52 protein-coding genes, 1 tRNA gene and 1 pseudogene are annotated in these 56,508 nt (G+C 73.2%); 13 read left to right on the top strand and 41 right to left on the bottom strand.

The genetic code is table 11. The features are described from left to right. The 3 genes and pseudogenes from ABD353_RS25095 to ABD353_RS25085 form a co-directional block, all read left to right on the top strand. Positions 1-2,063: pseudogene (locus ABD353_RS25095) on the top strand (hypothetical protein); the annotation flags it as partial. Between the two features lie 107 nt (positions 2,064-2,170). Beyond that, entirely contained in the window at positions 2,171-3,097 is a 927-nt protein-coding gene (locus tag ABD353_RS25090; RefSeq protein ID WP_344625927.1) for a coiled-coil domain-containing protein, read from the top strand. Positions 3,098-3,427: 330 nt separating this feature from the next. Further along, the gene (locus ABD353_RS25085; RefSeq protein WP_344625926.1) at positions 3,428-3,622 is read left to right on the top strand and encodes a hypothetical protein; all 195 of its coding nucleotides are present in this window, start codon (positions 3,428-3,430) and stop codon (positions 3,620-3,622) included. Between the two features lie 153 nt (positions 3,623-3,775). Here the strand turns inward: ABD353_RS25085 and ABD353_RS25080 are convergent, their stop codons facing one another. Then, entirely contained in the window at positions 3,776-4,570 is a 795-nt protein-coding gene (locus ABD353_RS25080) for an alpha/beta fold hydrolase (protein WP_344625925.1), read from the bottom strand. A gap of 92 nt (positions 4,571-4,662) precedes the next feature. Between ABD353_RS25080 and ABD353_RS25075 the strand changes: the two genes are divergently transcribed. After that, the gene (locus ABD353_RS25075; protein WP_344625924.1) at positions 4,663-5,694 is read left to right on the top strand and encodes an ABC transporter ATP-binding protein; all 1,032 of its coding nucleotides are present in this window, start codon (positions 4,663-4,665) and stop codon (positions 5,692-5,694) included. 1 nt (position 5,695) lies between these two features. Next, positions 5,696-6,460 carry an ABC transporter permease gene (locus ABD353_RS25070; protein WP_344625923.1) on the top strand — a complete coding sequence of 255 codons (765 nt, stop codon included), beginning with the start codon at positions 5,696-5,698 and terminating at the stop codon, positions 6,458-6,460. A 41-nt stretch (positions 6,461-6,501) separates the two neighbouring features. Here the strand turns inward: ABD353_RS25070 and ABD353_RS25065 are convergent, their stop codons facing one another. Continuing rightward, positions 6,502-6,822 carry an ATP/GTP-binding protein gene (locus tag ABD353_RS25065; RefSeq protein WP_344625922.1) on the bottom strand — a complete coding sequence of 107 codons (321 nt, stop codon included), beginning with the start codon at positions 6,820-6,822 and terminating at the stop codon, positions 6,502-6,504. A gap of 334 nt (positions 6,823-7,156) precedes the next feature. On the opposite strand from ABD353_RS25065, the gene ABD353_RS25060 reads away from it, so the two are divergent. Beyond that, positions 7,157-8,290, top strand: a complete 1,134-nt coding sequence (locus ABD353_RS25060; RefSeq protein WP_344625930.1) for an LLM class flavin-dependent oxidoreductase — start codon at positions 7,157-7,159, stop codon at positions 8,288-8,290. Positions 8,291-8,355: 65 nt separating this feature from the next. On the opposite strand, the gene ABD353_RS25055 is transcribed toward ABD353_RS25060, so the two are convergent. Then, complete coding sequence (locus ABD353_RS25055; protein ID WP_344625921.1) at positions 8,356-8,748, bottom strand: SCO5389 family protein; 393 nt, start codon at positions 8,746-8,748, stop codon at positions 8,356-8,358. 565 nt (positions 8,749-9,313) lie between these two features. Between ABD353_RS25055 and nucS the strand changes: the two genes are divergently transcribed. Next, positions 9,314-9,973, top strand: coding sequence for an endonuclease NucS (gene nucS / locus ABD353_RS25050; protein ID WP_263103625.1), 660 nt, complete (start codon positions 9,314-9,316; stop codon positions 9,971-9,973). Between the two features lie 16 nt (positions 9,974-9,989). Here the strand turns inward: nucS and ABD353_RS25045 are convergent, their stop codons facing one another. The 3 genes from ABD353_RS25045 to ABD353_RS25035 form a co-directional block, all read right to left on the bottom strand. Beyond that, the gene (locus tag ABD353_RS25045; protein WP_344625920.1) at positions 9,990-12,185 is read right to left on the bottom strand and encodes an ATP-binding protein; all 2,196 of its coding nucleotides are present in this window, start codon (positions 12,183-12,185) and stop codon (positions 9,990-9,992) included. A 203-nt stretch (positions 12,186-12,388) separates the two neighbouring features. Then, the gene (locus ABD353_RS25040; protein ID WP_344625919.1) at positions 12,389-12,760 is read right to left on the bottom strand and encodes an STAS domain-containing protein; all 372 of its coding nucleotides are present in this window, start codon (positions 12,758-12,760) and stop codon (positions 12,389-12,391) included. Between the two features lie 328 nt (positions 12,761-13,088). Continuing rightward, positions 13,089-13,955, bottom strand: coding sequence for a 3-hydroxyacyl-CoA dehydrogenase family protein (locus ABD353_RS25035; protein WP_344625918.1), 867 nt, complete (start codon positions 13,953-13,955; stop codon positions 13,089-13,091). Between the two features lie 192 nt (positions 13,956-14,147). Here ABD353_RS25035 and ABD353_RS25030 point away from each other — a divergent pair, with 192 nt between their 5' ends. Continuing rightward, the gene (locus tag ABD353_RS25030; RefSeq protein ID WP_344625917.1) at positions 14,148-14,462 is read left to right on the top strand and encodes a hypothetical protein; all 315 of its coding nucleotides are present in this window, start codon (positions 14,148-14,150) and stop codon (positions 14,460-14,462) included. A gap of 7 nt (positions 14,463-14,469) precedes the next feature. Here the strand turns inward: ABD353_RS25030 and ABD353_RS25025 are convergent, their stop codons facing one another. Both ABD353_RS25025 and ABD353_RS25020 read right to left on the bottom strand, forming a co-directional pair. After that, on the bottom strand, positions 14,470-15,171 hold the full coding sequence (locus tag ABD353_RS25025; RefSeq protein WP_344625916.1) for a response regulator: 702 nt from the start codon (positions 15,169-15,171) through the stop codon (positions 14,470-14,472). After that, the gene (locus ABD353_RS25020; RefSeq protein ID WP_344625915.1) at positions 15,168-16,385 is read right to left on the bottom strand and encodes a sensor histidine kinase; all 1,218 of its coding nucleotides are present in this window, start codon (positions 16,383-16,385) and stop codon (positions 15,168-15,170) included. The genes ABD353_RS25025 and ABD353_RS25020 overlap by 4 nt, the downstream gene beginning before the upstream one ends. A gap of 132 nt (positions 16,386-16,517) precedes the next feature. On the opposite strand from ABD353_RS25020, the gene ABD353_RS25015 reads away from it, so the two are divergent. Further along, positions 16,518-17,072: a hypothetical protein gene (locus ABD353_RS25015; RefSeq protein ID WP_344625914.1), complete on the top strand. Its 555-nt coding sequence runs from the start codon at positions 16,518-16,520 to the stop codon at positions 17,070-17,072. A 19-nt stretch (positions 17,073-17,091) separates the two neighbouring features. Here the strand turns inward: ABD353_RS25015 and ABD353_RS25010 are convergent, their stop codons facing one another. From ABD353_RS25010 to ABD353_RS24885, 26 genes are all read right to left on the bottom strand, one after another. Continuing rightward, positions 17,092-17,664, bottom strand: a complete 573-nt coding sequence (locus ABD353_RS25010) for a cob(I)yrinic acid a,c-diamide adenosyltransferase (protein WP_344625913.1) — start codon at positions 17,662-17,664, stop codon at positions 17,092-17,094. Positions 17,665-17,723: 59 nt separating this feature from the next. Next, positions 17,724-18,224, bottom strand: coding sequence for a DUF2550 domain-containing protein (locus tag ABD353_RS25005; RefSeq protein WP_344625912.1), 501 nt, complete (start codon positions 18,222-18,224; stop codon positions 17,724-17,726). 142 nt (positions 18,225-18,366) lie between these two features. Beyond that, entirely contained in the window at positions 18,367-18,750 is a 384-nt protein-coding gene (locus ABD353_RS25000) for a F0F1 ATP synthase subunit epsilon (protein WP_263103635.1), read from the bottom strand. Between the two features lie 188 nt (positions 18,751-18,938). Continuing rightward, complete coding sequence (gene atpD / locus ABD353_RS24995) at positions 18,939-20,384, bottom strand: F0F1 ATP synthase subunit beta (protein ID WP_344625911.1); 1,446 nt, start codon at positions 20,382-20,384, stop codon at positions 18,939-18,941. Between the two features lie 2 nt (positions 20,385-20,386). Beyond that, on the bottom strand, positions 20,387-21,301 hold the full coding sequence (locus ABD353_RS24990) for a F0F1 ATP synthase subunit gamma (protein ID WP_344625910.1): 915 nt from the start codon (positions 21,299-21,301) through the stop codon (positions 20,387-20,389). 33 nt (positions 21,302-21,334) lie between these two features. Further along, a complete protein-coding gene (gene atpA, locus ABD353_RS24985; RefSeq protein WP_344625909.1) occupies positions 21,335-22,909 on the bottom strand; it encodes a F0F1 ATP synthase subunit alpha in 1,575 nt (524 codons plus the stop codon). Between the two features lie 159 nt (positions 22,910-23,068). Beyond that, complete coding sequence (locus ABD353_RS24980) at positions 23,069-23,884, bottom strand: F0F1 ATP synthase subunit delta (protein WP_344625908.1); 816 nt, start codon at positions 23,882-23,884, stop codon at positions 23,069-23,071. Further along, positions 23,881-24,435, bottom strand: a complete 555-nt coding sequence (locus ABD353_RS24975) for a F0F1 ATP synthase subunit B (RefSeq protein ID WP_344625907.1) — start codon at positions 24,433-24,435, stop codon at positions 23,881-23,883. The genes ABD353_RS24980 and ABD353_RS24975 overlap by 4 nt, the downstream gene beginning before the upstream one ends. 37 nt (positions 24,436-24,472) lie before the next feature. Then, complete coding sequence (gene atpE / locus ABD353_RS24970; protein ID WP_030268024.1) at positions 24,473-24,706, bottom strand: ATP synthase F0 subunit C; 234 nt, start codon at positions 24,704-24,706, stop codon at positions 24,473-24,475. Positions 24,707-24,790: 84 nt separating this feature from the next. Continuing rightward, positions 24,791-25,618: a F0F1 ATP synthase subunit A gene (gene atpB / locus ABD353_RS24965; protein WP_344625906.1), complete on the bottom strand. Its 828-nt coding sequence runs from the start codon at positions 25,616-25,618 to the stop codon at positions 24,791-24,793. Positions 25,619-25,882: 264 nt separating this feature from the next. Next, positions 25,883-26,314, bottom strand: a complete 432-nt coding sequence (locus ABD353_RS24960) for a Cg1360 family ATP-synthase-associated protein (RefSeq protein ID WP_344625905.1) — start codon at positions 26,312-26,314, stop codon at positions 25,883-25,885. A 361-nt stretch (positions 26,315-26,675) separates the two neighbouring features. Further along, positions 26,676-28,028: an MraY family glycosyltransferase gene (locus ABD353_RS24955; protein ID WP_344625904.1), complete on the bottom strand. Its 1,353-nt coding sequence runs from the start codon at positions 28,026-28,028 to the stop codon at positions 26,676-26,678. Positions 28,029-28,233: 205 nt separating this feature from the next. Further along, positions 28,234-29,529 (bottom strand): serine hydroxymethyltransferase, encoded by a 1,296-nt coding sequence (locus tag ABD353_RS24950; RefSeq protein WP_344625903.1) that lies wholly within the window; start codon positions 29,527-29,529, stop codon positions 28,234-28,236. A gap of 272 nt (positions 29,530-29,801) precedes the next feature. Further along, positions 29,802-30,392 carry an arsenate reductase/protein-tyrosine-phosphatase family protein gene (locus ABD353_RS24945; protein WP_344625929.1) on the bottom strand — a complete coding sequence of 197 codons (591 nt, stop codon included), beginning with the start codon at positions 30,390-30,392 and terminating at the stop codon, positions 29,802-29,804. Between the two features lie 95 nt (positions 30,393-30,487). Further along, positions 30,488-31,135, bottom strand: coding sequence for an L-threonylcarbamoyladenylate synthase (locus ABD353_RS24940; RefSeq protein ID WP_344625902.1), 648 nt, complete (start codon positions 31,133-31,135; stop codon positions 30,488-30,490). A gap of 41 nt (positions 31,136-31,176) precedes the next feature. Then, entirely contained in the window at positions 31,177-32,043 is an 867-nt protein-coding gene (gene prmC / locus ABD353_RS24935) for a peptide chain release factor N(5)-glutamine methyltransferase (RefSeq protein WP_344625901.1), read from the bottom strand. A gap of 40 nt (positions 32,044-32,083) precedes the next feature. Continuing rightward, on the bottom strand, positions 32,084-33,160 hold the full coding sequence (gene prfA, locus ABD353_RS24930; protein ID WP_344625900.1) for a peptide chain release factor 1: 1,077 nt from the start codon (positions 33,158-33,160) through the stop codon (positions 32,084-32,086). Between the two features lie 146 nt (positions 33,161-33,306). Beyond that, entirely contained in the window at positions 33,307-33,531 is a 225-nt protein-coding gene (gene rpmE, locus ABD353_RS24925) for a 50S ribosomal protein L31 (RefSeq protein ID WP_030268015.1), read from the bottom strand. 121 nt (positions 33,532-33,652) lie between these two features. After that, on the bottom strand, positions 33,653-34,786 hold the full coding sequence (locus ABD353_RS24920) for an LCP family glycopolymer transferase (RefSeq protein ID WP_344625899.1): 1,134 nt from the start codon (positions 34,784-34,786) through the stop codon (positions 33,653-33,655). 171 nt (positions 34,787-34,957) lie between these two features. Next, on the bottom strand, positions 34,958-37,045 hold the full coding sequence (gene rho / locus ABD353_RS24915) for a transcription termination factor Rho (protein WP_344625898.1): 2,088 nt from the start codon (positions 37,043-37,045) through the stop codon (positions 34,958-34,960). A 560-nt stretch (positions 37,046-37,605) separates the two neighbouring features. Next, positions 37,606-38,523, bottom strand: coding sequence for a homoserine kinase (thrB, locus tag ABD353_RS24910; protein ID WP_344625897.1), 918 nt, complete (start codon positions 38,521-38,523; stop codon positions 37,606-37,608). A gap of 332 nt (positions 38,524-38,855) precedes the next feature. Then, positions 38,856-39,956, bottom strand: a complete 1,101-nt coding sequence (gene thrC / locus ABD353_RS24905; RefSeq protein ID WP_344625896.1) for a threonine synthase — start codon at positions 39,954-39,956, stop codon at positions 38,856-38,858. Between the two features lie 5 nt (positions 39,957-39,961). Then, positions 39,962-41,254 (bottom strand): homoserine dehydrogenase, encoded by a 1,293-nt coding sequence (locus ABD353_RS24900; protein WP_344625895.1) that lies wholly within the window; start codon positions 41,252-41,254, stop codon positions 39,962-39,964. Positions 41,255-41,383: 129 nt separating this feature from the next. Further along, positions 41,384-42,778, bottom strand: a complete 1,395-nt coding sequence (lysA, locus tag ABD353_RS24895) for a diaminopimelate decarboxylase (protein WP_344625894.1) — start codon at positions 42,776-42,778, stop codon at positions 41,384-41,386. 89 nt (positions 42,779-42,867) lie between these two features. Beyond that, a complete protein-coding gene (argS, locus tag ABD353_RS24890; protein ID WP_344625893.1) occupies positions 42,868-44,529 on the bottom strand; it encodes an arginine--tRNA ligase in 1,662 nt (553 codons plus the stop codon). An 82-nt stretch (positions 44,530-44,611) separates the two neighbouring features. Further along, on the bottom strand, positions 44,612-45,097 hold the full coding sequence (locus ABD353_RS24885) for a response regulator (protein ID WP_344625892.1): 486 nt from the start codon (positions 45,095-45,097) through the stop codon (positions 44,612-44,614). A gap of 153 nt (positions 45,098-45,250) precedes the next feature. On the opposite strand from ABD353_RS24885, the gene ABD353_RS24880 reads away from it, so the two are divergent. Both ABD353_RS24880 and ABD353_RS24875 read left to right on the top strand, forming a co-directional pair. Next, a tRNA-Arg gene (locus ABD353_RS24880) sits at positions 45,251-45,322 on the top strand. A 173-nt stretch (positions 45,323-45,495) separates the two neighbouring features. After that, positions 45,496-46,047: an SRPBCC family protein gene (locus ABD353_RS24875; RefSeq protein WP_344625891.1), complete on the top strand. Its 552-nt coding sequence runs from the start codon at positions 45,496-45,498 to the stop codon at positions 46,045-46,047. A 34-nt stretch (positions 46,048-46,081) separates the two neighbouring features. On the opposite strand, the gene ABD353_RS24870 is transcribed toward ABD353_RS24875, so the two are convergent. Together ABD353_RS24870 and ABD353_RS24865 are read right to left on the bottom strand one after the other, a co-directional pair. Continuing rightward, positions 46,082-47,251, bottom strand: a complete 1,170-nt coding sequence (locus ABD353_RS24870; protein WP_344625890.1) for a low temperature requirement protein A — start codon at positions 47,249-47,251, stop codon at positions 46,082-46,084. A gap of 109 nt (positions 47,252-47,360) precedes the next feature. Further along, positions 47,361-48,146: a GntR family transcriptional regulator gene (locus tag ABD353_RS24865; RefSeq protein WP_344625889.1), complete on the bottom strand. Its 786-nt coding sequence runs from the start codon at positions 48,144-48,146 to the stop codon at positions 47,361-47,363. A 128-nt stretch (positions 48,147-48,274) separates the two neighbouring features. Between ABD353_RS24865 and ABD353_RS24860 the strand changes: the two genes are divergently transcribed. Beyond that, entirely contained in the window at positions 48,275-48,868 is a 594-nt protein-coding gene (locus ABD353_RS24860) for an ATP-binding protein (RefSeq protein ID WP_344625888.1), read from the top strand. Here the strand turns inward: ABD353_RS24860 and ABD353_RS24855 are convergent. From ABD353_RS24855 to ABD353_RS24845, 3 genes are all read right to left on the bottom strand, one after another. Continuing rightward, a complete protein-coding gene (locus tag ABD353_RS24855; RefSeq protein WP_344625887.1) occupies positions 48,838-49,650 on the bottom strand; it encodes a trypsin-like serine peptidase in 813 nt (270 codons plus the stop codon). The two genes, ABD353_RS24860 and ABD353_RS24855, sit on opposite strands and share 31 nt — an antisense overlap. 167 nt (positions 49,651-49,817) lie before the next feature. Next, entirely contained in the window at positions 49,818-51,332 is a 1,515-nt protein-coding gene (locus ABD353_RS24850) for an MFS transporter (protein WP_344625886.1), read from the bottom strand. Between the two features lie 179 nt (positions 51,333-51,511). Continuing rightward, a complete protein-coding gene (locus ABD353_RS24845) occupies positions 51,512-53,224 on the bottom strand; it encodes a DUF885 domain-containing protein (protein WP_344625885.1) in 1,713 nt (570 codons plus the stop codon). A gap of 256 nt (positions 53,225-53,480) precedes the next feature. Between ABD353_RS24845 and ABD353_RS24840 the strand changes: the two genes are divergently transcribed. Then, on the top strand, positions 53,481-54,278 hold the full coding sequence (locus ABD353_RS24840) for a TetR/AcrR family transcriptional regulator (RefSeq protein ID WP_344625884.1): 798 nt from the start codon (positions 53,481-53,483) through the stop codon (positions 54,276-54,278). 89 nt (positions 54,279-54,367) lie between these two features. On the opposite strand, the gene ABD353_RS24835 is transcribed toward ABD353_RS24840, so the two are convergent. Beyond that, positions 54,368-55,228 carry a fumarylacetoacetate hydrolase family protein gene (locus tag ABD353_RS24835; RefSeq protein ID WP_344625883.1) on the bottom strand — a complete coding sequence of 287 codons (861 nt, stop codon included), beginning with the start codon at positions 55,226-55,228 and terminating at the stop codon, positions 54,368-54,370. 195 nt (positions 55,229-55,423) lie between these two features. Next, positions 55,424-56,491: a DUF6745 domain-containing protein gene (locus ABD353_RS24830; RefSeq protein ID WP_344625928.1), complete on the bottom strand. Its 1,068-nt coding sequence runs from the start codon at positions 56,489-56,491 to the stop codon at positions 55,424-55,426. Positions 56,492-56,508 lie beyond the last annotated feature (17 nt).

Genomic DNA, 56,508 nt, shown 5'->3' with positions numbered 1-56,508 from the left:
GCGAGCCCCCCGCCGAGGCCGACCGGCTGCGCGAGGAGGTCGCCGCCGACGCGAAGGCCGTCCGTGCCGGGGCCGCCGCCGCGGCCGAGGCGCTGCGCGCCGAGACCGACGAGTGGGCCGGCGCCGAGCGCGGTGCCGCCGAGGCGCACGCCGCCGCGCTGCGCGAGGAGTCCCGCCGCGAGCGGGAGGCCGCCTCCGAGGGGCTCCGCCGCGAGCAGGAGGAGACCGGCGAGCAGCTGGCCGCCGCCCGCGCCGCGCGGGAGGCCGCCGAACGCGAGGCCGCCGAGCTGACCATCCGCACCGCGGGCGAGACGGCCGCGCCGCCCGACACCGCCGAGGCCGAGGCCCGGCAGCTGCGCACCGAGGCCGCGGAGGCGCTGGACGCCGCCCGCGAGCAGGCCGGCACGCTCGCCGCGGAGGCCGCCGAGGAGCTGGAGAAGGCCCGGACCGAGGCCGAGGAGACGCTCCGCAAGGCGCGGGCCGACGCCGAGTCGCTCACCGCCGCGGCCGAGGAGGACGCCGCCGGGATCCGCAGTTCGGTCGCGGGTCTGCACGAGGCCGCGTCCCGGCAGATCGCCGAGCTGCGGGCCACCGCCGAGCGCGAGAGCCGGGAGCTGCGCGAGACCGCCGAGCGGGAGACGGCCGAGCTGCGCGAGCGGATCTCCGCCGAGCTGGCCGCCGACCGGGAGGCCGCCGCCGCCGAGGTCGAGCAGCAGCGTGCCGAGGCGGTCGCCTTCGACACCGCGCTGCGCGAGGAGGCGCAGAAGGAGCGGGCCGCCGCCGCCGAGTTCGCCGAGCAGCGGCGCGCCGAGGCGGAGGCCGAGGCCCGCCGCACCCTGGCCGACGCCGAGGAGCGGTCCACCGCCGCGGTCGCCGAGGCCGAGGAGTTCTCCGCGGCGCTGCGCGCCGAGGCCGAGGAGTACGCGCTGGCCACGCGCCGGCTCGCGGACGACTACGACGCGTCCACCCGCAGCCGGGCCGACGCGTACGACATCGAGCTGCGGGAGGCCGCCGAGCAGTTCGACCGGTCCACCCGGGAGCAGGCCACCTCGGTGCTGGAGAAGGCGTTCGCGGACGCCGAGCAGCTCGGCGAGGAGGCGCAGACCACGGCGCTCGCGACCACCGCGGCCGCCGAGGAGCAGGCGGACGCGATGGTGGCCGCCGCCCGCAAGGAGGCCGAGCGGCTGGTCGCGGCCGGCGAGGCCGCGGGCCAGGCCGAGGTCGAGAAGGGCCGGTCGGACGCCGACGCCCTGCTGTCCGAGGCCCGCCGGGACTCGACGGCGATCCGCGAGCGCGCCGAGGAGCTGCGCGAGCGGACGGACGCCGAGATCGAGGCGCTGCACGAGCGGGCCCGCAAGGAGAACGCGCAGGCCATGAAGTCGGCCGGCGAGCGGGTCGACACGCTGGTCACCGCCGCGCAGGAGCAGCTGACCGAGGCCGAGGACCAGGCCGTCGCGACGGTCGCCGAGGCCGAGGAGCGGGCCGCGAAGCTGGTCGCCGCGGCCGAGGAGCGGGCCGCCGAGCTGACGTCGGAGGCGTCCGCCGAGGCGAGCAAGGTCCGGATCGCGGCCGTCCGCAAGGCCGAGGGCCTGCTGAAGGGCGCCGAGCAGAAGCTCGCCGACTCCACCGACCGTGCCGAGAAGCTGATCGAGAAGGCCGAGGCCAAGCTCACCGGCGCCGAGGAGGAGGCCGCCGGCAAGATCGAGGCCGCCGCCGAGGAGGCCGAGAAGCGGCTGCAGAAGGCGGACGAGTCCGCGTCCGAGCAGCTGCGGCTGGCCGAGGAGGAGGCCGAGCGGGTCCTCTCCGAGGCCCGGGCGGAGGCCAAGCGGATCACCGACGAGGGCAAGCGCGAACTCGACGAGCTGGTGCGGCGCCGCAAGGACATCAACACCGAGATCTCCAGGGTGCAGGACGTGCTGTCCGCCCTGGAGGCGTTCGAGGCGCCGTCGCCGGTGCAGCAGGCCAACGGGGGAAACAGGAAGGACGGGGCGCCCCGGGCGGGGGCCGGTGTGGGCGCCCAGCGGTCGGGGGGCAATCGCCCCGGAAGCCCGCCACCCGATTGAGCGGACATTGTCCGTGACTCATCGGCATTTCGCCGAAGACACTCCGATAACGTGTCAGGATTCCCTCAACCACCTCAGCGGTCTGACGACAGGAAGCCCTAATCCCCATGAGCGACAGTCACTCCCCCCACGGCTTCGACCTGGTGCGCCGTGGGTACGAGCGCGCCCAGGTCGACGAGCGGATCACCAAGCTGGTGGCCGACCGGGACAGCGCGCTGTCCCGCATCGGTGCGCTGGAGAAGCGCATCGAAGAGCTGCACCTGGAGACGCAGACCGCCCAGGCCGCGGTGACCGAGGCGGAGCCGTCCTACGCCGGCCTCGGCGCCCGGGTGGAGAAGATCCTCCGCCTCGCCGAGGAGGAGGCGAAGGACCTGCGCGACGAGGCGCACCGCGCCGCCGAGCAGCACCGCGAGCTGGCCGAGGCCGCCGCCCAGCAGGTCCGCACCGAGGCGGAGAACTACGCCAAGGACCGCAAGGCGAAGGCCGAGGACGAGGGCCTGCGGATCGTCGACAAGGCCAAGAGCGACGCGGCGCAGCTGCGGGCCGAGGCCAACAAGGACGCGCAGAACAAGCGCGAGGAGGCGGACGCCCTCTTCGAGGAGACCCGCACCAAGGCCGCGCAGGCCGCCCTGGAGTTCGAGACCAACCTGGCCAAGCGCCGCGAGCAGTCCGAGCGCGACCTGGCGGCCCGCCAGGCGAAGGCGGAGAAGCGCCTCGCGGAGATCGAGCACCGTGCCGAGCAGCTCCGCCTGGAGGCGGAGAAGCTGCGCACCGACGCCGAGCGCCGTGCCCGCCAGACGGTGGAGACCGCGCAGCGCCAGGCCGAGGACATCGTGGCCGACGCCAACGCCAAGGCCGACCGGGTCCGCAGCGAGTCCGAGCGCGAGCTGGCGGCGCTCACCAACCGCCGCGACTCGATCAACGCGCAGCTGACCAACGTCCGCGAGATGCTGGCGACGCTGACCGGTGCGGCGGTGGCCGCGGCCGGCTCGCCCTCCGACGACCTGGGCGTCCCGGTCCAGCAGTCGCGCTGACGCCCGTGCCGTGACGCGGCCCCCGCCTCCGGGCGGGGGCCGCTTCGCCGTTCACCGGGCGGCCGGCGCCCCGCCGGTCCGGATCCGCTCGCCGGCTCCCGGCGGCGCATGAGGCCGACCGGCCGTGCGACTCACCCGTTCCGCCGTGCTCGCGGCGGCCGCCCCGGCTCTGAGCGCCCCGACCGCCGCCTGGGCGAGCGCCTCCGCCGCGGACCTGCCCGCGCCGCGCCACGACGGCGCCCGGACGTACCGCTCCCCGCCCCGATCGGCGGCTGGCCGGCCCTCGGCGGCTTCAGCGGCCTCTTTCCGGCCGACCCCTCGGGCCGGGAGTTGTGGACGGTCACCGACCGCGGGCCGAACGCCGACGCCCCGTCGGACACCGACGAGATCTTCCTGAAGCCCGACCGCACCCCGCAGGTCGTGCGCATCCGGCTGGCCCGCGGCGACGGCGTCGAGGTCGTCCGGCGCATCCCGCTGCGGGTGCCGCACGGGCAGACCGACCCGGTCACGGGACGCGCCTGCTGACCGGACTCGGTGAAGGACGGCGCGGTGGTGCCGAGCGACGCGGTCACCCGGGTCGGCCGGTACGCGCTGCCGGCCGGCACGGTGTCGCTGTCGCGGCGGTGGGCCGCGGGCCGGGGCGGGGGCACGGCGCCCGCCCCGGCCGGGCCGGCGGGCTCAGCCTCGGACGCGGCGCAGCAGGGCGCGGACGGCGGCGTTGAAGGTCTCGGGGGCCTCCAGCGAGCTGAGGTGGCCGACCGAGGGGATGACGGTGAGTTCGGCGTCCGGCAGGGCCTCGGCCATCAGCCGGGCCTCGGCGAGCGGGGTGACGGCGTCCGCCTCGCCGACGATGACGGCGGCCGGGACGCGGACGCCGCGCAGCACCTCCAGGGAGTCGCCGCGGGCGGCCATGGCGCGCTGGGCCCAGGCGACCGCCGCCGGCGGGGCCTCGGCGATCATGGCGCGGACGTGGGCGGTCAGCGCCGGGTCGGTGGCGGGGCCGAGCAGGCCGGTCTCGATCTTCTCGTCGGCGAGGATCTGCACGCTGTCGCGGGCCTCGACGGCGCGGGCGATCCGCTCGCGGTTGGCGCGGGCCGCTTCGGTGTCGGGGGTGGCCTTGGTGTCGGCGAGGAGCAGGCCGGCGAGCCGCTCGCCGTGGCGGCGGGCGAAGGCCATGGCGACGTAGCCGCCCATGGACAGGCCGCCGACGACGGCCCGCTCCAGGCCGGCCGCGTCCAGCAGCCGGGCGACGTCGTCGGCGACGGCGTCCAGCGAGGGCTCGTCCCGGCCGAGCGGGGCGCTGCCGAAGCCGCGCTGGTCGGGGACGATCACCCGGGCGGCCTCGCCGGCCGGGCCGGGCAGCCGCTCCAGCTGGCAGGCCCACATCCGGGCGGAGAGCGGGAAGGCGTGCAACAGGACGATCGGGGTCCCGGTGCCGTTCTCGGGCGCGGCCGGCGCGCTGGGGAGGCTCATGCAGCCACCGTATTGCGGCTCGCCGAGGGGACGCAGCCACCGCAGCCGTATGTCCCTTTTGTCATAGCCTGACGAGGACTGAGGGAGCGGACATGATCGAGCTGCACCAGCTGACGAAACGCTACGGCGACACGCTGGCCGTGGACGGACTGAGCTTCGCGGTCCCGCGCGGAGTGGTGACCGGCTTCCTGGGCCCGAACGGCGCCGGGAAGTCCACCACGATGCGGATGATCCTCGACCTGGACCGCCCCACCGCCGGCCGGGTCACCCTGGACGGACGGCGGTACGGGCAGCTCGCCGAGCCGCTCTCGTACATCGGCGCCCTGCTGGAGGCCAAGGCCGTCCACCCGGGCCGCACCGCCCGCGACCACCTGCTGTGGATGGCGCAGAGCAACCGGATCCCCGCCCGCCGGGTCGACGAGGTGCTCGAACTGGTCGGCCTGAGCGCGGTGGCCCGCAAACGGGCCCGCGGCTTCTCGCTCGGCATGAGCCAGCGCCTGGGCATCGCCTCGGCGCTGCTCGGCGACCCGGAGATCCTGATGTTCGACGAGCCGGTGAACGGGCTCGACCCGGAGGGCATCGTCTGGATCCGCACCCTGATGAAGGGCCTCGCCGCGGAGGGCCGGACGGTGTTCGTCTCCTCGCACCTGATGAGCGAGATGGCGCTGACCGCCGACCACCTGGTGGTCATCGGCCGCGGCCGGCTGCTCGCCGACCTGCCGATGGCCGACTTCATCAAGCAGAACTCCCGCTCGTCGGTACGGGTGCGCACCCCGCAGCCCGAACTGCTGCTGGACGCCCTGCACCGGGCCGGCCTGCACGCCGACCCCGGCCCGGACGGCTCCCTGGAGGTCCCGGACGGCGACCTGGCCTTCCTCGGCGAACTCGCCGCCGACCACCGGATCACCCTGCACGAGCTGAGCCCGCAACAGGCCTCCCTGGAGGAGGCGTTCATGCAGATGACCTCGGACTCGGTCGAGTACCAGGCCGGCTCCCCCCGCCCGGTCGGCCCGGCCGGGCCGGGCGGGGCCGCCGTGGACGGATCCCCCGCCGCACCGTCGGCACCGCCCGCACCGGCCTGGGGCTCCGACTGGCAGGCCCGCGGCAAGCAGAAGGAGAACTGAGATGGCCGCGTTCCCCGCGATCCTCCAGTCCGAGTGGACGAAGCTGCGCACCGTCCGCTCCACGGTCTGGACGCTCGGGCTCGCCTTCGTCGTCACGCTCGGCCTCGGCGCGCTGATCTGCACGCTGGCCAACAACAACTTCGCCGACTTCGCGCCGAAGAACGCGCCGTTCGACGCCACCGGCACCGCGTTCGCGGGGATCATCCTGGGCGAGATCGCCATGGTGGTCTTCGGGGTTCTGGCGGTCGGCAACGAGTACAGCAGCGGCATGATCCGGGTGTCGCTGGCGGCCGTCCCGCAGCGCGCCACCCTGCTGGTCGGCAAGGCCGTGGTGATCGCCCTGGCGGCCTTCGCGGTGGCGCTGGCCACCGTCTTCATCACCTTCTTCACCGGGCAGGCACTGCTCGGCGGGCACAGCACGACGATCACCGAGCCGCACGTGCTGCGCGCGGTCTTCGGCGCGGCCGGCTACCTGACGATGATCTGCCTGTTCTCGGCCGGGGTCACCGCGATGCTGCACAACCAGACGCTGGCGCTGGGCGTGCTGGTGCCGTTCTTCTTCCTGCTGTCGCCGATCCTCGGTGCGGTGCCGAAGGTGAAGACGGTCGCCCACTACTTCCCCGACTACGCGGGCCAGCGAATGCTGCTGGTCTACCAGGAGCACAACCAGCCGTTCGGCCCCGGCGCGGGCTTCCTGATCTGCCTCACCTGGACCCTGGCCGCCCTCGCCGGAGGCATCCTGGTGCTCCGCACCCGCGACGCCTGACCGGCCGTCAGGCCACGGCCGCCCCCGGGCGGTCCCGAGCCCTAGTACCGCGGTGCGCCGCGCCCCCGCTGGACGCCCGCGCCGCGGCGCTCCCTGGCGCCCCAGCAGGCGCGGTGCCAGTGCCGGCGGTCCTCCACCCCCGGCCCGTGGTCGGGCCAGGCGACGACGTGGCCGACGCCGGACGGGATCTCCTGGTCGCAGCCCGGGCAGCGGTAGTGCCGGCCCTGGGAGCCGGCGACGGTCTGCACGACCCAGTCCTCCCCGCGGTAGCTCTCGACGCGGCGCAGCGAGCCGCCGAACGGGGCCGCCGGGGCGTCCTCGCGGGGGGCGGAGCTCTTCTCACGATTGCGACGCGGCGACACGCCGAACCACCTCTCGGACCGGGCACGGGAACCCCTCCAGGGTACGGGCCGCCGCACCGCCACCCGTGCCACTATCACGACATCCGCGCGATCTCAGGTGTTTTGGGTGAGATCCACCCGTTCTCCTGGGAAATTGGTGAAACGGCGTGCCTTTGGCACATGACATCGGCTACTCACGTGGTGAGACAGCGGGGTTCGCAGTCCCTGCGCACCCCCGAGGAGGCACCCGATGACCAAGACCAGCCGGCGGCCCGAGACCGACCAGCAGCCCGGCCCGGGGGGTGGCACGGCCCCGGCGACGGCGCTGCTGCCCCGCCCCGCGGCCACCGACCGGATCGCGGTCGGCGCGTTCCTGCTCTCCGCGCAGTTCCCCGGGCAGGGCCACGGCGAGGTGCTGGCCCGCACGGTGGACGCGGCGGTCGCCGCCGAACGGGCCGGCCTGGACGCGGTCTGGCTGGCGGAGCACCACTTCGTGCCGTACGGCGTCTGCCCGGACGCCGCGACCCTGGCCGGGCTGCTGCTCGGCCGGACCCGCCGGATCGGCGTCGGCACCGCGGTGAGCGTGCTGTCCACCGCGCACCCGGTGGCGCTCGGCGAGCGGGCGGCGCTGCTGCACCTGGTCTCCGGTGGCCGGTTCACGCTCGGGGTGGGCCGCGGCGGCCCGTGGATCGACCTGGACGTCTTCGGCACCGGCGTGGACGCCTACGAGTCGGGCTTCCCGGAGCGGCTGGACCTGCTGCTGCGCTGGCTGCACGGCACCCGGGTGGGCGCGGACGGGCCGCAGTTCTCCTTCCCGGAGGTGGCGGTGGTGCCGCGGGCCTCCGAGCCGCTCCGCCCGGGCGGCCTCGCGGACTGGCTCGGCCTCGGCGGCCCCGAGGCGGAGGCCGACCCGCTGCGGAACTTCCCCCGGCAGCGCCAGGAGCCGGGCGGGCGGGCGCAGTCCGGCCCGCCGGTGGTGATGGCCTGCACCTCCCCCAACGGGGTGCGCACGGCTGCCGAGAGAGGTCTGCCGATGCTGCTCGGCATGCACTCGGGCGACGAGGACAAGCAGCAGATGCTCGCCGCCTACCGGGAGGCCTGGCGGGCCTGCGGGCGCGGTGAGGAGCAGCTCGCCCGCGTCGAGCGGGAGCACGTCGCGGCGGGCGTGGTGCAGGTCGCGGACCGGACGGCGGCGGCCCGGGCCGACCTGCTGCGGTCGATGCCGGGCTGGTTCGAGTACGGGCTCGGCGCGCACCGCACGGTCGACGGGCGGGAGCGCCGGATGCGCGACCCGCGCGCGTACACCGAGCTGCTGTGCGACCTGCACGCGGTGGGTACGCCGCGGCAGTGCGCGGACCGGCTGCTGGCGACCGCCGAGCACACCGGGATCCGCCGTTTCGCGCTGCTCGCGGAGGGTTCCGGCGACCGCGAGGCGACGTTGCACAACATCGAGCGGCTCGGCTCGGAGGTCCTCCCCGAGCTGGGCTGACGCCGGGTGCCCGGACAGCCGACGGGGCCGGCCGGTGTGGTCCCGGCCGGCCCCGTCGGCCGGTGTCAGCAGTCGCGCAGCTCGGGCGACTGGTTGAGCAGCTGGGCCCGGACGGACGTGAAGCGCGCGTAGCGCTCCTCGTTCGCCTCGGACGGGGCGAAGACCGCCACCCGGTGGCAGTTCTGGAACGCCAACCGCACGCCGAAGTGCCGCTGGAGGGCGCCCCGGATCGCGTCGCTGGCCATCGCGCGCAGCAGCTGGCCGCGGGCCTGCTCGCTGGGCGGCGGGACGTGGTTGTCGGCGAAGTCGGTGCCGTCGACCTTGGTCTGGGCGACCAGCGAGCTGATCAGCTCCCAGGCGTACGGGAGGGAGGTACGGACGCAGTCGACGAACTCCCTCTCGTCGACCTCGCCTCTCTCGGCCTTCTCGAGCAGGGCCGGTGAGACGTCGAGCGACATTGGGTTCTCCTCTCGCGGTCCACCGCGGCGCGGCCCGCCGGGGTGGTCTTGCGGCTGGTGCGGTCGTTCTCGGTGGTGCGGCCCTGCCCGGTCCGTGCGCGCGAACCGGCCGCCGTTCCCGCCGACCTGACGGCCGGTCGGGATGACGGATGATCAGACCGCGCCCGGGAGGCCCGGCGAGGGAGCCGCGGGAGCGGTGGTGACGGTGGGCGGGTGGCGCCCGGGCGCACCACCGCCGCACGGGCGTGCGCCGGCGCGCCAGCGTGCGGTCGCGCAGGACGACGGACGCTCACACCAGGGTGACAGGCGATCGCTCAGCGCGACGAGCGAATGCGTCGAATACCATCGGAATCGGTGCCGCAACGGCGAGATTGGCCGGATCGTGTCGCAGCGTTCATCGCGAGTCTCCATCCCCGTGGAACGGCACCCGCCAGGCAACGCCGAGCGGAGGCCGCGTGCACGGCCTGTGACCGCGCGGACACCATGGTTCGCCGGATGCGCGAATTCTTCACCCCGTCGTCGCGGAATCGCATCAACTGGCCCCGGTGGGCTAGCGTGGTCGACCGTGCGTCTCGTAATTGCCCGCTGCTCCGTCGACTATGCCGGACGGCTCTCCGCCCATCTCCCGTCCGCCACCCGCCTCATCCTGGTGAAGGCCGACGGGAGCGTCAGCATCCACGCCGACGACCGCGCCTACAAGCCGCTCAACTGGATGTCGCCGCCCTGCACGCTCAAGGAGGCGGACGGCACCTGGACGGTGGTCAACAAGGCCGGCGAAAAACTGATCATCACGCTCGAGGACGTGCTGCACGACTCCTCGCACGACCTGGGCGTCGACCCCGGCCTGGTGAAGGACGGCGTCGAAGCACACCTGCAGGAGCTGCTCGCCGACCGCATGGAGGTCCTCGGTGCCGGTTGGTCGCTGATCCGCCGCGAGTACCCGACCGCGATCGGCCCGGTGGACATCCTCTGCCGGGACGCCGACGGCGCCACCGTGGCGGTGGAGATCAAGCGCCGCGGTGAGATCGACGGCGTCGAGCAGCTCACCCGCTACCTCGAACTCCTCAACCGGGACCCGCTGCTGGCCCCGGTGAAGGGCGTCTTCGCCGCCCAGGAGATCAAGCCGCAGGCCCGCGTCCTCGCCACCGACCGCGGCATCGGCTGCGTGGTGCTCGACTACGACGAGCTGCGCGGCATCGACGACGACAAGCTGAAGCTGTTCTAGGCCGCCCGACCCGCCCCTAGCCCGCCGACGCCGAACCGGTGTCGGTGGGCGTCGGGCTCGTCGGGGCGGTCGCGGTCGGCGAGGCGCTGGTGGTCGGCGACGGCGACGCGGTCGTACTGGTGCCCGTGCTCGGGCTCTTGCTGGTCTGGCCCGGGGCGGGTGCGGTGGTCTTGGTCGCGGTCGGCTTGCGGGTGCCGGTGGTGCTCGCCGAGGCGGACGGCGACTCGGAGTCCGAGGCCGAGGCCGACGCCGAGGGGCTCTCGGACGGGCTGCCGCTCGGTGCGGCGGTCGGGGAGCCGGAGGTGGTGGCCGCGGGCAGGTCGTCCCCGGTGGTGGTGTCGTCCACCGAGGTGCCGGGCAGGGTGCGGCCGTTGCCCGCGGAGTCCTCGCCGCCGGTGTTGAGCCCGATCGCGGCGCCCAGGACGCCCAGCGCCAGCACGGCCGCCGCTCCGGCGATCGCGGCCCGCTTGACGTCCGACCCCTTCTTCGCCGCGGCGAGCCGCCAAGGGGCCTTCGCGATGGCTCTGATGACGGGTCGTCGGCCACCGGTCGACGGCTCCTCGCCCGCGGGCAGCTGCCGGGCCTCGGACTTCAGCAGGTCCAGCATCCGCCGCCCGGCGGCACCGGAGTTGGGGTCACCGAAGGCGGCCCGCAGCGCGACCGCGGACTCCAGTTCGGCGAGCGCCCGCTGGTCCGAGTGCACGCACAGGGCGAGCACCCCGAGCTCGTGGTGGAACCAGGCCTCCTCGGCGGTGGCGCGCAGCACCCGGGCCGCTTCCAGGCCGAGCTTGAGGACGCGCTCCCAGGCCCCCCAGCGCAGCGACAGGGCCAGTGCCGGGGCGGCGGCGCGGGCGAGCCGCAGCACGGCCTCCGGGCGGTCGGCGGCCCGGTCGGCGAGCAGGGCTCCGACGAGGACCTCCGCCTCGGCTGCGATCTGCTCGGTGGTGACCGAGCCGTGCCCGACCCACCAGGAGAAGTGTTCGGCGGCGCCGTACGCGACCGTGCCCGGGTCGAAGCGGCCCGCGAGGAGTTCCTGGACGCCGGTGGTGAGCCGGTGGTGGCCGCCGACGGACACCGCGAGGCCGGCGTCGACGAGTTCGCGCAGTGCGCTCTCGCCGAGGCCGACGTCGATCAGGGCCGGCAGGTGCGGTGCGGTCGGGCACTCGCCGCCGAACGCCAGCGAGAGCCGCAGCACGGCCTGCGCGGACTCGCTGAGCCCCTCGGCGAGCCGGACGGCGGGCGCCGCGCTCTCCGCGACGGTCGGCAGCGGGACGGTGCGGCGCAGTTCGCCCTCGAGGACGGCCGGGTCGTCCGGTTCGCTGATCTCCTTGACCAGGCCGAAGACGTTGTTGCGGTCCTCCTGCGCGGCGACCAGGGTGTCCACGGAGATGTCGCGCTGGCGGAGCAGGGCGGCCGCCTGGACGAAGCGCAGCGGCAGGCCCTCGGACTCGAACCACAGGTCGACCGCCCAGGCCCGCTCGGTCTCGTCGAGCTGACGGCCCGCCAGGCGGCCGGCCAGCGCCAGGCAGGCGGACTTGGCGAGGCCGGCGACGGGGTGGTCCTCCAGCCGGAGGCCGGGCGTGAGCACCGGGCTGCCGGGCGGCACGGTGACGAGGAAAGCGCAGTCCGGGGCGGCGTCGAGGAGCTCGGCGAGTTCCTCGTCGTCGACGTCCAGGTCGTCGATCACGACGACGGCGCCGACCTGGGAGAGCAGGGAGGCCAGGGCGCGGCGGTCGGGCCGGTAGCCGGGGGCGTGGTGGGTCGCGGCGAAGAGGTCCTGCAGCAGGTCGGCGCCGGTGCGGTGGTGGCCGCTGAGCCGGACGACGCCGTCCGGGGCGATCCCGGCCGCGGCGTCGGCGACGGCGGCGAGCAGGGTGCTGCGTCCGGAGCCGGCCTGGCCGACGAGGCGGACGGAGCGGCCCTCGGAGAGTGCCGCCAGGAGCCGGGCGATGTCGTCCTCGCGGTCCAGCAGCGGCAGGTCGGCGGCGGCGCTGCCCATGGCGAGCGGCCCGACGGCGGGGCTGGGGCCGAGTTCGGGCCGGTCCTGGCGGCGGTCGCGGATGCGGCGGGGCTCCGGGCGCCAGCCGTCCGGGCAGGGGCGGGCCTCGGAGCCGTCCGGTCCGCCGATCGCCAGCAGCAGGTCTCCGGAGACGACCTCGCCGGTGCGGGGGCGTACGCCTTCCTGCCCGAAATCACCGGTCGGCTGTCCCACGTTCGTGCTCCGCCCATGGTCGGCCGCCGGGCTGCTGCCGGACGGCGTCGGACCGGCCGCGCGCCGGGTCCGAACCCGTGCGGCCGTGCTTGTGAGCGCAGACTTTTCCACACTCGCCGCGCGCAGCACAGACCGGTACCCCCAAGTAACGTTTCGGGTGGTCCTACAGGGGGTGCCGGGGCTTTCGGGGCGGGGCGCAGGGATCAGGCGGTCGGCAGGATCAGCGGCCCGGTGGGGAGGCTCCCGAGGGCGGGCATCGAGGTGCCGTAGGCGTCGGGGACGGTGCCCTCGACGGCGAGGATGCGGTGCAGCCGGGTGGCGACCAGCAGACGCTGGAGCTGGGCGGGGACGTGCCGCAGGACGAGGCGGCGGCCGATCCGGCCGGCCCGCCGGTGGGTGCCCATGATGACGCCGAGACCGGTGGCGTCCCAGAACTCCAGCCGGCCGAGGTCGAGCACGAGGTCGCCCTGGCCGCCGTCGACGGCGGCGTGCAGGACGGCACGGGCGTCGGCGGCGCTGCGCACGTCGAGCCGGCCCTCGATGGCCAGGCCGTTGTGGTCGCCGGTGATGCGCACGCTCTCCTCCTCCGCTCGTCGTTCGGGTTGTTCCGGGGCCCGGGCCGGCCGGGCGTACGTGACGCCGCGCACCGGGGGCCGCGCCGGTCTCCCCCTCGTCTGACGGTCAACCAACTCCGCAGGTTTCTCCCCTTCGGCGGAGTGCGAGGCAACTTCACCCGTCCGAGGGAATATACGCAGGAACTCCCCATACCTACGCTCGATTACCGCCCAAATCACCCGTCTGCGGCAGCATCGTGAGCAAACTCACCCGCGCGGGTGCGCCGTTGTGAGGGCCGGGTCACACGGGGGGCGTCACGCACCCCACCGCGGCGACCCGGCCCGCGCATCAGCCCTCGTACGGGTAGAAACCGCGGCCGCTCTTGCGGCCGAGATCGCCGGCGGTGACCATGCGGGCCATGACCTCCGGAGCGGCGAACTTCTCGTCCTGGGTCTCGGCGTAGATGTTGCGGGCCGCGTTCACCAGGATGTCGACGCCCGTCAGGTCCGCCGTCTGCAGCGGGCCCATCGGGTGGCCGAATCCGAGCCGGCAGGCGGTGTCGATGTCCTCGGCGGAGGCCACGCCGGACTCGTACAGCCGGGCGGCCTCGACGACCAGGGCGGTGATCAGGCGGGTGGTGATGAAACCGGCGACGTCGCGGTTGACGACCACGACCTCCTTGCCGACGCCCTCGGCGTAGGCGCGGGCCGCGGCCAGCGTCCCGTCGCTGGTCTTGTAGCCGCGGACCAGCTCGACCAGGCGCATCAGCGGCACCGGCGAGAAGAAGTGGACGCCGACGACGCTCTCCGGACGGGAGGTCGCGGCGGCGATCCGGGTGATCGGGATGGCCGAGGTGTTGGTGGCGAGGACGGCGCCGTCCTTGGCGATCTTGTCGAGCTCGCGGAACACGCCCTCCTTGACGTCCAGCCGCTCGAAGACCGCCTCGACGACGATGTCGGCCTCGCCGGCCGCCCCCAGGTCGGTGGTGGTGGTGATCCGGCCGAGCGCCGCCTCCGCCTCCTCCGCGGTCATCCGGCCCTTGCCCACGAACTTCTCGTACGAGGCCCGGATGCCGTCGAGGCCGCGCTGCAGTGCGGCCTCGGTGACGTCCCGCAGCACCACCGGGTGCCCGGCCTGCGCCGAGACCTGGGCGATGCCTGCGCCCATCAGACCCGCGCCGATCACGGCGATCCGCTGGGTGGGTGCGTTGCTCATGGCAGGGTCTCCCGAGTGCTGGTGGGCGCCGGTCGCCGGTCGGGGCCGGGAGGCGCTGGGCGTGGCACGGTCAGGGCGGGGTCCCTCCCCCGGAGCCGCGCCGCTCACGGCCCGTGACTCTAATGCCCCCGGGCGCCGAACGGTGAGAATGTGGAGTGTGATCTGTACCCGACGGCGGAGGGGTTTGGCGCGATGACCGCGGTGCACCCTTTGCTGGCCCTCCTGATCGGCCTGGGGCTGACCGGGGTGCTGGTGCTGCTGCTGCGCTGGACGTACGGCCGCGGGCGCTCCCTGGTGGCCAGGCGGCCGCGCGCCGGCAACCCGGACGAGTACGGGCTGCTGGTGAGCGTCGCCTCGCCGACCGACCCGGACGACGCCCTGCGGATGTCCGCGCTGCTCACCGCCGAGGGGGTGCGGCACACCCTGGTGGAGACCAGCGCGGGCCCGCGGCTCATGGTGTGGCCGGACGACTCCGCGAAGGCCCGGCAGGCCCTCGACCGGCGCTGACGGACCGTCACCGCACCCCTGGGCCACCGCCGGGCCCGGCGCCCTCCCGGGGACCGTCGACGGGCAGGATCCCCAGCTCCTGGGCCAGCACGGCGGCCTGCACCCGGCTGCGCAGGGCCAGCTTGGCCAGGATCCGGCTGACGTGCGTCTTGGTGGTGCCCTCGGCCGTGCCCAGCCGCTCGGCGATCTGGGCGTTGGACAGCCCGGCACCGAGGCAGGCCAGCACCTCGCGCTCGCGGCCGGTCAGCTCGGCGACGGCGGCCCGGGCCTCCGCCGCACCCTGGCGGCCGGGCCGTGCGAAGGCCGAGATCAACCGGCGGGTCACCGAGGGCGCCAGCATGCCGTCGCCGCGGGCGACCGTGCGGATGCCCTCGACCAGGCCGTCCGCGTCGACGTCCTTGAGCAGGAAGCCCGACGCACCCGCCCGCAGCGCACCGTAGACGTAGTCGTCGAGGTCGAAGGTGGTCAGCACCAGCACCTGCGCGGCGTCCGCCGCGACGACCTGCCGGGTCGCCTCCACGCCGTCCAGCCGGGGCATCTGAATGTCCATCAGCACCACGTCGGGGCGCAGCTCCAGTGCCAGCCGCACGGCCTCCTCGCCGTCCGCGGCCTCGCCGACCACCTCGATCCCCGGCTCCGACCGCAGGATCATCACCAGCGCGGCCCGCACCGCGGCCTGGTCCTCCGCGACCAGCACCCTGACGGTCATCCGTCCGCCCCCTTCGTCTCGCGCGGCAGCACCGCCCGCACCCGCCACCGGCCGTCCTGCGGCCCCGCCTCGAAGTCGCCGCCCAGCAGCTCGGCGCGCTCCCCCATCCCGACCAGCCCCGCCCCGGCGCCGTGCAGCGCACGGCCGGGGCCGGCGTCCTCACGGTAGGGGCTGTCCACGGCGACCACCACGTCGGCGGGCCGGTACTCCACCCGCAGCCGGACGGTGCCGGGGGCGGCGTGCTTGACCGCGTTGGTCAGCGACTCCTGGACGATCCGGTACGCGGCCAGCTCCAGCGGCGCCGGCAGCTCGCCCGGCTCCCCGGACGACGCCGCCTCGAAGGCGAGGCCCGCCTCCTGCCCGGCCGCCCTGGCCCGGTCCAGCAGTGCGTCCAGGGCGGCGAGCCGCGGTGCGGCGTACGACTCCTCGCCGCTCTCGCCCACCGCGAGCGGGCCCGCGGGGGCACCCCGCCGCAGCAGGCCGATCATGCGGCGCATCTCGGCCAGCCCCTGGACGCTGTTCTCCCGGACGACGGCCAGGGCGGCGACCACCGGGTCGTCCGCCGGGCGGTCCTGGCGGCGGGCGACGGACTGCGCGCCCGTGGCGTGGATGGCGATCGCCGACAGGTGGTTGGCGATCACGTCGTGCAGCTCGCGGGCCATCCGGGCGCGCTCGGCGGAGACCGCGGCCCGGCGGTCCATCTCGGCGAGCAGGGCGGTCTGCTCGGCGCGCAGCCGCTCCGCCTCGGCCCGGTCCTGGTGCCGTCGGAGCAGGTCGGCCGTCCACACCGGGGCGAGGAAGATCAGCCCGCAGAACCCGGCCACCAGCAGCGCGTTCGGCACCTCGGCGTACAGCGCGGTGAGCCCGGAGAGCACCAGGGTGGTGGCGCCGCCGGTCAGGTGCAGCACCTTCGCCATCCGCGGCGGGCCGTAGAGCACCGCCGCGTACAGCAGGTCGGTGTACATCACCAGCGTCGCCAGCACCGAGCCGGCGACGAGGCCGGCCGCGAGGACGAGGCCGCCGAGCGTGGCCGTCCAGACCGGCCGGGTGCGCCGGAACAGCTCCAGCCCGGCCATCGCGAACAGCGGCAGCGCCGCCGCCCAGCGCGGCACGCTGTCGGTGCGGTCGTAGGCGCCGAACGCGATCAGCACCAGGCCGCCGAGCAGGCCGGCCAGGGCGATGAGCGCGTCGTGCCGGCGCGGAGTGAGGGTCACGGCACCATCCCACCATCCGCCGCAGGCACCCGGACCCACCTGTGGAAGGAACCTGCCGTACATCGAAGGGCAGAGGCGGGATCACCCCCGGCGACGACGCGCGGGCGCCGCGTGCGCGACAGGCTGGTCCGCATGGTTTCCCTGATCGTCGCCGGTGAGATCGGCTTCTGGGTGGTGCTGGCCGCCGCGCTCGCGGTCCGGTACGGGTTGCGGCTGCGCCGGACGGGCGCCGTCCTGCTGATGCTGCTGCCCGTGGTGGACCTGGTGATCCTCGCGGCGACCGTCGCGGACCTGCGCGGCGGCACCGTCGCGGACTGGACGCACGGGCTCGCCGCGAGTTACGTCGGCTTCTCGGTCGCCTACGGCCACCACCTGGTGCGGTGGGCCGACGGCCACGCCGCGCACCGGCTCGCCGGCGCACCGCGCCCGGCCGGGCCGCCGAAGTACGGCGCGGCGAAGGCCGCCCACGAGTGGCGGATGTTCGCCCGCACCCTGGCGGCCTCCGTGCTGACCGTCGCGCTGGTGGCCGCCGTGCAGTGGCTGGTCGGCGACGACGCCCGCACCCGTGGCCTGGACTCCTGGTACCCGCGGATGGCCCTGGTGGTCGGCATCAACCTGGTGATCGCCGGCAGCTACACCGTCTTCCCCAAGCGCGGGCCCGGGGCTGCGGCCGACCGCCGGCCGTGAGCGCCGGTGCCGCCGTGCGCTACCGGTTCTCGCCCGGCACCCAGAGGACGTCGCCGATCTCCTTGTTGGCCGTGCGGGCCAGGATGAAGAGCAGGTCCGACAGCCGGTTGAGGTACTTGGCGGTGAGCGGGTTGACGGTGTCGCCGTGCGTCTCGATCGCCGCCCAGGTCGACCGCTCGGCCCGCCGCACCACGGTGCAGGCCAGGTGCAGGTGGGCCGCGCCCGGGGTGCCGGCGGGCAGGATGAAGCTGCGGAGCTTCTCCAGCCCGCCGAGGTAGTGGTCGCAGTCGGCTTCCAGCCGGTCGATGTAGCCCTGCTCGACCCGCAGCGGCGGGTACTCGGGGTTCTCCACCACCGGGGTGGCGAGGTCGGCGCCGACGTCGAAGAGGTCGTTCTGGATCCGCGTCAGCACCGCGGACACGTCGGCCGGCAGCGCGCCGACCGCCAGGGCCACGCCGATCGCGGCGTTGGCCTCGTTGGTGTCGGCATACGCGATCAGCCGCGGGTCGGTCTTGGTGGTGCGGCTCATGTCGCCGAGGGCGGTCGTGCCGTCGTCACCGGTGCGGGTGTAGATGCGCGTCAGGTTCACCATGGCCGCAGCCTAGCGCCGACGCGGGGCGCGTGTTAGGGGGTGTTAACCAGCCCACACGGTCAGGCGACGTTGACCCTCTGCCCGGGCGGGGCCGCCTCCAGCCAGGCGAGGAAGCCGGTGAGCGCGTCCTCGCTCATGGCGAGCTCCAGCGGGGCGCCGTCGTGCAGGCACCGCAGCACCACCGAACCGGAGAGCAGGGCCAGTTCCTCCTGGCCCTCGGGATAGCGCCGGCCAAGGACCTCGATCTCGGTGCGCGGCAGGACGCGCCGCGGGCGCGGGGCGTACGAGAAGACCCGGAACCACTCGATGGAGTCGCCGCTGTACCGCCCGATACCGAAAACCCACCCCTTGCCGTCGGTCACGTGGACCGGGGCCGGGGTGGGTTGGCCGTTCTCGTCGAGGTCGGGCTGCGTCGAGGCGTCCGCAGGCATTTTGAGCCGGAGACTGCAGTCGAACGTCCCGCCTACTCGCTGGATGACTCGGCGGCGTACCGCGAACACCGTCAGTCCGATCACGGCGAAGGCGACGATCGCCGCGCACACCACAAGGGCGAGGACCATGCTCACCGACCTCCTCGCTCCTGCGTTCCCCGTGACGGCCGTGTCACCGGCCGCCCTGTCCTACCAACTGATACGACAGTCCCGGGGTCACGCTTCCGCGTCCCCGGGACCGTCGGTCGACCCCGCTGTCAGGGTCGGGTGCTCAGGCGTGGGCCTTGAGACCGCGCGCCGCCACCAGGCGGACCTCCGCACGGCGCTCGGCGTGCGCGTCGAGCTCCGACTGGGCGTTCTCCAGCGCGCGCTGGGCGCGGGCGATGTCGATCTCGTCCGCCAGCTCGGCCACCTCGGCGAGGATGGAGAGCTTGTTGTCGGCGAAGGAGATGAAACCACCGTGCACCGCGGCGAGGACCGTCCCGCCGTCGGTGGTGCGGATGGTGACCGGACCGCTCTCCAGCACGCTCAGCACCGGGGTGTGACCGGGCATGATGCCGGTGTCACCGGAGGCCGTACGGGCGACGACGATGGTGGCCGCACCGGACCACACCTTGCGGTCGGCTGCGACCAGCTCGACGTGCAGCTCAGCCAACGTGGGCTCCTAGGCTCTTGAAACCGTCGATTACTCGATGGTTTCGGTAAGAATAACGGGCCCGCACCCCTGTCATGAAACCAGGGACACGGAGATGACCGGGATCACAGCCGCTGTGTGCCGTGAGGGGTGGCCCCCGGGAGACGGGGACCACCCCTCACAGTCACTCGGCCATCACGTCGGCCTGATTACTTCTTCGCCAGCTCGGCAGCGTTCTTCTCGAGGTCCTCGATGCCACCGCACATGAAGAAGGCCTGCTCCGGGACGGAGTCGTACTTGCCGTCCGCGATCGCGTTGAAGGCCTCGATGGTCTCCGACAGCGGCACGGTCGAGCCGTCGACGCCGGTGAACTGCTTCGCCACGTAGGTGTTCTGCGAGAGGAAGCGCTCGATGCGGCGGGCGCGGTGGACGGTGATCTTGTCCTCCTCGCTCAGCTCGTCGATACCGAGGATCGCGATGATGTCCTGGAGGTCCTTGTACTTCTGCAGGATGCCCTTGACGCGGATGGCCGTGTCGTAGTGGTCCTGCGCGATGTAGCGCGGGTCCAGGATGCGGGACGTCGAGTCCAGCGGGTCGACCGCCGGGTAGATGCCCTTCTCCGAGATCGGGCGCGACAGAACGGTGGTCGCGTCCAGGTGGGCGAAGGTGGTCGCCGGCGCCGGGTCGGTCAGGTCGTCCGCGGGGACGTAGATCGCCTGCATCGAGGTGATCGAGTGACCGCGGGTCGAGGTGATGCGCTCCTGCAGGAGGCCCATCTCGTCGGCCAGGTTCGGCTGGTAGCCCACCGCGGAGGGCATGCGGCCGAGCAGGGTCGACACCTCGGAACCGGCCTGGGTGAACCGGAAGATGTTGTCGATGAAGAGGAGCACGTCCTGCTTCTCGACGTCGCGGAAGTACTCCGCCATGGTCAGGGCGGACAGCGCGACGCGCAGGCGGGTGCCCGGCGGCTCGTCCATCTGGCCGAAGACCAGCGCGGTCTTGTCCAGAACGCCCGAGTCCACCATCTCGTGGATCAGGTCGTTGCCCTCACGGGTGCGCTCGCCGACACCGGCGAACACCGACACACCACCGAAGTTCTCGGCGACGCGGTAGATCATCTCCTGGATCAGAACGGTCTTGCCGACACCGGCACCACCGAACAGACCGATCTTGCCACCCGTGACGTACGGGGTGAGCAGGTCGATGACCTTGATGCCGGTCTCGAACATCTCGGTCTTCGACTCGAGGTCCTTGAAGTCCGGAGCCTTGCGGTGGATCGGCCAGCGGGTCGTGACCGCAGCCTCGAACTCCGCCTTGTCGGTGTTCAGCACCTCACCGAGGGCGTTGAACACCTTGCCCTTGGTGATCTGGCCGACCGGCACGGAGATGGCCGCACCGGTGTCGGACACCTCCGCACCGCGGACCAGACCGTCGGTCGGCTGCATCGAGATGCCGCGGACCAGGCCGTCGCCGAGGTGCTGGGCGACCTCGAGGGTCAGGGTCTTCTTGCCCGTGCCGTCGGGGTTCTCCACCTCGACGTGCAGGGCGTTGAACATGTCCGGAATCGCGTCGACGGGGAACTCCACGTCGACGACCGGGCCGATGACCCGCGCGACGCGGCCCGTCGCCGTGGTCGGCTCAACAGTGGTGGTCATACTCATTCGCTCCCGCGGCTAGCGTCGGCGAGGGCGTTGGCGCCGCCGACGATCTCGCTGATTTCCTGGGTGATCTCGGCCTGTCGGGCCGAGTTGGCAAGCCGCGTGAGCGACTTGATGAGCTCGCCGGCGTTGTCGGTCGCGCTCTTCATCGCGCGCCGGCGGGCGGCGTGCTCGGAGGCGGCCGACTGCAGCAGCGCGTTGTAGATCCGGCTCTCGACGTACCGCGGCAGCAGCGCGTCCAGAACGCCCTCCGCCGACGGCTCGAAGTCGTACAGCGGGAAGATCTCGTTCTTGGCCTTGGACTCGTCGCTGAGCTCGACCTCGTCCAGCTTCAGCGGCAGCAGTCGGGCGTCGACCGCCGTCTGCGTCAGCATCGACTCGAACTTCGTCGAGACCAGGTGGAGCTCGTCCACGCCGCCGGTCTCCGCGATGAACGCCTCGATGAGGTCGCTCGCCACGGTCTTGGCGTCGCCGTAGGTCGGCTTGTCGGAGAAGCCCGTCCACGACCCCGCAACCTCGAGGTTACGGAAGTTGTAGTACGAGACGCCCTTGCGACCGATGATGTAGGTCACCACGTCCTTGCCCTCGTCGCGGAGCTTCGCGCTGAGCGCGACGGCCTGCTTGATGGCGTTGGTCGAGTAGCCGCCGGCCAGGCCGCGGTCCGCCGTGATCAGCAGGACGGCGGCCTTGGTGGCCTGCGGGTTCTCGGTGGTGAGCGGGTGCTTGGCGTTGGACCGGGTGGCCACCGCCGTCACCGCCCGGGTGAGCTCATCGGCGTACGGAGTGGAGGCGGCCACCGCGCGCTGCGCCTTGACGATGCGCGACGCGGAGATCATCTCCATCGCCTTGGTGATCTTCTTCGTCGCGGTGACAGAGCGGATCCGGCGCTTGTAGACCCGAAGCTGTGCTCCCATTGGGTCGTTACGTCCTTTCCCTCGTTACCGGACTCAGGCCTGCTCGGACAGGAGCTTGCCGTCAGCCGTGGTGTAGCCCTGCTTGAAGCCCTCGATCGCGCTGGTCAGCGCGTCGACGGTGCCGTCCTCGAGCTTCTGGGTCTCGACGATGCCGGCGAGGATGCCCTTGTGCTCGAGGCGCAGGTGGTCGAGGAACTCGCGCTCGAAGCGGCGGATCTCGGCGACCGGGACGTCGTCCAGCTTGCCGGTGGTGCCGGCCCAGATGGAGACGACCTGCTCCTCGACCGGGAACGGCTGGTACTGGCCCTGCTTCAGCAGCTCGACCATGCGCGCACCGCGCTCCAGCTGGGCCTTGGAGGCCGGGTCCAGGTCGGAACCGAAGGCGGCGAACGCCTCCAGCTCGCGGTACTGGGCCAGGTCCAGGCGCAGGCGGCCGGCGACCGACTTCATGGCCTTGATCTGGGCGGAGCCACCGACGCGGGAGACCGAGATGCCGACGTTCACGGCCGGGCGGATGCCGGCGTTGAACAGGTCGGACTCCAGGAAGCACTGGCCGTCGGTGATGGAGATGACGTTGGTCGGGATGTACGCCGAGACGTCGTTGGCCTTGGTCTCGATGATCGGCAGACCGGTCATCGAGCCGGCGCCCAGCTCGTCGGAGAGCTTCGCGCAGCGCTCCAGCAGGCGGGAGTGCAGGTAGAAGACGTCACCCGGGTAGGCCTCGCGGCCCGGCGGACGGCGCAGCAGCAGGGAGACGGAGCGGTAGGCCTCGGCCTGCTTCGACAGGTCGTCGAAGATGATCAGGACGTGCTTGCCGTCGTACATCCACTCCTGGCCGATGGCGGAGCCGGTGTACGGGGCGAGGTACTTGAAGCCCGCCGGGTCGGAGGCGGGAGCGGCCACGATGGTGGTGTACTCCAGCGCGCCGGCCTCCTCCAGGGCGCCGCGAACGGACGCGATGGTGGAGCCCTTCTGGCCCACGGCGACGTAGATGCAGCGGACCTGCTTCTTCGGGTCGCCGGAGCGCCAGTTGTCGCGCTGGTTGATGATCGTGTCGATCGCGACCGCGGTCTTGCCGGTCTGGCGGTCGCCGATGATCAGCTGGCGCTGGCCGCGGCCGATCGGGGTCATCGCGTCGATGGCCTTGATGCCGGTCTGCATCGGCTCGTGGACCGACTTGCGGACCATGACGCCGGGGGCCTGCAGCTCCAGGGCGCGGCGGCCGGTGGAGGCGATCTCGCCCAGGCCGTCGATCGGGTTGCCCAGCGGGTCCACGACGCGGCCGAGGTAGCCCTCGCCGACCGGGACGGAGAGGACCTCGCCGGTGCGCTGCACCGTCTGGCCCTCCTCGATGCCCGAGAACTCACCGAGGATGACGACACCGATCTCGCGGGTGTCGAGGTTCAGCGCGAGGCCGAGGGTGCCGTCCTCGAACTTCAGCAGCTCGTTGGCCATGACCGAGGGGAGACCCTCGACCTTGGCGATACCGTCCATGGCCTCGGTGACCGTGCCGACCTCTTCACGCGAGGCGGCGTCCGGCTGGTACGACTGGACAAAGTCGGCCAGCGCGTCCCGGATCTCCTCCGGACGGATCGTAAGCTCCGCCATCAGGCTTCCCTGCTCTCCTAGTTTGCGATCCTCGGCCCGCCATTGAGGGCCGCAAGTGCTCGACTCTCGGCCGGGTCGGGGTGAACCGGCCGTACGTTTTGCCGGTTCACTCGGTGTGAACCGACGCCCGACCGAGGGTCGGATGATGCTCTTCTTCGGTCAGCCTTCGAGGCCCTGGCGAGCGCCTTCGAGGCGGCTCACCACCGTGCCGTCGATGACCTCGTCGCCGATCTGCACCTTCACGCCGCCGACGACCTCGGGGTCGACGTCGATGTTCAGGTGGATCTGCTTGCCGTACAGGCCGGCCAGGGCGGCGGCGAGCCGCTCCTTCTGCCGGTCCGACAGCGGCACGGCGCTGGTGACCAGGGCCACCACGCGGCCGCGACGGGCGGCAGCGAGCTTGGAGTAGGACTCGAGGCCCTGTTCCAGGCTACGGCCACGCGGGGCGGTGACCAGGGAGACGACCAGGCGGACGGTGCCCGCGTTGGCGCGGCCGCCGAGCAGCTTCTTGACCAGGGCCGCCTTGGCGGCGGCGTCGGCCTTGGGCTCGGTCAGCGCGGCGCGCAGCTCGTGCGAGCCCGCGACGACCCGGCCGAACCGGAACAGCTCGTCCTCGACGTCGTCCAGGGCACCGGCCTTGTCGGCGGCGATGACCTCGGCGTACGCGGAGAGCTCCTCCACCGCGTCGACCAGGTCGCGCGCGCCGGACCAGCGGGACCGGACGAGGCCGGAGACCAGGTCGACCGTCTCACCGGAAACCTGGCCCGTCAGCAGCGTGCCGACGAACCCGGCCTTGTCCTGGCCCGACCGCGAGGGGTCGGTCAGCACGCGGCGCAGCGAGACCTCGCGGTCCAGCAGGGCCGTGACGGCGGTGAGCTCCTCGGCGAGCTTGGCCGCGTCCACCGAGGTGTTGTCGGTCAGGCTCTCGAGGTTCTCCCGGCCGGCGGCCAGGGCCTCGCGGCTGGCGCCGATCACTTGGCACCCGCCGAGGCGGCGGCCTTGGCCTCGAGCTCGTCGAGGAAGCGGTCGATCACACCGCTCTGCCGGGCGTGGTCCTCGAGGGACTCACCCACGATGCGGGACGCCAGCTGGGAGGCCAGCGAGCCCACGTCCTGGCGCAGGGCGGCAGTAGCCTGCTTCTTGTCAGCCTCGATCTGGGCGTGGCCGGCGGCGACGATGGACTCGCGCTGACGCTGGCCCTCCTCGCGCATCTCGGCGACCAGGGCAGCGCCCTGCTCACGGGCGTGCTCGGTGATCCGAGCGGCCTCGTGACGCGCCTCGGCGAGCTCGGCACGGTACTGCTCCAGCAGGACCTGGGCCTCTGCCTGAGCGGCCTCCGCGCGCTCCATGCCGCCCTCGATGGCATCCCGACGCTCCGACAGCACCTTCTCGATGCTGGGAAGGAGCTTCTTGCCGAGGAAGCCGAAGACGATGAAGAAGCAGAGCAGGCCGATGATGATCTCGGGCCATGCGGGGAGGAGCGGGTTCATCTGCTCCTCGGCCGCGATGTGAGCCGCGATGCTCATATCTGGACCTTCCTCGAATGGGTCTGCGGCAGGGGAATTACTTACCGGTGCCGTAGACGAACGGCATGACGATGCCGATGAGCGCCAGCGCCTCGGTCAGCGCGAAGCCGATGAACATGTTGGAACGGATGAGACCGGCGGCCTCGGGCTGGCGGGCCATGGCCTGGACGCCGTTACCGAAGATCAGACCGACACCGATGCCGGGGCCGATCGCAGCGAGACCGTAACCGACGGAAGCGATGGAACCGACGACCTCAGCGAGCTGTGCCATTTCAGCTTGTCCTTTGCGGGGATGTGAACCGGTGGTGGTTGGCCACCGGACGTTTCTGGGTGGGCAGCCAGGGGGCTGCGCGGCTCAGTGCGCCTCTTCGAGGGCACCGGCGATGTAGCTGCTGGCCAGCATCACGAAGATGTAGGCCTGCAGGAACTGCACCAGCAGCTCGAACGCGGTCAGACCGACGGCCACGATGAACGAGGTGGTGCCGTAGAGCGCGCCGATGCTCGGGCTGAGCAGGTACCAGGAGGCGACCGAGAACACGACGATCAGCAGGTGGCCGGCGAACATGTTCGCGAAGGCTCGGACCGCCAGCGTGAAGGGCCGCACGAAGATGTTCGAGATGAACTCGATCGGGACCAGGATGAACATGACCCAGCCGGGGATGCCCGAGGGCCAGCAGAGGTTCTTCAGACCGCCGACGAAGCCGTGCTTCTTGAAGGTCAGCGTCATGTAGGTGACCCACACGACCGCCGCGAGGCCCACCGGGTAGGCGATCCTCGACATCACCGGGAACTGGGCGAACGGGATGATGGACATGATGTTCATCACCCACACGAAGAAGAACATCGAGACCAGCATCGGGACGTACTTCTCGCCCTTTTTGCCGATCGTCTCCAGCACGATGCTTCGCTTGACGAAGTCGTACCCGATCTCACCGACCAGCTGGAGCTTCCCGGGGACCAGCTTCGGCTTGGCGAAGGAGGCCCAGAAGAACGCCACCACCAGCAGGGCGCAGATGATGGACAGAAGCATGGGCTTGGTGAAGTCGACGCTGCCGATGGAGAAGATCGGCTTGAAGTCGAACTCGTTCAGGCCCGGAGCCGGGAAGCCGCAACCGGAGAACAGGTGGCACCCGGCCTCAGAGGCGAGCTGGACGTCAGCACCCACCACAGACTCCTTCGTCATGACGCATGGTTACGGCAACCTCGGTGTGTCGGCGCGGCCCTCGGCCACGGAGCGGCACTGGAACTTGTTGGATTTCTCGCGGACCCTGCGCGGCGCGTATCCCTGCCGCGGGATCTTCGAAGACTTCATGGAGTCGGGGGGCGATCCGTCCGATCATCGGAGCGATCTGGCCGCATCCCGTACTCCGCCGTCGGGACGGACGATAGCAGCCCGTCAGGAGGGCATAAACACCGCCCCCCGTGCGAGGGGGACAGCCCGCCCCCGTCACGGTTGACGCCCGGATTTCGGCTTGTCGTCGCGGGGTTCGGGCTCCACGTAGTAGATCTTGGCCTTCATCGCGCCGCGCACCTGGAAACCCGTCCAGATCAGGGCACAGCCCAGCAACGTGAAGCCGAACACCTTGGTGTCGAAGAGGGTGGTGTTCTTGAACACCGCCAGGACGACCGCGACCAGCAGGATCTGCGTCGTGTAGACGAGCAGCGCAGCTGCCATGAGGATCTGCGGGTTGTTCCTGGTGAGCCGGTCGAGCGCGACCTGGCCGAAGCTGAAGAACGCCATCACAAGGAGGACGGCGGCGAGAGCGCCGATCAGCCCCTTGGTCCCCACGACGAAGGTCGCAATGACGGCGGCGATCAGGCCGGCGACCGCAGTGGGGATTGCGGCGCCTCGGATGATCCGGGCGTCGTGGGACGGCATGTCGGCAGCTCCGGCGGCATGTCGGCAACGGGGGACTGGCATATGGGTGTGCGCGCGGCGGGGGGACGCCGCACCGGGAACCACAGCCGCAGGCCGGCCGCTCGACGGCGAGCCAGTCGAGGAGACCGACCGGGGGTGGAGAGCGCTCCGCCCGTCAGGTCTTTCGGCGTGTTCTCGGTACTCGTGAACGGTATCACAAACTATTTGATGAGAGCTTTACCATGAACGTGTGGTACCTGTCACACCGATGGCCGAAGGGTGCCGCCGTACGGGTGAGGGCTGTTGACGGCCGGTCAGACGCATCGGCGGGCGTGTCGCGGGCGCCCTCGGGGGGCGCCCCGGCCACCTCCGGGGCGCGCGCTCAGCCCTTCGCGCGGCTCCGCTGCCCGACCGCCGTGGCCCCGCTGCCGATCCGGCTCAGCAGTGCCTTGTCCTTGGCGGAGAGCTCGGCCATCGCGGGCGCCCCGTCGGGTGCCGCGGCCTCGTCCGCCGCACCGCCGAGTGCCTCCGCGGCGGCCTCCGGGCCGGTGGCCGGCGCCTCGGCCCGGGCCTTGCGGTAGCGGGGCGGCACGACGGCCTGCACGGCCCGCGGCGCGTGCGGGCGGAAGCGCGGCATCAGCAGCACGACCAGGCCGACCAGGCAGAGCCCGGCGAAGGCCAGCACCACGGTGCGGCCGGTGTTGGCGACCGAGAAGGCGACGGTGCCGAAGGCGATCAGCGCCGCCCAGAAGTACATGATCAGCACCGCGCGGCTGTGCGAGTGGCCGACCTGCAGCAGACGGTGGTGCAGGTGCTGCTTGTCGGCGGCGAACGGCGACTTGCCGGCCCAGGTGCGGCGGACGACGGCGAGCAGCAGGTCGGCCAGCGGCAGCGCGATGACGGTCAGCGGCAGCAGCAGCGGGATGTAGATCGGCACCAGGGCGTGGACGGTGGCGGTCTGCGAACCGGTGCGGGAGGTGATGTAGTCGAAGTCGACGCGGCCGGTGATCGAGATGGCGGCGACGGCCAGCATCAGGCCGAGCATCATCGAGCCGGAGTCGCCCATGAAGATCCGGGCGGGGTGCAGGTTGTGCGGCAGGAAGCCCAGGCACATGCCGATGAGGACGGCGCTGAACAGCGCGGCGGGGGCGGCGTCGTTCACCCCGTAGCCGATCCACAGGCGGTACGAGTACAGGAAGAACGCCATCGCGGCGATGCAGACCATGCCGGCCGCGAGGCCGTCCAGGCCGTCGATGAAGTTCACCGCGTTGACCATCACGACGACCAGCGTGACGGAGATGATCATGCCCTGGGTCGGGGTGACGGCGACCGTGCCGACGCCGGGCACCGGGAGCGAGATGACCGTCACGCCCTGCCAGACCATCACGCCGGCGGCGATCATCTGACCGCCCAGCTTCACCAGGGCGTCCACGCCCCACTTGTCGTCCAGCACCCCGAGGACGAACATGATCCCCGCGCCGGAGAGCAGCGCCCGGACGTCCGCGCTCTGGATGAACAGCCGTCCGATGTTGGTCAGTTGGGAGGCGACCAGCAGGCCGGCGCAGAGCCCGCCGAACATCGCGATGCCGCCGAGCCGCGGGGTGGGCTCGCGGTGCACGTCGCGCGCGCGGACGGCCGGCATCGCACCGGCGGCGATCGCGAACTTCCGCACCGGGCTGACCAGCAGGTACGTCACCGCGGCGGTGACGAAGAGCACCAGCAGATACTCACGCACCACTGGCCTCCTGCATCACGGTCCGACGGATGAGTACGGAGCGTACTCCCGGGATGGTTCGGGGTTCGAGGTGCGTCGCCACGGTCACACCTTATTGAGTCGGACGAGCAGGACGCGCACCGCGGTTCTCCCCGGACGCCGCGGAGGCCGCCCGGGAGCCCCGGACGGCCCCTCCGCACGGCCTCCACGGCCCGCTGCGGCCGCCTCAGCGGCGGCCGGAGAACGCCCGTGCGAGTTCGCGCACACGCGCGGAGATCCGGGCCTGCGGGCCGCCGCGCAACAGCTCCCCGATCAGGGTGCCGACCTCGGCGAGCTCGGCCGGCCCCATGCCCTGGGCGGCGGCCGCGCCGGTGCCCAGCCGGATCCCGGAGGCCTCGGCGGCGGGCGCGGGGTCGAAGGGCAGCGCGCACTTGCCGAGCATCAGCCCGGCCGCGGCGCAGCGCCGCTCGGCGTCGACGCCGCTCAGGCCGAGCGGGCTGACGTCGGCGGTGACCAGGTGGGTGTCGGTGCCGCCGGTCATCGGCCGCACGCCCTGCTCGGCGAGCGCGCCCGCGAGGGCCCGGGCGCCGTCCACGGCCCGGCGGGCGTACGCGGCGAAGTCCTCGCCGGCGGCCTCGGCGAGGGCCACGGCCTTGCCGGCCACCTCGTTCATCGCGGCGCCGCCCTGGGTGAACGGGAAGACCGCGCGGTCGACCCGGTCGGCGAGCTCCACGGTGGACAGCAGCAGGCCGCCGCGGGGACCGCGGAGCAGCTTGTGGGTGGCGGCGACGGTGACGTCCGCGTACGGCACCGGGGAGGGCGCCAGGCCCGCCGCGACCAGCCCGGTGGTCTGGGCGGCGGAGGCGATCAGGTAGGCGTCGACCTCGTCGGCCACGGCGCGGAAGGCGGCCCAGTCGACGTGCCGGGGGTAGGAGATGCCGCCGGCGATGATCGCCTTCGGGCGGTGCCGGTGGGCGAGCTCGCGGACCTGTTCCGGGTCGATCAGACCGTTGTCCTCGCGGACGCCGTAGCCGACGAAGTCGAACCAGCGGCCGGAGAAGTTGGCGCGGGATCCGCAGCTGAGGTGGCCGCCGTGCTCCAGCGACATCGCGAGCACCGTGTCGCCCGGCCGCAGCAGCGCCGCGTACGCCGCGAGCATCGCCGAAGTCGCCGACCGGGGCTGGACGTTGGCGTGCGGGGCGGCGAACAGCTGGCGGGCCCGGTCGACCGCCAGCAGTTCGGCGGTGTCGGCCAGCGCGCAGCCGGTGTGGTGGCGCCGGCCCGGGTAGCCCTCGGCGTACTTGTCGATCAGCGGACCGCCGAGCGCGGCCAGCACGGCCGGGCTGGTGATGTTCTCGCCGGCCAGCAGTTGCAGGCTCTCCGCCCGTCGCTCGGCCTCCGCGGCGAGCAGGTCGGCCAGCAGCGGGTCGGCGCGGCGGAGCGCCTCCGCGGGCTCCCAGCGCGCCCCGGCGGCGGGAGCGTCGGTCTCGGTCGGGCCGTGCACGGTGGGGGTGACGGACATGGCGCAGCTCCCGGAAGCGGCGGGCGGGTCCCTCCAGCGTAGGTCGGGGCCGCCCCCGGGGCCGCCCGTGCGCGGCCGCGTTGCGCCGTCGGGGCGGGTGCGGCGCCCGCCGCCGCGGACGGCCCGTCGGCCGGTGTCGACGCCCGCGCACGCTCCGGGCACACGGCGTGCACGGTTTCTCCACCCGATCCCCCGCAATCCCCCGCGCCGTGCGGGCGGGCGGCACCCCGGGGCGGGTGGGGGCGCCCGGAGGGCCTGCCGGGCGCCGTCGCTCAGGCCTGCCCGCGCACTCCCGTCAGGGCGGTGACGACCGGGTCGAGGGCGTCGAATATCTCCTCGCCGCAGTTGCGGAACATACCGATCGGCGCGCCGTACGGGTCGTCGACCTCGTCGGACTCGGGCGAGGCCGCCAGCAGCCAGCCGCGGAGCGCCGCGGCCGCCCGCACCAGGGCGCGGGCCCGTTCCGGCAGCTGGTCGCCGCCGCGGGGCTCGGGCAGGGTCACGGGGTCGATCCGCCGCACCAGGCGGGTGAACTCCTTGAGGGTGAAGGTGCGCAGGCCGGCCGCGTGGCCCATGGATATCACCTGGGCGCGGTGGTCGAGCGTGGCCGTGAGCACCAGGTCGGCGTCGATGACGTGCTCGTCCAGCAGCTCGCGGCCGGCGAAGCCCGCGCTGTCCACGCCGTACTCGCCGAGCACGGTGGCGGCGTGCGCCTCCATCGGGGCGCCCTCGTGGCCCCACGTCCCGGCGCTCTCGACCACGAAGCGGTGCGAGGCGGCGCCGAGCCGGGCGGCCAGCTCGTGGCGGGTGAGCCGCTCGGCGATCGGCGAGCGGCACACGTTCCCGGTGCAGACGAAGAGGATACGGAAGGTGTCGACCGATCGCGGCGCGGCCGCCCGGTACGGGGCGGCCGCGAACCTGGCCGGGCCGGGGCCCGCGGCGTACAGGGACGCAGCGGTCAACTGCCGGCCTCCAGGTCCGGGACGACCTCCCTCAGCTGCTCGACGCTGATCGCGCCCGCCCGCAGCACGACGGGGGTCTTGCCGGTGACGTCGACGATGGTGGAGGCCGTGGCGTGGTCCGCGCGGCCGCCGTCCAGGTAGACCGAGATGGCGTCGCCGAGCTGGCCCTGGGCCTCGTCGCAGGTCGCGGGCGAGGGTCCGCCCGTCTTGTTGGCGCTGGAGACGGCGAGCGGGCCGGTGGTGTTGAGCAGCTCCAGGGCGACGGGGTGCAGCGGCATCCGGACGGCGACGGTGCCGCGGGTGTCGCCGAGGTCCCAGCGCAGCGAGGGCTGGTGGCGGGCGACCAGGGTCAGCCCGCCCGGCCAGAAGGCGTCGACGAGCTCCCAGGCCTGCTCGGAGAAGTCGGTGACCAGGCCGTGCAGGGTGGTCGGCGAGCCGACGAGCACCGGGGAGGGCATGTTGCGGCCACGGCCCTTGGCGTCGAGCAGGGCGCCCACCGCCTCCGGCGAGAACGCGTCGGCGCCCACGCCGTACAGGGTGTCCGTCGGCAGCACGACGAGCTCGCCGCGGCGGATCGCCGAAGCGGCCTCGCGCAGCCCGGTGGCGCGGTCCCCGGTATCGGCACAGTCGTAGCGGCGGCTCATCGGTGCGGTCCCCTTCCGAAGTTCACGGCGAAGTCACGAAGTCACAGGGCGGCGCGGCGGGCGGTGGTGAAGCGCGGCCGGCCGTTGAGGTCGCGGTGGTCGGCGGCGTCCGTCCACCCGCCCTCCTCGTTGAAGATCCAGGGCACCTGGCCGCCCTGGGTGTCGGCGTGCTCGATGACCACCGCGCCGCCGGGGCGCAGCAGCCGGGCGGCGACCCGTTCGATGCCGCGGATGGTGTCGAGGCCGTCCTCGCCGGAGAACAGCGACATCTGCGGGTCGTGGTCACGGGCCTCGGGCGCGACGTACTCCCACTCGGTGAGCGGGATGTACGGCGGGTTGCTGATGACCAGGTCGAAGCGGCCGTCCCAGGAGCGGTCGTCCTCGAAGGCACGGGTGGCGTCGCCCTCGTGCAGGTGGACCCGGGCCCGGTCGGGGCTGGTCGCGACGTTGCGCCGGGTGTAGGCGAGCGCGCCCTCGTCCAGCTCGAAGGCGTGCACGGTGGAGCGGGGCAGTTCCTGAGCGAGGGCGAGGGCGATGGCGCCCGAGCCGGTGCAGAGGTCGACGACGAGCGGCTCGGCGACGTCCATGTCGCGGACGGCGTCTATGGCCCACTCGACGACCGTCTCGGTCTCCGGCCGGGGCACGAAGACGCCCGGGCCGACCTCCAGCTCCAGGTAGCGGAAGAAGGCGTGCCCGGTGATGTGCTGCAGCGGTTCACGGGCCTCGCGGCGGGAGACCGCCTCCCAGTACCGGGCGTCGAAGTCGCCGTCGGGCACGGTGTGCAGCTGGCTGCGCTTGACGCCGTGGACGTGCGCGGCGAGCTCCTCCGCGTCGAAGCGCGGCGACGGCACACCGGCCGCGGCCAACCGCTGGGTGGCCTGCGCCACCTCGGCGAGCAGCAGGTTCATCCGACCACACCTCTGACTTCTCGGGCGCCCGGCCCGGTTCTCAGTTCTCCTGGGCGGCGGCCAGCTTGGCTGCCGCGTCGGCGTCCACGCAGGACTGGATCACCGCGTTCAGGTCGCCGTCCAGCACCTGGTCCAGGTTGTAGGACTTGAAGCCGGTGCGGTGGTCGGAGATGCGGTTCTCCGGGAAGTTGTACGTCCGGATGCGCTCGGAGCGGTCGACGGTGCGGACCTGGCTGCGGCGGGCGTCGGAGGCCTCCCGCTCGGCCTCCTCCTGGGCCGCCGCCAGCAGGCGCGAGCGCAGGATGCGCATCGCCTGCTCCTTGTTCTGCAGCTGGCTCTTCTCGTTCTGGCAGGAGGCAACGATACCGGTCGGCAGGTGGGTGATCCGGACGGCCGAGTCGGTGGTGTTGACGGACTGGCCGCCGGGGCCGGACGAGCGGTAGACGTCGATCCGCAGGTCGTTCGCGTGGATCTCGACCTCGACCTCCTCGGCCTCCGGGGTGACGAGCACGCCGGCGGCGGAGGTGTGGATGCGGCCCTGCGACTCGGTGGCCGGGACGCGCTGCACGCGGTGCACGCCGCCCTCGTACTTCAGCCGGGCCCAGACGCCCTGGCCGGGCTCGGCGCCGCCCTTGGTCTTCACGGCGACGGAGACGTCCTTGTAGCCGCCGAGGTCGGACTCGTTGGAGTCGATGATCTCGGTCTTCCAGCCGACCCGCTCCGCGAAGCGCAGGTACATCCGGAGCAGGTCGCCGGCGAAGAGCGCCGACTCCTCGCCGCCCTCGCCCGCCTTGACCTCCAGGATGACGTCCTTGTCGTCATTGGGGTCGCGTGGGACGAGCAGCAGCCGCAGCTCCTCGGTCAGCTCCTCGCGGCGGGCCTCGGCGGCCTTCGCCTCGGCGAGGAACTCCGGGTCCTCGGCGGCGAGCTCGCGGGCCGCCTCGATGTCCTCGCCGGTCTGCTTCCAGGCGCGGTAGGTACGGGTGATCGGGGTCAGCTCCGCGTAGCGCTTGGCCAGCTTGCGGGCGTTCGCCTGGTCGGCGTGGACGGACGGATCGGCCAGCCTCGTCTCGAGGTCGGCGTGCTCGACGAGGAGCTCTTCGACTGCCTCGAACATGGGGTGGGCCTACTTCCGTGGGTACCGGTGGGGCGAGAGGGGTGGTCCGGCCGCCGAGCGGCGGCGCGGACCGGGGAGATGCGAACGGCGCCGGCCCGACGCCCCCGCGGATGCGCGGGGACGCCGAGACCGGCGCCGTGGAAGCGCTAGGCCTTGCCGCCGCTGAGCTTCTTGCCGAAGCGGGCCTCGAAGCGGGCCACGCGGCCACCGGTGTCCATGATCTTCTGCTTGCCGGTGTAGAACGGGTGGCACGCCGAGCAGACCTCGGCGCGGATCTCGCCGCTGGTCTCGGTCGAGCGGGTGGTGAACTCGTTACCGCAGGTGCAGGTCACCTTGGTCACGACGTACTCGGGGTGAACGTTGGCCTTCAAGGGTCTCTCCTAGGTTTCGGGAGGGCACCGGGTCGGCGGCAGGCAGCCGCGCGTGAACCGGGACCGACGGACCAGTGTGCCAGCACCGGCCGCCTCTTCCCAAACCGGGAGGCGGCCCGGACTATTCCCGGCCCGCCGCACCGACCGGACTGCGGGTCGCGCCGCCCGGGGTGCGGGTGGCGGTGCCCGTGGAGGGGCTGGGGGTGCTGTCGGCGGGGTTGGACGGCTGGATGCTCACCACCGACTGCGGGACGGCCCCGTCTGCCTGCAGGGCGGCCCACAGCTGGCCGGCCTGGGGGGTGCGCGGCACGACCCGGTTCGGGTCGCTGGGGGCGGACACCACCGGCAGCGTCACCATGGTCATCTGGTCCGGGCCGATGCCCTTGAGGGTGTTGGCGAGGCCGACCAGGGCGCTGACCGAGGCGAGCTCGGAGTCGGTGGTCATCGACTTGGTGAGCTTGTCGGCGATCGACCACAGGTGCGCCGGGTTGGAGGTGAGCCCGAGCGCGCCGATCTGCTTCATGATCGACTTCACCATCTGCTGCTGCAGCTCGATCCGGCCGAGGTCGCTGCCGTTGCCGACGCCGTGCCGGGTGCGGACGAAGGCCAGCGCCTGGGTGCCGCTGAGGTGGTGGTTGCCGGCCGCCAGGTGCAGTCCGCTGTCCTGGTCGGAGATGTCGACCGTGGTGGTGACGTCCACCCCGCCGATGGCGTCGATCAGGCCCGCGAACCCGGCGAAGTCCACCTCGACGAAGTGGTCCATCCGCATCCCGGTCAGCTGCTCGGTGGTCTTCACCGCGCAGGCCGGTCCGCCGACCTCGTACGCGGAGTTGAACATCGCGCTGCGCAGGGCCGGGGTGCTGGTGCCGTCCGGGGCGGTGCAGGCCGGCCGGGCGACCAGGGTGTCGCGCGGGATGCTGATCACCGAGGCGGTGGTGTGCTCGCGGTTGACGTGGACGACCATCGCGGTGTCCGAGCGTGCGGTGTCGCCGACCGCTCCGCCGGCCAGCGAGTGGTTGGCGCCCGCCCGGGAGTCCGAGCCGAGCAGCAGGATGTTGAAGGCGCCGCCCACCGAGGCGGGCGGACGGCCGGGGCCGAGCTGGGTGTCGATGTCGACGCTGCGGATGTTGCCGTTGAGCTTCCAGTACGCGTAGCCGGCCGCACCCGCACCCACCAGCAGCAGCCCGATCGCGGTGAACACCGCGATGCGCAGCACCTTGCGGCGTCTGCTCCGGGGCTCTCGCTGATCGGACATCCCCTCCCCTTTCTGCTCGAACGGGGTTTTTCGAGCATAAGGGAATCCCGTCTCCGCCGATCGGCGGGGACGGGAGGGCCGCCCCGGGGCACGACGGCGCCGGGTGCACGCAAAGGGCGAGGCCCCCACCGCGGGTGCGGTGCGGGGCCTCGCCCTGCGGAACGAGCCGGGTCAGTCGCCGGAACCGGGGGTGGTCTTGGCGATCTGCATCAGGAACTCGGCGTTGCTCTTGGTCTGCTTCATCTTGTCCAGGAGCAGCTCGATGGCCTGCTGCGAGTCGAGCGCGTGCAGCACCCGGCGGAGCTTCCAGACGATCGCCAGCTCCTCGTTGCCGAGCAGGATCTCCTCCTTGCGGGTGGAGGACGCGTCGACGTCCACCGCGGGGAAGATCCGCTTGTCGGAGAGCTTGCGGTCGAGCTTGAGCTCCATGTTGCCGGTGCCCTTGAACTCCTCGAAGACCACCTCGTCGGCGCGGGAGCCGGTCTCCACCAGGGCGGTGGCGAGGATGGTCAGCGAGCCGCCGTTCTCGATGTTGCGCGCGGCACCGAAGAACTTCTTCGGCGGGTAGAGCGCGGTCGAGTCGACACCACCGGACAGGATGCGGCCGGAGGCCGGCGCCGCCAGGTTGTAGGCGCGGCCGAGGCGGGTGATCGAGTCGAGCAGGATCACCACGTCGTGGCCCAGCTCCACCAGGCGCTTGGCCCGCTCGATGGCGAGCTCGGCGACGGTGGTGTGGTCCTCGGCCGGACGGTCGAAGGTCGAGGAGATGACCTCGCCCTTCACCGACCGCTGCATGTCGGTGACCTCTTCCGGACGCTCGTCGACGAGGACGACCATCAGGTGGCACTCGGGGTTGTTGTGGGTGATCGCGTTGGCGATCGCCTGCATGATCATCGTCTTGCCGGTCTTCGGCGGGGCGACGATCAGACCGCGCTGGCCCTTGCCGATCGGCGACACGAGGTCGATGATCCGGGTCGTCAGCACACCCGGGTCGGTCTCCAGGCGCAGCCGCTCCTGCGGGTACAGCGGGGTCAGCTTGCCGAACTCGGGGCGGTTGCGGGCACCGTCCGGGTCCATGCCGTTGACCGAGTCGAGGCGGACCATCGCGTTGAACTTCTCGCGGCGCTCGCCGTCGCGGGGCTGGCGCACCGCACCGGTGATGGCGTCGCCCTTGCGCAGGCCGTGCTTGCGCACCTGGGCGAGCGAGACGTAGACGTCGTTCTGCCCCGGCAGGTAGCCGGAGGTACGGACGAACGCGTAGTTGTCGAGGATGTCGAGGATGCCCGCGACCGGGATGAGGACGTCGTCCTCGCCGATCTGCGGCTCGGGGGTGCCGCCCTCGAAGCCCTCGCGGCGGCCGCGGCCACGGCGGTCGCGGTAGCGGCCGCGACGACCCCGGCGGCCGTCGCCGAACTCGTCGTCGTCGTAGCCGCCGGCCTGCTGCCCGGCGGGCTGGCCCTGGCGGCCGGCCTGGCTGTCCTGCTGGGTGCCGGCCTGCTGCTGGCCCTGGCCGGGCTGGCGCTCGGCCCGGTCGCGGTCGCGGCGGTTGCGGCGGTCGCGGCGGGACTCGCGGCCCTCGGCGTCCTGGCCCTCGGCGGCGGCCTCGGTGCGCTCGCCGCCCTCGCGGCGGTCGCGCCGGTCACGGCGGTCGCGGCGCTCGGTGCGGGTCTCGCCCTCGGCGGGGCGCTGCTCGGCGGTGCGGGTCTCGGCCTTGGCCTCGGCGACCACGGTGCCGGCCTGCTCGGCGGCGGCCGCGGCGGCGGCCGGGCCGGCGGCCGAGGTGGCACGGCGGCGGGTGCGCTCGGTACGGGCCGGCGCGGCCTCGGCGGCGGCCTGGACGGGGATCTCGATCTGGGCCTGCGGCTGCTCCGCGGGGGCGGCGGCAGCGGCGGCGGTGGCACGGGTGCGGCGGGCCGGCTTCTCCTCGGCGGCCGGGGCGGCGGGCGCCTCCTCGGCGGGGGCGGCGGCAGCGGCCTTGGCGGTGGTGCGCTTGGCGGCCGGAGCGGGCGCGGCGCCGCCGGCGAGCAGCGGGTCGCCGCCGCTCTTCTCCTTGATGGCCTCGATGAGCTGGCTCTTGCGCATCCGTCCGGTACCGCTGATACCGAGGCCCGTGGCGAGCTTCTGCAGCTCGGCGAGGACCAGGCCGTCGAGGCCTGCGGCGGCGCTGCGACGGCGCCTGGCCGGGGCCGCGGGGGCGGCGGCTGCGTCCGACGCATCTGCGTCCGGGCGCGCGCCCATCAGATCGGTGGTGTCGCTCACTAAGGGTCCTTCCCTGGAGCGGACGTCGGCCTGTCTGGCTCGGCGACCGGTTGTGCTGTCCTGACCAACGCCGAATCACGCTGGTCCGAGGCGGTCGTCCCCCCGAAAGGACCAGCCGATCGGGTGGACGCTGCGAAAGTGCGGTGCACTGTGGTGCGAAGTGGCGCGGTGGGCCGGTTCTCGTGCCGGCCTCGCTGCCTGTTTGGTTCCCGGGCCCCCGTCGCGTGGCGGTACCTCGGGCTCCGCCCGCCCGTGCCTCAGTGCGGAGGCCGCGGGTGGGAGTCAGGTGCCGTCACGGCTTCGGGATGCGCCTCAGTCGCGCAGGCAGGCTGCGTACGCGCTGTGGTGGGCTCCCGGAAAATCGTGGTCCCGTCCTTCCGGACCCTGCAGGTGCGGACGGTGCCAACCTGAAGGGGCGGGATCGGGACGCGGCGCACCGAACCCCGGAGGATGTCTGGTGCAGCAATGAGGTTAACACTACCGACCCCCTGACACATTCCCCAGCCCTGTTGTTGTCAATCGTTTCCGTTCCCGCGGGTGTGGCCGCGTTCGGTGTCGGCTCAGACGTCGAGCGGCAGCACGCACGCACCGGCACGGTCCAACTCCAGCCGGTGGGCGGCGAACCCGGGCCCGGCGAGGCCGAGCACCTTCTCCGCCGAGGCCTCGTCGGTGAGTGCCAGCACGGTCGGGCCCGCTCCGGAGATCACGGCCGGGACGCCGTGCGCGCGCAGGGCGGCCACCAGGGCGGCGCTGTCGGGCATCGCCGAGGCGCGGTAGTCCTGGTGGAGGCGGTCCTCGGTGGCGGTGAGCAGCAGCTCGGGACGGCGGGTGAGGGCCTCGACCAGCAGCGCGGCACGGCCGGCGTTGACGGCGGCGTCGGCCAGCGGGACGGTCTTGGGCAGCAGGCCGCGGGCGGTCTCGGTGAGCACCTCGGTGGCGGGCACGAAGACCACCGGGACGACCTGGTCGGACGGGTCGAGCACGATGGTGCGGGCGCCGTCCTCGGCCGTCCAGGCGACGGTGAAGTTGCCGCGCAGGCAGGCGGCCACGTTGTCGGGGTGGCCCTCCAGCTCGGAGGCGAGGGCGAGCAGCGCGTCGTCGTCGAGCGCGTGCGCGCCGCCGATGGTGACGGCGCGGGCGGCGACGATGCCGGCGCAGATGGCGGCGGAGGACGAGCCGAGGCCGCGGCCGTGCGGTATGCGGTTGGCGCAGACCACCTCCAGGCCGCGGGGCTGGCCGCCGAGGCGGTCGAAGGCGGCCCGCATGGCGCGGACGACCAGGTGGCGCTCGTCGCGCGGCAGGCTGTCGCTGCCCTCGCCGGCGATGTCGACCGAGAGGCCGGAGTCGGCGACGCGGACGACCAGGTCGTCGTAGAGACCCAGGGCGAGTCCGAAGGCGTCGAAGCCGGGGCCGAGGTTGGCGCTGGTCGCGGGGACCCGGACCCGGACGGCGGCGGCACGGAACGCAGGACCGGCCATGCGGTGGACTCTCCTGGGGAGTGAGGGCTGCCCGACGGGGGTGGGGCCAGCGGTGGTACGGCGGCGGGGGACCCGCATTGCAGGGACACCCGGCGGGTGCGGGAATGTGCGCACCTATGCGCGTCCCGACGGAACCAGCCTATCGAAGACAGGTTCCACAGCGGTACACCCTGCTCGGCACCGATCTGCCGTGTTGCCGTTTGTGGCCGGATTCGATGCGGAAATGGGTCGGGAAATCGGCGCGGAATCAACACGTACGTGTCATCGCGGGACGGCCGCGGGCCGACCCCCGAAAGGGTCGGCCCGGGGCACGCGGTGCGGCTGAACCGCCGTCAGTCGAGCAGTCCGAGGCGGAGCGCGGCGGCCTCGGCGTCGACCGGGACGATCTCCGGGCGCTGCGGGGCGCCGGCCACCGCCCAGTCCGGGTCCTTGAGGCCGTTGCCGGTGACGGTGCAGACGATCCGCTGGCCGGGGTCGACCAGGCCGGCCTCGGCCTTGGCCAGCAGGCCGGCCACGCCGGAGGCCGAGGAGGGCTCCACGAAGACGCCCTCCTTGGAGGCCAAGAGCCGGTAGGCGGACAGGATCTGACGGTCGGTCACCTTGTCGATGAGGCCGCCGGAGTCGTCGCGCGCGGCGATCGCGTACTCCCACGAGGCCGGGTTGCCGATCCGGATCGCGGTGGCGATGGTCTGCGGCGAGCGGACGGGGGCGCCGTCGACGATCGGGGCCGAACCCGCCGCCTGGAAGCCCCACATGCGCGGGGTGCGGGTGGCCAGGCCGTCCGCGGCGTACTCCCGGTACCCCTTCCAGTACGCGGTGATGTTGCCCGCGTTGCCGACCGGCAGGACGTGGATGTCCGGGGCGTCGCCGAGCATGTCGACGATCTCGAAGGCGGCGGTCTTCTGGCCCTCGATGCGCACCGGGTTCACCGAATTCACCAGCGCCACCGGGTACTTCTCGGACAGCTCGCGGGCAAGCGTGAGGCAGTCGTCGAAGTTGCCGTCCACCTGCAGGATCTGGGCGCCGTGGATGATGGCCTGGCCCATCTTGCCGAGGGCGATCTTGCCCTGCGGCACGAGCACCGCCGGCACCATCCCGGCCCGCACCGCGTAGGCGGCGGCGGAGGCCGAGGTGTTGCCGGTGGAGGCGCAGATGACGGCCTGGGCGCCGTCCTCCTTCGCCTTGGAGATGGCCATCGTCATGCCGCGGTCCTTGAAGGACCCGGTGGGGTTGGCGCCCTCGACCTTGAGGTACACCTCGCAGCCGGTGCGCTCGGAGAGCACCCGGGCGGGGACGAGGGGCGTGCCGCCCTCCAGCAGGGTCACCACGGGCGTGGCCGCGGTGACCGGCAGCCGGTCGCGGTACTCCTCGATCAGGCCGCGCCACTGGTGGGTGCGGGCGCCGCTCACTCTGCTCTCGGCGATGGCGTTCATGTCGATTACTCCCCTTCGACCCGCATGATGCTGGCCACGTCGCGCACGCTGTCCAGCGCGCGGAGCTTGTCGACCGTCGCCGACAGCGCGGCGTCGGTGGCGCGGTGGGTGACCACGACGAGCGAGGCGTCGCCGTCGCGGCCCTGCTGGCGCACGGTGTCGATGGAGACCCCGTGCTCGGCGAAGACGGACGCGACCTGGGCGAGCACGCCCGCGCGGTCGTCGACGTCCAGGCTGACGTGGTAGCGGGTGACGACCTCGTCCATCGGCTTGGCCGGCAGCTTGGTGTACACCGAGTCGCCCGGACCGGTGGCGCCGGCCAGCTTGTTGCGGCAGACGGCGACCAGGTCGCCGAGGACGGCGGAGGCGGTCGGCGAGCCGCCGGCACCCGGGCCGTAGAACATCAGCCGGCCGGCCGCCTCGGACTCCACGAACACCGCGTTGTACGCCTCGCGGACGGAGGCCAGCGGGTGCGTCAGCGGGATCATCGCGGGGTGGACCCGGGCGGTCACCGACTCGCCGTCCGCGGCACGCTCGCAGATCGCCAGCAGCTTGACCACGCAGCCCATCTGCTTCGCCGAGGCGATGTCCGCGGCGGTCACCTCGGTGATGCCCTCGCGGTAGACCTCGGCGGCGGTCACCCGGGTGTGGAAGGCGATGCCGGCCAGGATCGCGGCCTTGGCGGCGGCGTCGAAGCCCTCGACGTCGGCGGTCGGGTCCGCCTCCGCGTAGCCCAGCGCGGTGGCCTCCTCCAGCGCCTCGGAGTACCCGGCGCCGGTGGTGTCCATCTTGTCGAGGATGAAGTTGGTGGTGCCGTTGACGATGCCCAGCACCCGGTTGACCTTGTCGCCGGCCAGCGACTCGCGCAGCGGGCGGATCAGCGGGATCGCACCGGCCACCGCGGCCTCGTAGTACAGGTCGACACCGGCCGCGGCGGCCTTCTCGTGCAGTTCGGCGCCGTCCTGGGCGAGCAGCGCCTTGTTGGCGGAGACCACCGAGGCGCCGTTGGCGAACGCCGAGAGGATGTGCTGTTTGGACGGCTCGATGCCGCCGACCACCTCGACCACCACGTCGATGTCGCCGCGGTTGACCAGGGCCTCCGCGTCGGTGGTGATCAGGTGCTCGGGCACCCCGGGGCGCGGGCGGCCGGCCCGGCGCACGGCGATCCCGGCGAGTTCGACCGGAGCGCCGATCCGCGCGGCGAGGTCGTCGGCCGTCGTCGTCATGATGCGCGCCACCTCGGAGCCCACCACACCACAGCCCAGCAACGCCACCTTCAGCGGGCGCGTACGCATCATCCGACTCCGCTCTGCATTCTCGGTCTCCGCCGGGCAATTCCCCGTGCCCGACGGTATTCGGTCTCTACCAGTCTCCGGGACTTTCCGCACGGATCTACGGCCGGTCCATGATCTGAGACAAGGATTTCGTCAGCCGATATCCAGACGCAGGAGATCCTCCTCCGTCTCGCGCCTGACGATCACCCGGGCCGCACCGTCCTGGACGGCGACCACGGGAGGCTTGAGGGCGTGGTTGTAATTGCTGGCCATCGACCGGCAGTACGCGCCGGTGGCCGGCACCGCGATCAGGTCCCCGGCGGCCAGGTCGGCCGGCAGGAAGGCGTCGCGGACCACGATGTCGCCGGACTCGCAGTGCTTGCCCACCACGCGGACCAGCATCGGCTCGGCGTCGCTGGTGCGGGAGACCAGGGCGACGGAGTACTCGGCGTCGTACAGCGCGGTGCGGATGTTGTCTGACATGCCGCCGTCCACGCTGACGTAGGTGCGCAGGCCGTCCAGCGGCTTCACCGTGCCGACCTCGTACAGGGTGAAGGCGGTCGGGCCGACGATCGCGCGGCCCGGCTCCACCGAGAGCCGCGGTGCGGCCAGGTCGGCGGCGGAGCACTCGCGGCGGACGATCTCCGCCAGCGAGGCGGCGATCTCGGCGGGCTCCCGCGGGTCGTCCTCGCTGGTGTACGCGATGCCGAGGCCGCCGCCGAGGTCGATCTCCGGCAGCTCGATGCCGTGCTCGTCGCGGATCTGCGCCAGCAGGCCGACCACCCGGCGGGCCGCCACCTCGAAGCCCGCGGTGTCGAAGATCTGCGAGCCGATGTGCGAGTGGATGCCGCGCAGCTCCAGGGCCGCCGGGTGGGCGAGCACCCGGCGGACGGCCTCGGCCGCGGCGCCGCCGTTCAGCGACAGCCCGAACTTCTGGTCCTCGTGCGCGGTGGCAATGAACTCGTGGGTGTGCGCCTCGACGCCGACCGTGATCCGGATCAGCACCTTCTGGCGGACGCCCTGCCGCTCGGCGACCGCCGCCAGCCGCTCGATCTCCTCGTAGGAGTCGACGACGACGTGGCCGACCCCGGCCTTCACCGCCTGCTCCAGCTCGTGCACCGACTTGTTGTTGCCGTGCAGCGCCAGGCGCTCCCCCGGCATGCCGGCGGCCAGCGCCACGGCCAGTTCGCCGCCGCTGCACACGTCGAGGTTGAGGCCCTCCTCGTGCAGCCAGCGGACGACCGCCTTGGAGAGGAACGCCTTGCCGGCGTAATAGACGTCCGCGTCCGTGCCGAACGCGTCCCGCCAGGCGCGGGCCCGGGCCCGGAAGTCCGCCTCGTCCATCAGGTAGGCGGGGGTGCCGAACTCGGCCGCCAGCGCCTTCACGTCGAGGCCGCCGACGGTCACCACGCCGTTCCCGTCGCGGGTGACGGTCTTCGACCACACCTTCGGGTCGAGCGCGTTCAGGTCGCTCGGCGGGGCGAGGTAGTGGCCCTCGGGCAGCACGTCGCCGTGGCGGGGGCCTGCGGGGTGGGCGGAGCGGCTCATCTGTGGCTACTTCCTTGGCTTATGGCGAGGGGCGGCGCACGGTCTCCTTCGACCGTCCGCCGCCCCCGTCGTGCGCATGGGGGTCGTGCTTACATCCGCTCGGGGGCGGAGACGCCGAGCAGCGTCAGGCCGTTGGCGAGCACCGTTCGCGTCGCCTCGACCAGCCAGAGGCGCGCACGGTGCGTGTCCGTGAGCTCCTCGTCGCCCTTCGGCAGGAACATGCAGTTCTCGTACAGGCGGTGGTATTTGCCCGCGAGGTCCTCCAGGTAGCGCGCGACCCGGTGGGGCTCGCGCAGCTCGCCGGCCGTGGCGATGACGCGCGGGAACTCGCCCAGCGCGCCGAGCATGTCGTTCTCCCACTGGGTGGAGAGCAGCTCCGGCTTGAAGTCCTCGGCCGCACCCTTGTCGACGCCGAGCTCGGCGGCCTTGCGCGCGACGCCGCACATCCGGGTGTGCGCGTACTGCACGTAGAAGACCGGGTTCTCGTTCGACTGGCTGGTGACCAGGTCGATGTCGATGGTGATGGTGGAGTCGGTGGAGGAACGCGCCAGCATGTACCGCGCCGCGTCCACGCCGATCCAGTCGACGACGTCGTCGATGGTGATGATGTTGCCGGCGCGCTTGGAGAGGCGGACCTCCTGGCCGTCGCGCAGCATCTTCACGAACTGGCCGATGCGGACCTCGATGTTGCGGTCCATGTCGTCGCCGGCGCAGGCCGCGATGGCCTTGAGCCGGTTGACGTAGCCGTGGTGGTCGGCGCCGAGCATGTAGACGGAGACCTCGGAACCGCGGTCCCGCTTGCTCAGGTAGTAGGCGGCGTCGGCGGCGAAGTAGGTGGTCTCGCCGTCGGCCTTGATCAGGACGCGGTCCTTGTCGTCGCCGAAGTCCGTGGTGCGCAGCCAGATGGCGCCGTCCCGGTCGAAGACGTGGCCCTGCTCGCGCAGCCGGTCGATGGCCTGCTCGACGGCGCCCGAGTCGTGCAGCGACTTCTCCGAGAACCAGGTGTCGAAGTGCACCCCGAACTCTTCCATCGACCGCTTGATCTCGGCGACCATCAGCGTGAGGCCCTCGGCCCGGAAGACCCGGAGCTGCTCGTCCTCGGGCAGGTCGAGCACGCCCGGCACGCCGTCGGTGATCGCCTTGGCGATGTCGGCGATGTACTCGCCGACGTAGCCGTCCTCGGGGACGGGCTTGCCGTTGGCGACGGCCTGCAGCGACCGCGCGAACTTGGTGATCTGCACGCCGGCGTCGTTGAGGTAGTACTCGGTGGTGACGTCGGCACCGGTGGCGCGCAGCACGCGGGCCAGCGAGTCGCCGACGGCCGCCCAGCGGACGCCGCCGATGTGGATCGGGCCGGTCGGGTTGGCCGACACGAACTCCAGGTTGATCGTCAGGCCCTTGAGGGCCTCGTTCCGGCCGTACGCCTGGCCGGCCTCGACCACCGTGCGGGCCAGCAGGCCCTGGGTGGCGGCGTCGAGGGTGATGTTCAGGAAGCCCGGACCGGCGATGTCGACCTTCGCGACGCCGGTGGTCTCTCGCAGGCGGGCGGCCAGCAGGTCCGCGACGGCTCGCGGCGGCATGCCTGCCGGCTTCGCGAGCTGGAGGGCCACGTTGGTGGCGTAGTCACCGTGGTCCCTGTTCTTGGGCCGCTCGACCGTCACGTGCTCGGGCACGGCGACGGCCAGCTCGCCCGCCTCGACGGCGGCGCTCACTGCGGCCTGGACTGCCTGGGAAAGCTCTGCGGGTGTCACGACGCCAAGCGTAGGCGAGACGGGGTGTCCGTCCGCCACCCGGTTTACCCGTTGAGACGCGTTGCACCAGGGAGCGGGACCGTCAAGGGCGATCTGTTCGCCGAGAGCGGAATGCGGCGGAGGGCTCCGGGCGCTCGCCGCCGCCGCCGAAGGCGTATCCGGACGGGCCGCCCCCGCCGTCCCCCGCCGCCGGGTCCTGCCGCAGCAGCCGGCGCACCAGGGCGACCAGGTCCGCCGGGTCGAAGGGCTTCGCGAGGTAGCCGTCCACGCCCACCGACTCCCCGCGGTCGAGATCGGCCGGCGTGCAGGCGCTGACGATCGCGATGGGCAGCGCCCGGGTCTCGGCGGAGGCGCGCAGCCGGGCGGCGGTCTTCAGGCCGTCGAGCCGCGGCATCACCACGTCCAGCGTCACCACGTCGGGGCGCACCCGGCGGACGACCTCCAGGCACTCGGCGCCGTCGGCAGCGGTGACCACCTCGAAGCCCTCGAGCTCGAGGTTCACTCTGATCAGCTGGCGGATCACCTCGCTGTCGTCCACCACGAGGACCCGCCCGGACGTTCCCGGCACATCACCGAGGGTAGCCGCGCGCCCACCCCCGCGTCCGGCCTTTCCCCACTTCCGCCCTCCGGGCCGCGGCCGCGCCGCCCCGCGAAACCCGTGCACGGATCACCCGTCGGGCCTGGTAGTGTTCTCCACGTCGCAGCAAGCGACGGCCGAAAGGCCCCCGTAGCTCAGGGGATAGAGCACCGCCCTCCGGAGGCGGGTGCGTAGGTTCGAATCCTACCGGGGGCACTTCACCGCAGGTGTCACGAAGGGGCGGGGGCCCCCGGGCCCGGGTCCACTGGACCCGGGCCTTCGTCGTGTCCGCGGGCTTCGCGCCGGACGGCGGCCCCCGGGCTGAGTGTCCGTCAGCCGCTCGGGGAGACTGGGCCGCGCACTCTGGTTCGCACGGCGGAGGAGACGGCATGCGGTACGCGGACGGGCCCACGGCGCAGGGCGGGATCCTGGTCGGGGCGGCGCCCCCGCGGGTCTGGGAGCTGGTGACCGACATCGGGCTGCCCGCCCGGCTCAGCCCCGAACTGCACCGGGTCGAATGGCTCGGCGGCGCCGTCGCACCCGCGGTGGGTGCGCGCTTCGCGGGCTTCAACCGGCACCCCGTGGCGGGCGAATGGCGGACGGTCTCGCAGATCGTCGAGTTCGACGCCGAGCGGGTCTTCGGCTGGGCCGTCCTGGACGCGGACGGCCGGTTCGGCGATCCCGCGGACGACCTCGCGGACCGGATGGCCACCTGGCGCTTCGAGCTGTCGCCGCAGGCGGACGGCACCCTCGTCCGGCAGTCCGTGCGGATCGGGCCCGGCCGCTCCGGGGTCAGCCCGTGGATCGAGCGCATGCCGGAGCGGGAGGAGGAACTGGTCGCCCGCCGGCTCGACGAACTCCGCACCGGCATCGGGGCCACCCTCGCCGGGATCAAGGCGCTCGCCGAGCGCGGCCCGGAGGCCGACCGGCCCGGCGGTTGACGCGGCACCTGCGGGTGCGGGCCGCGGCGCGCGGTCAGGCCGGGCGGGTGCGGTGGGTGCGGTGCTTGACGAGGAGGGTGAGGGCGAGGACCTCGGCGGCGCCGCAGAGGACGGCGGCCCAGGCGGGGAGCAGCAGGACGCCGGGGACGAGCAGGACGGCCGTGAGGACGAGGCAGGGGACGTACCAGCCGAGGACGGACCGGGTCGGCTCGCCGTAGCGCAGGGCGATCGCCGCGTTGGTGGTGTAGAAGCCGAGCACGCCGCCGCAGAGCGCCCAGTCGGCGCCGGACGGCAGGTGGTGGGTGGGTTCCGCGACGGCGGTGCCGAGGGCGGCGGCGAGCAGGGTGATCGCGGCGACCAGGAAGTACGGCAGGTACATCACGGTGTCGCGGATGATCCGGTGCGCCCGGTCGGCCTGGGCGCGGCCGAGGCCGCGGGCCGCGACGGTCGTGCCCCAGACGAAGAAGACCGCCGCGAGCTCGGCGACCAGCAGGAAGGCGGCGAGGGCGGCGGCGCCGGAGGCGGCGGTGAGGTGGTCGGCGAAGGTCGCGACGACGGTGAAGACGCTCTCGCCGAGGACGATCACCACGAACAGGGTGATCCGCTCGACCAGGTGCTCGATCGACAGCTGGGCGTACAGCGCGGTGCCGTACTCGCTGCGGATCGCGAGCAGGGCGATCTCCAGGGCGATGGCGATCCCCCAGAGGGCGAACCGCCAGCCGTCCGGGAGCAGGGCGGAGACCGTCCACAGCGCGGCCGGGACGAGGCAGTAGGTCACCGGGCGCCAGAGCGGCAGTGCGGTCTCCCGGCGCAGGGCGGGACGCAGCCAGACCAGGAAGCAGACCACCCGCACCCAGGCGGCGCCGAGGGCGTAGAGCCAGGCGTGTCCGCCGAGGCCCTCGGGGGCGGCGGCGGCCATCACGCCGAGGCCGGGCATGGCGGCGATCAGCATGGGCTGGCTGAGCGCGCGGTCGATGTCCCGGCCGGAGATGTTGACGGTGGCCATCAGGTTGACCCAGGCCCACCAGGCCGGGAAGAAGAGCACCAGGAACCTGCCGAACTCGGCGCCGCCCGGGTCGCCGTGCAGGCCGCGGGCCAGGATCGCCACGGTCACCACGAAGACCAGGTCGAAGAAGAGCTCGAACCAGTCCGCCCGGCGCTCCTCGGGCCCGGCTGCGGCCGGCGCGCTGTCGGCGGCGGTCACGGTGTGCGGCACCTCCCGTTGTCCCGGTGCCGGGAGTGTACGGGGCAACCGGCGCACGCGAGCCGGAACGCGCCCCCGGCGCGCGTGAGGCAGGCGGGAATGCCCCGGATCAGCGGAGGACGTCACTCTCCGGGGTGATCTCGGCGGGCACGCCGATCTCGTAGACCAGCCGGCTGCGCTCGGCCGCGAGGACGATGTCGGCGGTCTCCACGGGCAGGCTTCCGGCCCAGTGGGTGCGCTCGATCGAGAGCACGGTGGAGCCCAGCGCCACGTCCAGCGGGCCGGACTCGGCCTCCAGCACCGGGCGGGCGGTGACGTCCTCGGTGACCCGGGTGACGGTCAGTCCGATCCGGGCCATCCGCTCGACCACACCGAGCCCGGCCAGCGGTCCGTACTCGGGCCGGGCGGCCGCGGTGCCGCCGGTCAGTGCGAGCGGCTCCCAGCTGGTGGAGAGCTGCGCGGGCCGGTCGGCGGCGAGGAAGACGTACTGGGTCTGCATGATCGGGTCGCCCTCGGCGATCCGCAGCCGCAGGGCGAGTGCGCCGGTGGCCCAGGTCTTCTGGGAGTCGTGCGTCCAGTGCGGGACGCCGCCGGGTCCGGGGTCGCGGGACGCCCCGGCGAAGGGGCTGCCGGCCGCGTCGTAGCGCCCGCGGGGGATCCGGGCGGGCGCCGGACGGCGGCGGACGTAGGTGCCGGAGCCGGGGCGGCCCTCGGTCAGGCCCTCGGCGTTGAGCACCCGGAGCGCCTGCCGGACGGGCTGTTCGGAGAGTCCGTGCTGGCGGCAGAGGTCGGCGATGCTGGGCATCCGCCCACCCGGCTGGTGCTCGCCGGAGAGGATCCGCGAGCGCAGCAGGTCGGCCAGTCGCAGATAGGCCGGTCGCCCCAACTCGCCCACGTCAACCCCCGTCTCACGGATCCTCGGATCAGCTTGACAACGCCGTACGCGAGCTTTCAAGCTCGCATTCGAGGTTGACGATGCGTGGTCGGCCGGTTGCGGAGTGTCCGTCGGAGGGGTGCAGCAGCATGATGTGGATCGCCCGGTTCCCCGGTGTGCCCGAGTCCGTGCGCGCGGCGCGGCGGATGGTCCGCGAGGCGCTCGGCCCGTCGGCCGGGGCCGAGGACGCGGCGCTGGTCGTGTCCGAGCTGGTGACCAACGCGGTCGTGCACAGCCGGTCCGGCGCGGGCGGCGTGCTGTGGGTGGAGGTCCGGCGCCGGCACGGGACGGTCCGGGTGTCGGTCACCGACGGCGGCACGGCGGACGGCCCCGCGCCGCACGGCCCGCTGCACCCGCTCCCGCACCGGCCGCCGGTCGACGCGGGCGACTTCGGCCGGGGGCTGCGGATCGTCGACGCGCTGGCGGCGCGCTGGGGGTCGGTCGGCGAGGCGGCCGACGGGCGGCGCACCGTCTGGGCCGAACTGGCACCCGCCCGGGGCGGGGGCCCGCCGGAGCGGACCGCCGGCCCCGCCGACCCCGCCGACCCTGCGGCCCCCGCCAGGCCGGCGGACGACGCCCCCGTACCGGAGGCGGAGCCGCCGTCCGTCCCGCCGCAGCGCTGCCGGCTGTGCGGCACGCCGCGGCCGCCGCGTCAGGGTGCCGCGGTGACGGCCTGGCGGTAGAGGGTGGTCATGGTGTGGTCGAAGTACGAGCTGTAGGAGGTGTCGTCGGTGTCGCCGCCCTCCTGGTAGCCGCCGATGACGCCGACGACCTCGCCGGTGCGGGTGCTGATCCAGGGCCCGCCGCTGGTGCCGCCGGGGTAGCCGGGGCAGTCGATGCGGCGCTGGGTGGTGGACTGCCGGGTGGTGGTGTCGGTGCACAGCAGCGGGGCCTCGGTGCGGGCCGGGTAGCCGTAGAGGCGGACCTGCGAGGTGAAGGTGTCGTCCAGCCCGAGGGCGTTGCCGCCGACGACGTCCTCGATCCGGTGGCCGTCGGAGGCCGGGGCGACCCGGAGGATCGCGTAGTCGGCGTCCTCGTCGCGGTCCTGCGTCCAGGCGTCGGGGGCGTAGATCGCGGCGACCTTCCAGCTGCCGTACGGGGTGCTGCCGTCGCGGTACGCGGGGACGAAGCTCAGGCCGTCGGTGCTGCCGACGCAGTGGGCCGCGGTGAGGACGAGGTCGCGGGTCGGGCTCTGCAGCACGCTGGCGGAGCAGAAGTGGTGGCCCGGCCCGACGGTGCCGCTGAACAGGGCGCCGACCCGGGCGGCCGACGGGTCGGCGGGGGCGGTGGCGGTGGTGCCGAGGACGGGGGCGGCGTCGAGGACGGCGGTGGCGGCGGGCGAGGCGGTGGCGGGCGAGCTGCCGAGGACGTGGGCGGCGGCGAGCAGTCCCGCCGTGGCGAGGGCCGCCGCCGGGGTGGCGAGCAGCGACCGGAGCCGGGGGCGGGACGTGCGGGGGCTGCTCATCGGCGAACTCCTCCTGGCCGGGGGTGTCGGCTCCACTCTGGGCCGCCGGGCTGTGAAGCGGGTGATCCGAAGGTGGGAAAGCGGTGAGAGATCCGTACACGATCCCGCCCCGGCCCCGGAGGAGTCCAGGGCCGGGGCGGCGTGTCGCCGGGCCGGGGAGGTGCGGTTCAGCGCGGTTCGGCGGCGGGGCGGGCGGTGGCCTGGGCCGGTTCGGCCGCGGTGCTCCCGGCCTCGCCGGGCGCCGGTTTGTGGTCGATCATCAGGAAGGCGATGACCGCGGCGACCAGCAGGATGCCCATGGCGACGGTGGTGGCGATCGCGTAGCCGTGCACCTGGCCCTGTTTGAGGACGAGCGGATCGGCCGCGTTGCGGGTGGCCAGCCAGGTCGCGGTGGCGCTGGCCGCGATGGTGTTGAGCAGCGCCACGCCGATCGAACCGCCGACCTGCTGGGCGCTGTTGATGATGGCCGAGGCCGCGCCGGTCTCGTTCGGCGCGACGCCGAGGGTGGCCAGGCTCAGCGAGGGCATGAAGACCAGGCCCATGCCGAAGCCGAGCAGCAGTTCGGCGGGCAGCACCATGGTCGCGTAGGGGCTGTCGACCTTCATCTGGGTCAGCCAGGCCATGCCGCCCGCGCCGAGCAGCAGGCCGGGGACGACGAGCGCCCGCGAGGGCACCCGGGTCATCAGGTTGGCCGCGATGCCGGTGGCGCTGATGACGATGGCCGCGGTCATCGGCAGGAAGGAGACGCCCGCCATGACCGGCGAGAAGCCCTTGACCACCTGCATGTAGTAGGTGAGGAAGAGGAACAGGCCGAACATGCCGATCACGGCGAGGCCGACGGCGATGGCGCCGCCGCCGCGGTTGCGGTCGGAGACGATGTGCAGCGGCAGCAGCGGGTGGTCGGTGCGGCGCTCGAAGAGGACGAAGACGAAGAGCAGCGCGACACCGACGCACAGCGAGGTCAGCACCAGCCAGTCGACCCAGCCGCGGGAGACGGCCTCGGAGGTGCCGAACACGATCAGCAGCAGGCCGCCGCAGCCGAGGAAGGCGCCGGGCAGGTCCAGCCTGACGCGGTGGCCCTTGGCGACGTGGTCGCGCTTCAGCAGGGCGTACGCGGCGAGGGCGGCGCCGATGGCGATCGGGATGTTGACGAACAGGCACCAGCGCCAGTTCAGGTACTCGGTGAGCAGGCCGCCCATGATCAGGCCGATCGCGGCGCCGCCGCCGGCGAGTGCGCCGAAGACGCCGAAGGCGGTGGCGCGTTCCTTCGCGTCGGTGAAGGTCGTGGAGAGCAGCGACAGCGCGGAGGGTGCGAGGAGCGCGCCGAAGGCGCCCTGCAGGGCACGCGCACCGAACAGCATCCAGGGTTCGGTGGCGAATCCGCCGATGGCGGAGGCCAGCGCGAAGCCCAGCAGGCCGATCAGGAAGGTGCGTTTGCGGCCGAAGAGGTCGCCGATCCGGCCGCCGAGGAGCAGCAGGCCGCCGAAGGCCAGGGTGTAGGCCGTGATGACCCACTGCCGGTTGCCGTCGGATATGCCCAGGTCCTTCTGGGCGGAGGGCAGGGCGATGTTCACGATCGTCGCGTCGAGGACGATCATCAGCTGGGCGATGGCGATGACTGCCAGGGCCCACCAGCGACGGGGGTCGACCGCCTGCTCGTCCTGTGCGTGCTGGAGGGACACCGTGGGCCGCCTTCCGGAGGGGATGGTGGGAAGGGCGCACGCAGCGCTCCTCCCAGGGAATCTCTCGGGATGGCGAGGGGCAAGGTTTTTTGTCAGTAAATGTCTGAATTAGGACTAAAGTCCTAAACATCTCACCGTCCTCCGGCCGACCCCCGGGCGCGGGGATCCGGCGGCGGCGGTCAGAGCGCGGACAGCTCCGCGACCAGGTCGTCGAGGCCGAGCGAGCCCTGCGACAGCGCGGCCATGTGCCAGGCCTTGAGGTCGAACTCCTCGCCGCGGGCCTCGGCGGCGGACCGGGCGGCGGCGCGACCGGTCAGCCAGGCGCGCTCGCCCAGCTTGTAGCCGATGGCCTGGCCGGGCATGCCGAGGTAGCGGACCAGCTCGCTGTCCAGGAACTCGGCGGACAGGCCGCAGTACTGGCCGAAGAACTCCCGGGCGTCGTCGGGCAGCATCGCCTCGCCCGGCTTGAACGGGGAGTCCGCCGGGAAGTCCAGGCCGGCGTGCATGCCGATGTCGACGATGACCCGCAGCACCCGCATCATCTGCGCGTTGAGGTAGCCGAGCCGGTGGCCGGGGTCGGTGAGGTAGCCGAGCTCGTCCATCAGGCGCTCCGCGTACAGCGCCCAGCCCTCCAGGTTGGCGCTGACGCTGCCGAGGGTGACCTGGTAGGTCGAGAGCCGGTCGGCGAGGTACGTCCACTGCGCGAGCTGCAGGTGGTGGCCGGGGACGCCCTCGTGGTACCAGGTCGAGACGAGGTCCCAGACCGGGAAGGACTCGCGGCCGAGGGTGGGCAGCCAGGTGCGGCCGGGACGGGAGAAGTCGAGCGAGGGCTGGGTGTAGTAGGGCGCTGCGGCACTGCCGACCGGGGCGAGCCGTGACTCGACCTTCAGCAGCGGCTCGGCGAGGTCGAAGTGGGTGCCCTGGAGGTCGGCGATGGCGCCGTCCATCAGGCCCTGCAGGTAGTCGCGGGCGTTCTCCTCGCCCTTGATCGCCGGGCCGTCGGTCTCCAGCCAGTGCATCGCCTCCATCGGGGTGGCACCGGGCAGCACCTTCTCGGCCTCGGCGCGCATCTGCGCGTCCAGGTCGTGGAACTGCTCCCAGGCCCAGGCGTACGCCTCGTCGAGGTCGAGGGCGGCGCCCGTCCAGTAGCGCACCCAGCGGGTGTAGCGCTCGCGGCCGACGGTGTCCGGGACGTCGGCGGCGGCCGGGCCGTAGACGTCGCGCAGCCAGTCGCGCAGGGCGGCGAGCGCGTCCGAGGCGGCGACGGCGGTGGCGGTCAGGCCCTCGCGCAGCGACTCGGGGGCGTCCTGCACGAACGCGCCGAACCAGCCGCCGGGGACCTCGCCCTCCAGCCACTCGCCGATCTGGCCGACCACCGTGGTGACCTGGCGGGGGCCGGAGAGCAGGCCGCGCTCGACGCCCTCGGCGAGGGTGGCGCGGTACTGGTCGAGCGCGGCCGGCACCCGGGCGAGACGGCGGCCGATCAGCTCCCACTCCTGCTCGGTGCCGGTCGGCATGAGGGTGAACACCTCGCGCACGTCGTGCACCGGCGAGCCGAGGTTGCGCACCGCGCGGTACTCCTCGCCCGCTTCGTGCAGGGCGAGTTCGGCGGTGAGGCGCTCGCGGAGCAGACGGGCGCAGCGCCGCTCCGCCTCGTCGTCGGCGGTGCCGGCGGCCTCGGCGGCGTCGAGTTCGGTGAGGGTGGAGCGGGCGAGGTCGGCGAGCGCCGCGCGTCCGGCCGGTGAGAGGTCGGTGATGCGGTCGTCGTCCGGGTTGAGGCCGAGGTACACCGCGGTCAGCGGGTCGAGGTCGGCGAGGGCGTGGACGTAGGCGTCGGCGATACGGCGCGGGGTGGGGCCGTCGACAGCGGGGGTGATCGGTTCTTGGACCATTCGGCCATCCTGTCGCAGCATTCGGCGATTTCAAGACCCTTTCGGTACGGGCTCGCACGATTGACGGAGGGTCCGGCCCGCCCGGGGTGGACGCCGCGGCGCAACGGGTCACCGGGTGTGCGCGGGCCTGCGCCGAGGGTGCCGGGGCACGGCCGCGGCCCCGGCGCGGTCCCGGTGCGGCCCCGGTGCGGCGAGGTGCGGAAACGGGCGGTGCGGGCGCTCCCCCGCGGCGGGCCGAAGCCCTAGGCTGGCGGCCATGGCAGCCAGACCAGCGAGTTCTCCCGCCGCTCCCGACGCTCCCGACGACGCGTCGACGGAGGAGCGGCCGCGCCGCGCCGCGTACCGCCGGCTGTCGGTCGAGCAGCGCCGGGAGCAGCTGATCGCGGTGGCGTTGGAGCTGTTCAGCTCGCGGCCGCCCGAGGAGGTCGGCCTGGACGACGTGGCGCAGGCCGCCGGCGCCTCCCGCCCCCTGGTCTACCGCTACTTCGCCGGCGGCAAGCAGCAGTTGTACGAGGCGGCGCTGCGCAGCGCCGCCGAGGAGCTGAGCCGCCGGTTCACGGTGCACGGCGGGGGTTCGCCGACCGAGCAGCTGTCGAGCGTGCTGGACGCGTACTTCGACTTCGTGGCCGAGCACGCGGCGGGCTACGGCGCGCTGCTGCGCGGCGGTTCGGTGGTGGAGACGGCGCGGACCTCGGCGATCGTCGACGAGGTGCGGCGGGTGGCGCTGAGGCGCACGCTGCGGCACCTGGGGGTGCGCTCGCCTGGGCCGCGGATGACCCTGCTGGTGCGGTCGTGGATCTCCGTGGTGGAGGCGTCGGCGCTCAGCTGGCTGGACGAGGGCCGACAGATCCCGAAGGAGTCGCTGCGGGACTGGCTGGTGGACGAGTTCGTCGCGATGAGCGCCGCGACGGCGGCGCACGACCGGCAGGCGGCCCGGATGCTGGCCGGGGTGCTGGCGCTGGAGCCTCCGGACGGGCCCGCGGCCGCGCTGGTGGCGCGGCTGCGGGCGCTCCTGCCGGCGCAGCCGGGCGCACCGGACCGGGGCAGGACCTGAGGGCGTCTCTTGAACGGCGTACGGACGGCCGGCCCCGGGGCGCGTGGGGGCACCTGAATCGATCTCCCGAGCGCCCCCGGAAACAACTCCTACGCACTGCCGAGGAGTTGGCGTTGGCGGCCGAGGTCGCCGACTTCGAGTTCGACGATGTCGCCGGGGCGCAGGAAGGACGCGCCGGGGTGGCCGAGGGTGACGCCGGCCGGGGTGCCGGTGACGACGACGTCGCCGGGCTCCAGCACCATGAAGCGGCTGAGGTAGCGGACGGTCTCCAGCACCGGGAAGATCATGTCGGCGGTGCTGCCGTCCTGCCGGAGGGCGCCGTTGACCCAGAGCCTGAGCGGGAGCCGCTGCGGGTCGCCGACCTCGTCGGCGGTGACCAGCCAGGGCCCGAGCGGGGTGAAGGTCTCGGCGGACTTGCCCTTGTCCCACTGGCCGCCGCGCTCGTGCTGGAAGGCGCGTTCGGTGACGTCGTTGGCGGTGGTGTAGCCCGCGACGACGGCCGCCGCCTCGGCGTCGCTCTCCAGGTAGCGGGCGGTGCGGCCGATCACCACGGCGAGTTCGGCCTCGTAGTCGGTCTTCTCGGCGCCGCGCGGGATGAGCACGGTGTCGTTGGGCCCGACCACGGTGTTGCTGGGCTTGAGGAAGACGACCGGTTCGGCGGGGATCGCGGCGCCGGCCTCGGCCGCGTGGTCGCGGTAGTTGAGGCCGATGCCGACCACCTTGCCGGGGCGGGCGACGGGGGCGCCGATCCGCAGGCCGTCGAGGTCGATCCGGGGCAGCGCGCCGGAGGCCGCCTCGGCGGCCAGTGCGGCGGTGGCCGCCCGGTCGAGGCCGGCGAGGAAGGCGCCGTCGATGTCGCGGGTGCGCCCGGAGAGGTCGTACGCGGTGCCGTCGGGGCCGAGGACCGCGGGACGCTCGGCGCCCGCGGGGCCGACTCGGAGGAGCTTCACTGGCCGTCACCACCTGGTTCGTCGCATGTCGACGGGAGCTCACACACCTCACCGCCCTATGCATCCGAGGTATATCAAGGGCCTTGACCTGCGAACCAGTGGGTGGCCTTCGGCGAATTCCTATCAATTCACACAATCGCGGGAGGGTCGGAATCGGGCGGCCGTACGGTTGACAAGCACCGCCCGGCCCACCGGTCAGGTCTCGCGCTCCGGCCGGTACTCCTCCTCCGGCACCCCGAAGGTCCAGGCGACGCCGGCCCGGGCGGTGCGGGTCGACGGCGGCACGCGCAGCCAGTAGGTGCGGAAGCTGCCGTCCGGCTCCGCGGTGGAGTTGACCACCTCGACCATCACCACCGGCTCGTCGTCCGGCAGGACGATCCGCCAGAGCACGCCGGTCTCGTCGCGGTGCAGCGGCTCGGCGCCGGACTCCGCGAGGTACCGGTCGTAGCCGTAGTGCTCCAGCATCACCCGGCGCAGCTCGGCGTTCTCCTCCGCGCGGATCCGCTCCGGGGTGAGGCCGCCGAGGCCGTCCAGGAAGTCCGCCGGTACCGGCATGCCGCGCCAGGCGTGCAGGGCGGTGCCGTCCGCCCAGGCGAGGGCCGGGCCGTCGGCGCGGTCGAGCCGGCCGGCCTCGTCCCGGTGCAGTTCGGTGGGCCGCTCGGCGATCAGCGCGACCTGCTCGTACGGCCACCACCAGCCGGTCTGCCGGGCGGCGTCGGCGAGCGGGGCGAGCGCCGGCCCGTCGAGTTCGCCGGCGGCGTCGAAGGCGGCCAGCCAGGGCGCGTCGTGCTGGCCGAGGACGGCGTCGAGCAGCGCGACCCGGACGGCCGCGCGGGCGGCCCGCGCCCGGCTGCGGACCTCGGTGTCATCGTCCGGACCGGCCTCCGGGGCGAGCCCGTCCAGGACGGCGCCGCGGATCCGACCGGCCAGGGCCTGGTTCTGCGTCCACAGTTCGCCGCCGGTGAGCGCCCACAGCTCGGCCCAGCCGGGGGCGCCGAGCCGGGTGTGCACCCGGGCGCGGGCCTGCTCCCAGGGATAGGTGCGGACCTCCTCGCGGACGCTGGCCGCGCCCTCGGCACGCAACGCGAGCGCGGCCCGGACGGCGGCGAGCGGGGAGTCGTACCAGCGCACCTCGTCGGGCTCGGGCCGGCCGGCCGCGCGGTACGCGGCGCGCACCGCCCGTTCGGCCGCGGCGCGGTCCGCCGAGGTGCGCTGGTACGACTCCCCGCTCGCCGCCGTCCGGGCCGCGCCCTCGGCACGCAACGCGAGCGCGGCCCGGA

The sequence above is a fragment of the Kitasatospora arboriphila genome (assembly GCF_039528095.1).
Classification (GTDB): domain Bacteria; phylum Actinomycetota; class Actinomycetes; order Streptomycetales; family Streptomycetaceae; genus Kitasatospora; species Kitasatospora arboriphila.
The sequence above is the reverse complement of the archived record's forward strand: the minus strand, read 5'-3'. Positions and strand labels throughout refer to the sequence as shown.

Coding starts and splice junctions, on each gene's coding strand:
- ABD353_RS25090 (WP_344625927.1), top strand. CDS start 2,171: ATGAGCGACAGTCACTCCCCCCACGGCTTCGACCTGGTGCGCCGTGGG.
- ABD353_RS25080 (WP_344625925.1), bottom strand. CDS start 4,570: ATGAGCCTCCCCAGCGCGCCGGCCGCGCCCGAGAACGGCACCGGGACC.
- ABD353_RS25075 (WP_344625924.1), top strand. CDS start 4,663: ATGATCGAGCTGCACCAGCTGACGAAACGCTACGGCGACACGCTGGCC.
- ABD353_RS25070 (WP_344625923.1), top strand. CDS start 5,696: ATGGCCGCGTTCCCCGCGATCCTCCAGTCCGAGTGGACGAAGCTGCGC.
- ABD353_RS25055 (WP_344625921.1), bottom strand. CDS start 8,748: ATGTCGCTCGACGTCTCACCGGCCCTGCTCGAGAAGGCCGAGAGAGGC.
- ABD353_RS25035 (WP_344625918.1), bottom strand. CDS start 13,955: ATGAGCAACGCACCCACCCAGCGGATCGCCGTGATCGGCGCGGGTCTG.
- ABD353_RS25030 (WP_344625917.1), top strand. CDS start 14,148: ATGACCGCGGTGCACCCTTTGCTGGCCCTCCTGATCGGCCTGGGGCTG.
- ABD353_RS25025 (WP_344625916.1), bottom strand. CDS start 15,171: ATGACCGTCAGGGTGCTGGTCGCGGAGGACCAGGCCGCGGTGCGGGCC.
- ABD353_RS25015 (WP_344625914.1), top strand. CDS start 16,518: ATGGTTTCCCTGATCGTCGCCGGTGAGATCGGCTTCTGGGTGGTGCTG.
- ABD353_RS25010 (WP_344625913.1), bottom strand. CDS start 17,664: ATGGTGAACCTGACGCGCATCTACACCCGCACCGGTGACGACGGCACG.
- ABD353_RS25005 (WP_344625912.1), bottom strand. CDS start 18,224: ATGGTCCTCGCCCTTGTGGTGTGCGCGGCGATCGTCGCCTTCGCCGTG.
- atpD (WP_344625911.1), bottom strand. CDS start 20,384: ATGACCACCACTGTTGAGCCGACCACGGCGACGGGCCGCGTCGCGCGG.
- ABD353_RS24990 (WP_344625910.1), bottom strand. CDS start 21,301: ATGGGAGCACAGCTTCGGGTCTACAAGCGCCGGATCCGCTCTGTCACC.
- atpA (WP_344625909.1), bottom strand. CDS start 22,909: ATGGCGGAGCTTACGATCCGTCCGGAGGAGATCCGGGACGCGCTGGCC.
- ABD353_RS24975 (WP_344625907.1), bottom strand. CDS start 24,435: ATGAGCATCGCGGCTCACATCGCGGCCGAGGAGCAGATGAACCCGCTC.
- atpE (WP_030268024.1), bottom strand. CDS start 24,706: ATGGCACAGCTCGCTGAGGTCGTCGGTTCCATCGCTTCCGTCGGTTAC.
- atpB (WP_344625906.1), bottom strand. CDS start 25,618: ATGACGAAGGAGTCTGTGGTGGGTGCTGACGTCCAGCTCGCCTCTGAG.
- ABD353_RS24960 (WP_344625905.1), bottom strand. CDS start 26,314: ATGCCGTCCCACGACGCCCGGATCATCCGAGGCGCCGCAATCCCCACT.
- ABD353_RS24950 (WP_344625903.1), bottom strand. CDS start 29,529: ATGTCCGTCACCCCCACCGTGCACGGCCCGACCGAGACCGACGCTCCC.
- ABD353_RS24940 (WP_344625902.1), bottom strand. CDS start 31,135: ATGAGCCGCCGCTACGACTGTGCCGATACCGGGGACCGCGCCACCGGG.
- prmC (WP_344625901.1), bottom strand. CDS start 32,043: ATGAACCTGCTGCTCGCCGAGGTGGCGCAGGCCACCCAGCGGTTGGCC.
- prfA (WP_344625900.1), bottom strand. CDS start 33,160: ATGTTCGAGGCAGTCGAAGAGCTCCTCGTCGAGCACGCCGACCTCGAG.
- ABD353_RS24920 (WP_344625899.1), bottom strand. CDS start 34,786: ATGTCCGATCAGCGAGAGCCCCGGAGCAGACGCCGCAAGGTGCTGCGC.
- thrB (WP_344625897.1), bottom strand. CDS start 38,523: ATGGCCGGTCCTGCGTTCCGTGCCGCCGCCGTCCGGGTCCGGGTCCCC.
- thrC (WP_344625896.1), bottom strand. CDS start 39,956: ATGAACGCCATCGCCGAGAGCAGAGTGAGCGGCGCCCGCACCCACCAG.
- ABD353_RS24900 (WP_344625895.1), bottom strand. CDS start 41,254: ATGATGCGTACGCGCCCGCTGAAGGTGGCGTTGCTGGGCTGTGGTGTG.
- lysA (WP_344625894.1), bottom strand. CDS start 42,778: ATGAGCCGCTCCGCCCACCCCGCAGGCCCCCGCCACGGCGACGTGCTG.
- ABD353_RS24875 (WP_344625891.1), top strand. CDS start 45,496: ATGCGGTACGCGGACGGGCCCACGGCGCAGGGCGGGATCCTGGTCGGG.
- ABD353_RS24860 (WP_344625888.1), top strand. CDS start 48,275: ATGATGTGGATCGCCCGGTTCCCCGGTGTGCCCGAGTCCGTGCGCGCG.
- ABD353_RS24855 (WP_344625887.1), bottom strand. CDS start 49,650: ATGAGCAGCCCCCGCACGTCCCGCCCCCGGCTCCGGTCGCTGCTCGCC.
- ABD353_RS24845 (WP_344625885.1), bottom strand. CDS start 53,224: ATGGTCCAAGAACCGATCACCCCCGCTGTCGACGGCCCCACCCCGCGC.
- ABD353_RS24840 (WP_344625884.1), top strand. CDS start 53,481: ATGGCAGCCAGACCAGCGAGTTCTCCCGCCGCTCCCGACGCTCCCGAC.